General features: G+C 68.6%; 53 protein-coding genes (2 of these 53 running past the window's edge). 25 read left to right on the top strand and 28 right to left on the bottom strand.

Annotated elements, in window-relative coordinates; translation table 11 throughout:
• The 6 genes in view from RIB98_13190 to RIB98_13165 are tightly spaced (at most 37 nt apart) and all read left to right on the top strand, a layout consistent with a single transcriptional unit that may run on beyond the window.
• A protein-coding gene (locus tag RIB98_13190; GenBank protein MEQ8841929.1) for an ABC transporter substrate-binding protein crosses the window boundary here: on the top strand, positions 1-1,365 show its 3' portion. It extends 102 nt beyond the left edge of the window; the window shows 1,365 of its 1,467 coding nt (coding positions 103-1,467); its start codon lies beyond the left edge, outside the window; it ends in the stop codon at positions 1,363-1,365.
• 37 nt (positions 1,366-1,402) lie between these two features.
• Positions 1,403-3,670 carry an ABC transporter permease gene (locus tag RIB98_13185; protein MEQ8841928.1) on the top strand — a complete coding sequence of 756 codons (2,268 nt, stop codon included), beginning with the start codon at positions 1,403-1,405 and terminating at the stop codon, positions 3,668-3,670.
• Positions 3,671-3,692: 22 nt separating this feature from the next.
• Entirely contained in the window at positions 3,693-4,418 is a 726-nt protein-coding gene (locus RIB98_13180; protein MEQ8841927.1) for an ABC transporter ATP-binding protein, read from the top strand.
• Positions 4,415-5,131: an ABC transporter ATP-binding protein gene (locus RIB98_13175; protein ID MEQ8841926.1), complete on the top strand. Its 717-nt coding sequence runs from the start codon at positions 4,415-4,417 to the stop codon at positions 5,129-5,131. The genes RIB98_13180 and RIB98_13175 overlap by 4 nt, the downstream gene beginning before the upstream one ends.
• Positions 5,131-5,493: a hypothetical protein gene (locus tag RIB98_13170; GenBank protein MEQ8841925.1), complete on the top strand. Its 363-nt coding sequence runs from the start codon at positions 5,131-5,133 to the stop codon at positions 5,491-5,493. The genes RIB98_13175 and RIB98_13170 overlap by 1 nt, the downstream gene beginning before the upstream one ends.
• Entirely contained in the window at positions 5,490-6,347 is an 858-nt protein-coding gene (locus tag RIB98_13165; protein MEQ8841924.1) for an amidohydrolase family protein, read from the top strand. The genes RIB98_13170 and RIB98_13165 overlap by 4 nt, the downstream gene beginning before the upstream one ends.
• Before the next feature lie 9 nt (positions 6,348-6,356).
• On the opposite strand, the gene RIB98_13160 is transcribed toward RIB98_13165, so the two are convergent.
• Positions 6,357-7,910, bottom strand: coding sequence for an MFS transporter (locus RIB98_13160; protein MEQ8841923.1), 1,554 nt, complete (start codon positions 7,908-7,910; stop codon positions 6,357-6,359).
• A gap of 19 nt (positions 7,911-7,929) precedes the next feature.
• Entirely contained in the window at positions 7,930-9,480 is a 1,551-nt protein-coding gene (locus RIB98_13155) for an AMP-binding protein (GenBank protein MEQ8841922.1), read from the bottom strand.
• A 163-nt stretch (positions 9,481-9,643) separates the two neighbouring features.
• On the opposite strand from RIB98_13155, the gene RIB98_13150 reads away from it, so the two are divergent.
• The 4 genes from RIB98_13150 (at position 9,644) to RIB98_13135 (ending at position 13,428) form a co-directional block, all read left to right on the top strand.
• A complete protein-coding gene (locus tag RIB98_13150) occupies positions 9,644-9,895 on the top strand; it encodes a hypothetical protein (protein MEQ8841921.1) in 252 nt (83 codons plus the stop codon).
• 194 nt (positions 9,896-10,089) lie between these two features.
• Positions 10,090-12,279 (top strand): CHASE domain-containing protein, encoded by a 2,190-nt coding sequence (locus tag RIB98_13145; GenBank protein MEQ8841920.1) that lies wholly within the window; start codon positions 10,090-10,092, stop codon positions 12,277-12,279.
• Positions 12,276-12,686, top strand: coding sequence for a response regulator (locus tag RIB98_13140; GenBank protein MEQ8841919.1), 411 nt, complete (start codon positions 12,276-12,278; stop codon positions 12,684-12,686). The genes RIB98_13145 and RIB98_13140 overlap by 4 nt, the downstream gene beginning before the upstream one ends.
• A gap of 61 nt (positions 12,687-12,747) precedes the next feature.
• Positions 12,748-13,428, top strand: coding sequence for an ATP-binding protein (locus RIB98_13135; GenBank protein ID MEQ8841918.1), 681 nt, complete (start codon positions 12,748-12,750; stop codon positions 13,426-13,428).
• Positions 13,429-13,433: 5 nt separating this feature from the next.
• On the opposite strand, the gene RIB98_13130 is transcribed toward RIB98_13135, so the two are convergent.
• The gene (locus tag RIB98_13130) at positions 13,434-14,228 is read right to left on the bottom strand and encodes an SDR family oxidoreductase (GenBank protein ID MEQ8841917.1); all 795 of its coding nucleotides are present in this window, start codon (positions 14,226-14,228) and stop codon (positions 13,434-13,436) included.
• 148 nt (positions 14,229-14,376) lie between these two features.
• Here RIB98_13130 and RIB98_13125 point away from each other — a divergent pair, with 148 nt between their 5' ends.
• The 6 genes from RIB98_13125 to RIB98_13100 all read left to right on the top strand — a co-directional run bounded on the left by RIB98_13125 (position 14,377) and on the right by RIB98_13100 (position 20,365).
• Positions 14,377-14,955 carry a PAS domain-containing protein gene (locus RIB98_13125; protein MEQ8841916.1) on the top strand — a complete coding sequence of 193 codons (579 nt, stop codon included), beginning with the start codon at positions 14,377-14,379 and terminating at the stop codon, positions 14,953-14,955.
• Positions 14,956-15,009: 54 nt separating this feature from the next.
• A complete protein-coding gene (locus RIB98_13120) occupies positions 15,010-16,092 on the top strand; it encodes a response regulator (protein ID MEQ8841915.1) in 1,083 nt (360 codons plus the stop codon).
• Entirely contained in the window at positions 16,089-17,288 is a 1,200-nt protein-coding gene (locus RIB98_13115) for an EAL domain-containing protein (GenBank protein MEQ8841914.1), read from the top strand. The genes RIB98_13120 and RIB98_13115 overlap by 4 nt, the downstream gene beginning before the upstream one ends.
• On the top strand, positions 17,288-17,953 hold the full coding sequence (locus tag RIB98_13110; protein ID MEQ8841913.1) for a response regulator transcription factor: 666 nt from the start codon (positions 17,288-17,290) through the stop codon (positions 17,951-17,953). Before RIB98_13115 ends, RIB98_13110 begins: the two co-directional genes overlap by 1 nt.
• A 134-nt stretch (positions 17,954-18,087) precedes the next feature.
• On the top strand, positions 18,088-19,428 hold the full coding sequence (locus RIB98_13105) for a S8 family serine peptidase (protein ID MEQ8841912.1): 1,341 nt from the start codon (positions 18,088-18,090) through the stop codon (positions 19,426-19,428).
• Between the two features lie 31 nt (positions 19,429-19,459).
• Positions 19,460-20,365, top strand: a complete 906-nt coding sequence (locus tag RIB98_13100) for an LLM class flavin-dependent oxidoreductase (protein ID MEQ8841911.1) — start codon at positions 19,460-19,462, stop codon at positions 20,363-20,365.
• Here RIB98_13100 and RIB98_13095 read toward each other — a convergent pair.
• The 4 genes from RIB98_13095 to RIB98_13080 all read right to left on the bottom strand — a co-directional run bounded on the left by RIB98_13095 (position 20,343) and on the right by RIB98_13080 (position 25,651).
• On the bottom strand, positions 20,343-20,858 hold the full coding sequence (locus RIB98_13095; protein MEQ8841910.1) for a GNAT family N-acetyltransferase: 516 nt from the start codon (positions 20,856-20,858) through the stop codon (positions 20,343-20,345). The two genes, RIB98_13100 and RIB98_13095, sit on opposite strands and share 23 nt — an antisense overlap.
• 52 nt (positions 20,859-20,910) lie before the next feature.
• Complete coding sequence (locus tag RIB98_13090) at positions 20,911-23,163, bottom strand: molybdopterin oxidoreductase family protein (GenBank protein ID MEQ8841909.1); 2,253 nt, start codon at positions 23,161-23,163, stop codon at positions 20,911-20,913.
• A 173-nt stretch (positions 23,164-23,336) separates the two neighbouring features.
• On the bottom strand, positions 23,337-24,476 hold the full coding sequence (locus RIB98_13085) for a nitronate monooxygenase (protein ID MEQ8841908.1): 1,140 nt from the start codon (positions 24,474-24,476) through the stop codon (positions 23,337-23,339).
• A gap of 2 nt (positions 24,477-24,478) precedes the next feature.
• The gene (locus RIB98_13080) at positions 24,479-25,651 is read right to left on the bottom strand and encodes an acyl-CoA dehydrogenase family protein (GenBank protein MEQ8841907.1); all 1,173 of its coding nucleotides are present in this window, start codon (positions 25,649-25,651) and stop codon (positions 24,479-24,481) included.
• Positions 25,652-25,888: 237 nt separating this feature from the next.
• Between RIB98_13080 and RIB98_13075 the strand changes: the two genes are divergently transcribed.
• Positions 25,889-27,088, top strand: a complete 1,200-nt coding sequence (locus RIB98_13075; GenBank protein MEQ8841906.1) for an acetyl-CoA C-acyltransferase — start codon at positions 25,889-25,891, stop codon at positions 27,086-27,088.
• A gap of 32 nt (positions 27,089-27,120) precedes the next feature.
• Here the strand turns inward: RIB98_13075 and RIB98_13070 are convergent, their stop codons facing one another.
• Together RIB98_13070 and RIB98_13065 are read right to left on the bottom strand one after the other, a co-directional pair.
• Positions 27,121-28,344, bottom strand: coding sequence for a DUF3048 domain-containing protein (locus RIB98_13070; GenBank protein ID MEQ8841905.1), 1,224 nt, complete (start codon positions 28,342-28,344; stop codon positions 27,121-27,123).
• Positions 28,345-28,365: 21 nt separating this feature from the next.
• Complete coding sequence (locus RIB98_13065) at positions 28,366-28,914, bottom strand: nuclear transport factor 2 family protein (GenBank protein ID MEQ8841904.1); 549 nt, start codon at positions 28,912-28,914, stop codon at positions 28,366-28,368.
• A 46-nt stretch (positions 28,915-28,960) separates the two neighbouring features.
• On the opposite strand from RIB98_13065, the gene RIB98_13060 reads away from it, so the two are divergent.
• Positions 28,961-29,965 (top strand): Gfo/Idh/MocA family oxidoreductase, encoded by a 1,005-nt coding sequence (locus RIB98_13060; protein ID MEQ8841903.1) that lies wholly within the window; start codon positions 28,961-28,963, stop codon positions 29,963-29,965.
• Between the two features lie 32 nt (positions 29,966-29,997).
• Here RIB98_13060 and RIB98_13055 read toward each other — a convergent pair whose 3' ends face one another.
• The 8 genes from RIB98_13055 to RIB98_13020 all read right to left on the bottom strand — a co-directional run bounded on the left by RIB98_13055 (position 29,998) and on the right by RIB98_13020 (position 38,755).
• Positions 29,998-30,354, bottom strand: coding sequence for a hypothetical protein (locus RIB98_13055; protein MEQ8841902.1), 357 nt, complete (start codon positions 30,352-30,354; stop codon positions 29,998-30,000).
• A gap of 10 nt (positions 30,355-30,364) precedes the next feature.
• Positions 30,365-31,114, bottom strand: coding sequence for a 3'(2'),5'-bisphosphate nucleotidase CysQ (locus tag RIB98_13050; GenBank protein ID MEQ8841901.1), 750 nt, complete (start codon positions 31,112-31,114; stop codon positions 30,365-30,367).
• A gap of 8 nt (positions 31,115-31,122) precedes the next feature.
• Entirely contained in the window at positions 31,123-31,962 is an 840-nt protein-coding gene (locus RIB98_13045; protein MEQ8841900.1) for an SDR family NAD(P)-dependent oxidoreductase, read from the bottom strand.
• A 43-nt stretch (positions 31,963-32,005) separates the two neighbouring features.
• A complete protein-coding gene (locus tag RIB98_13040; protein MEQ8841899.1) occupies positions 32,006-32,596 on the bottom strand; it encodes a class I SAM-dependent methyltransferase in 591 nt (196 codons plus the stop codon).
• Positions 32,593-33,246, bottom strand: coding sequence for a hypothetical protein (locus RIB98_13035; protein MEQ8841898.1), 654 nt, complete (start codon positions 33,244-33,246; stop codon positions 32,593-32,595). The genes RIB98_13040 and RIB98_13035 overlap by 4 nt, the downstream gene beginning before the upstream one ends.
• A 65-nt stretch (positions 33,247-33,311) precedes the next feature.
• Positions 33,312-35,075, bottom strand: a complete 1,764-nt coding sequence (locus tag RIB98_13030) for an SLC13 family permease (protein ID MEQ8841897.1) — start codon at positions 35,073-35,075, stop codon at positions 33,312-33,314.
• 9 nt (positions 35,076-35,084) lie between these two features.
• Entirely contained in the window at positions 35,085-36,092 is a 1,008-nt protein-coding gene (locus tag RIB98_13025; GenBank protein MEQ8841896.1) for an LLM class F420-dependent oxidoreductase, read from the bottom strand.
• 44 nt (positions 36,093-36,136) lie between these two features.
• Positions 36,137-38,755, bottom strand: a complete 2,619-nt coding sequence (locus tag RIB98_13020) for a hypothetical protein (GenBank protein MEQ8841895.1) — start codon at positions 38,753-38,755, stop codon at positions 36,137-36,139.
• A gap of 43 nt (positions 38,756-38,798) precedes the next feature.
• Here RIB98_13020 and RIB98_13015 point away from each other — a divergent pair, with 43 nt between their 5' ends.
• From RIB98_13015 to RIB98_13000, 4 genes are all read left to right on the top strand, one after another.
• Positions 38,799-39,839: an aldose epimerase family protein gene (locus tag RIB98_13015; protein ID MEQ8841894.1), complete on the top strand. Its 1,041-nt coding sequence runs from the start codon at positions 38,799-38,801 to the stop codon at positions 39,837-39,839.
• Positions 39,836-40,630 carry an SDR family NAD(P)-dependent oxidoreductase gene (locus tag RIB98_13010; GenBank protein ID MEQ8841893.1) on the top strand — a complete coding sequence of 265 codons (795 nt, stop codon included), beginning with the start codon at positions 39,836-39,838 and terminating at the stop codon, positions 40,628-40,630. The genes RIB98_13015 and RIB98_13010 overlap by 4 nt, the downstream gene beginning before the upstream one ends.
• 87 nt (positions 40,631-40,717) lie before the next feature.
• On the top strand, positions 40,718-41,914 hold the full coding sequence (locus tag RIB98_13005) for a D-alanyl-D-alanine carboxypeptidase family protein (protein MEQ8841892.1): 1,197 nt from the start codon (positions 40,718-40,720) through the stop codon (positions 41,912-41,914).
• 2 nt (positions 41,915-41,916) lie between these two features.
• Positions 41,917-43,416, top strand: coding sequence for an AMP-binding protein (locus tag RIB98_13000; protein ID MEQ8841891.1), 1,500 nt, complete (start codon positions 41,917-41,919; stop codon positions 43,414-43,416).
• Here RIB98_13000 and RIB98_12995 read toward each other — a convergent pair.
• From RIB98_12995 to RIB98_12970, 6 genes are all read right to left on the bottom strand, one after another.
• Positions 43,375-44,487, bottom strand: coding sequence for a hypothetical protein (locus tag RIB98_12995; GenBank protein ID MEQ8841890.1), 1,113 nt, complete (start codon positions 44,485-44,487; stop codon positions 43,375-43,377). The genes RIB98_13000 and RIB98_12995 overlap by 42 nt on opposite strands.
• 71 nt (positions 44,488-44,558) lie before the next feature.
• Positions 44,559-45,683: a nitronate monooxygenase family protein gene (locus RIB98_12990; GenBank protein MEQ8841889.1), complete on the bottom strand. Its 1,125-nt coding sequence runs from the start codon at positions 45,681-45,683 to the stop codon at positions 44,559-44,561.
• Between the two features lie 121 nt (positions 45,684-45,804).
• Complete coding sequence (locus RIB98_12985; protein MEQ8841888.1) at positions 45,805-46,674, bottom strand: hypothetical protein; 870 nt, start codon at positions 46,672-46,674, stop codon at positions 45,805-45,807.
• A 1-nt stretch (position 46,675) separates the two neighbouring features.
• Complete coding sequence (locus RIB98_12980; GenBank protein MEQ8841887.1) at positions 46,676-47,647, bottom strand: LLM class flavin-dependent oxidoreductase; 972 nt, start codon at positions 47,645-47,647, stop codon at positions 46,676-46,678.
• Between the two features lie 29 nt (positions 47,648-47,676).
• The gene (locus RIB98_12975; GenBank protein MEQ8841886.1) at positions 47,677-48,924 is read right to left on the bottom strand and encodes a cytochrome P450; all 1,248 of its coding nucleotides are present in this window, start codon (positions 48,922-48,924) and stop codon (positions 47,677-47,679) included.
• Positions 48,921-49,766: an SDR family NAD(P)-dependent oxidoreductase gene (locus RIB98_12970; protein ID MEQ8841885.1), complete on the bottom strand. Its 846-nt coding sequence runs from the start codon at positions 49,764-49,766 to the stop codon at positions 48,921-48,923. Before RIB98_12970 ends, RIB98_12975 begins: the two co-directional genes overlap by 4 nt.
• A gap of 23 nt (positions 49,767-49,789) precedes the next feature.
• Here RIB98_12970 and RIB98_12965 point away from each other — a divergent pair, with 23 nt between their 5' ends.
• The gene (locus RIB98_12965; GenBank protein ID MEQ8841884.1) at positions 49,790-51,454 is read left to right on the top strand and encodes an alkaline phosphatase D family protein; all 1,665 of its coding nucleotides are present in this window, start codon (positions 49,790-49,792) and stop codon (positions 51,452-51,454) included.
• 44 nt (positions 51,455-51,498) lie between these two features.
• On the opposite strand, the gene RIB98_12960 is transcribed toward RIB98_12965, so the two are convergent.
• The 3 genes from RIB98_12960 to RIB98_12950 all read right to left on the bottom strand — a co-directional run bounded on the left by RIB98_12960 (position 51,499) and on the right by RIB98_12950 (position 54,765).
• Positions 51,499-52,368 (bottom strand): transposase, encoded by an 870-nt coding sequence (locus tag RIB98_12960; protein ID MEQ8841883.1) that lies wholly within the window; start codon positions 52,366-52,368, stop codon positions 51,499-51,501.
• Between the two features lie 112 nt (positions 52,369-52,480).
• Positions 52,481-53,665 (bottom strand): acyl-CoA dehydrogenase family protein, encoded by a 1,185-nt coding sequence (locus RIB98_12955; GenBank protein ID MEQ8841882.1) that lies wholly within the window; start codon positions 53,663-53,665, stop codon positions 52,481-52,483.
• A complete protein-coding gene (locus RIB98_12950) occupies positions 53,662-54,765 on the bottom strand; it encodes an acyl-CoA dehydrogenase family protein (protein ID MEQ8841881.1) in 1,104 nt (367 codons plus the stop codon). The genes RIB98_12955 and RIB98_12950 overlap by 4 nt, the downstream gene beginning before the upstream one ends.
• A 64-nt stretch (positions 54,766-54,829) precedes the next feature.
• Between RIB98_12950 and RIB98_12945 the strand changes: the two genes are divergently transcribed.
• Both RIB98_12945 and RIB98_12940 read left to right on the top strand, forming a co-directional pair.
• The gene (locus RIB98_12945) at positions 54,830-55,681 is read left to right on the top strand and encodes an SDR family oxidoreductase (GenBank protein MEQ8841880.1); all 852 of its coding nucleotides are present in this window, start codon (positions 54,830-54,832) and stop codon (positions 55,679-55,681) included.
• 36 nt (positions 55,682-55,717) lie between these two features.
• Positions 55,718-56,152: a VOC family protein gene (locus tag RIB98_12940; protein ID MEQ8841879.1), complete on the top strand. Its 435-nt coding sequence runs from the start codon at positions 55,718-55,720 to the stop codon at positions 56,150-56,152.
• A 22-nt stretch (positions 56,153-56,174) separates the two neighbouring features.
• Here the strand turns inward: RIB98_12940 and RIB98_12935 are convergent, their stop codons facing one another.
• Positions 56,175-57,524, bottom strand: a complete 1,350-nt coding sequence (locus tag RIB98_12935; GenBank protein ID MEQ8841878.1) for a cyclopropane-fatty-acyl-phospholipid synthase family protein — start codon at positions 57,522-57,524, stop codon at positions 56,175-56,177.
• Positions 57,521-57,671, bottom strand: partial view of a DUF1365 domain-containing protein gene (locus tag RIB98_12930; protein ID MEQ8841877.1) — the 3' end only. 623 nt of this gene lie beyond the right edge of the window; only the last 151 of its 774 coding nucleotides appear in the window; the start codon falls outside the window, past its right edge; its stop codon occupies positions 57,521-57,523. The genes RIB98_12935 and RIB98_12930 overlap by 4 nt, the downstream gene beginning before the upstream one ends.

Raw genomic sequence — 57,671 nt, 5'->3', positions numbered from 1 at the left:
GCCGGTGACACCACCACGACCGCTGCGGCCCCCGACGAGGGTGACGGCGGCGACGAAGGGGAAGGTGGCGACGACACGACGACCACCGAAGCCGCCCCCGAAACCGACCCCTGCGAGGGCGTGACCCTCGAGGCCACCGACACCGGTGTCACCGAGGACACCATCAAGGTGATCGTGATGGCCGACGTCGACTCTCCGCTCGCCCCCGGCCTCTTCGCCGGATCGCGCGACGGTGTGCTCGCCTGGGCCGATGCGGTCAACGCGAACGGCGGACTCGCCTGTCGCCAGGTCGAAGCCGAATTCCACGACTCGAAGCTCGACGGCACCCAGACCGTTGCCGGCTTCCTCAAGGCCTGCGACTCGGCCCTGGCCCTCGTGGGCACGACCGTGCTGTTCGGCCTCGACACCGCCGACCTCAACAGCTGCCCCAACGCCAACGGCGACCCGATCGGCGTCGCCGACATCGCCTACATCACCACCGAGGTGCCGCACCAGTGCTCGGCCAACAGCTTCCACCTGAGCCGACCCGGCGCAACCTGCCCCTACGAGGGCGGCGACCGCGAGTACACGGTCGCCACCGGCGCCCAGGAGTTCCTCGCCGAATCGCTCGGTGTCGACTTCAACGGCGTCTTCATCGTTCCTGCTGACCTCCCGTCGACGGTCGCTTCGGCCGTTCCCATCACCGAGGGCCAAGCCCAGGCCGGTGTCACCTGGGACGCCATCTTCGGTGCCTCGGGTGCGGCCACCCAGGCCGAGTACGGGCAGTACGTCGCCGCGATCCGTGAGAACGGCTCGAACTACGTCTACAACGGCTCCAACGACCAGGCGATGCTCAAGATGAAGCGCGAAGCCGCGGTGCAGGGCATCGACGTGGACTCGATCACCTGGCTGTGCTCGCTCTCGTGCTACACCCCCGCCTTCATCGAAGAGGGCGGTGCCGATGCCGAGGGCGTCTACGTCTGGATGTTCTTCCTGCCCTTCGAAGAGGCCGACACCAACGAGAACCTCAGTGCGTTCCTCGACGGCATCGGCACGGACTTCCCGCCCGCGTGGGCGGCCGGCGCCTGGATGGACGGTCTGCTCTTCGAGCAGTCGGTGAACCGCATCGTCGACCGCGACGGTCCCAACGGCGTCACTCGCCAATCGCTGCTCGACGAGCTCGCGGCCACCGAGTCCTTCGACGCCGGCGGGTGGGTTTCCCCCGCCGACTTCAGCACCACGAATGCCATCGGCAACTGCTTCGTGCTGTTGCAGGTACAGAACGGCGAATACGTTCGGGTCCAGCCGACCGAGCGGGGCGAGCTCGACTGCTCGTACCCCGGTCGTGCGGTGACGGCGAACCCCGAGACGTTCGAGCTCGACTGAGCCCGACGCCGATGACCGATCAGAACGCGGCAGCCCGGTGAGGTTGCCGCACCTCCGAACGTCGCTCTTGGTCGCGATCGCGGCCGGCCTGGCCCTGGTGCTCTACGTGGGCACCGCGGGCTGGGCCGGCCGCGAGGTCACGGCCGACGGTTTGCTCCAGGCGACCATCATCGGCTTGGCCATCGGTTCGCTCTACGCGGTCTCCGCGGCCGGCCTCGTCGTGGTCTACACGACGACCGGCACATTCAATTTCGCCCACGGCGGTATCGGCGTCTTCTGCGCGTTCGTCTATTGGGAACTCGTGGAGAACCGCGACGCCCTGGGATTGCCCAACTGGCTCGGCCTCCTCATCGTCGTGTTCGTCGTGGCCCCGCTGCTCGGGATCGCCATCGACGTCGTCCTCATGCGGCAGGTGCGCACGCTTCCTCTCGTCGTGCAGCTGATGGTCACCGTCGGCCTGATGGTGTTCCTGCTCACCCTCACCGGCCAGATCTGGCAGGCCGACAAGATCCGCCGGATCGAGTACTTCTGGGCCGGCGAGGGTTTCTCCATCGGCAGCTACAACGTCCTGTGGCACCGCTTCGCGATGATCGTGATCGCCGCGCTGATCGCCGTGCTCCTGCGCCTCCTGCTGTTCCGGACGCGCATCGGTGTCGCCATGCGAGCGGTGGTCGACAATCGCGAACTCACCGCGCTCAACGGCGCCCGACCCGGCGTTCTCTCCGGGTTTGCGTGGGCACTGGGATCGTCGTTGGCCGCGCTGGCCGGGATCCTCATCGCCCCGGAGACGGAGTTCAACGGCACGAATCTCAACAACCTGATGCTGATCGTGGCCATCTCGGCCGCCGCGTTCGGCCAGCTCCGCAGCCTGCCCCTCACGGTGGTGGGGGCACTGCTCATCGGCCTGCTCGAGAGCCACTACGGCCAGTGGGTCAGCCTCGGGGCCGAGTGGCGGTTCGCGAACCGCGGGATCGCACCCATCGTTCTCTTCCTCGTGGTTCTCGCCCTTCCCCAATCACGACTGACGGTCGGACGGGTGAGCTCCAACCTCAGACCCATCGAACGCACGACACGGGTCTGGGAAGGCGCCGTCGGTGCCGTGGCCCTCATCGTGGTCGCCTTCGTGATGGCTCGCGGCCTGTTCCACTTCGTCATCTGGGATCCGGGCGAGTGGAGCGAAGTCAGCCTCAACAACGCCATCGCGGCCATGGTGCTCGCCCTGATCGGCATCTCGCTCGTCCCGCTCACCGGCTGGGCGGGCCAGGTGAACTTCGCACCCCTCGCTTTTGCCGGCTTCGGCGCGTTCCTGTTCCGATGGTTCGCCGAGGACACCGGGAACCTGTGGTGGTTGCCGGTGATCGGCCTGCTCAGCGCACCGTTGGGCGCCCTGGTGGCCCTCTTCGCGGCACGGCTCGAGGGTCTCTACCTCGCGCTGCTCTCGCTCGCGTTCGCGCTCATCATGAGCAACCTGTTCTTCCCTCACCCCAAGGTGTTCCCGCAGGCCCACACCTACACGAACCTCAACTGGGACGTGGGCTTCTTCCGACTCGACTTCGACTCTCGCCTCAGCTTCTTCATGCTCGTGGTCACCGTGTTCGCGATCGGGATGTTCGGACTGATCGTTCTGCGCCGATCGCGCTACGGACGTCGCTGGATGGCGATGCAGGACAGCCAGGCCGCGGCCGCCACCATCGGGGTCAACGTCATGTGGACGAAGGTCATCGTCTACGCCACGTCGGCATCGATCGCCGGGATGGCCGGCGTGTTCTGGGCCGTCAGCAAGACGACCGTCGACCCGATCCGCAACTTCGACCTCCTCCAGGGCCTCACCATCGTGCTGCTCATGGCCGCGGCGGGAATGTCGTTCCCCATCGCCGGCGTGTTCCTCTCGTTCCAGTTCGTCTTCCAGGGGTTGGCCGAACGTCTGGAGGCGACGGGCAACGTGAGTTTCCTCGTCTGGATCCTCGAGGACTTCCTGGCCAAGTTCGGACCGGGTCTGCTGGCCATCGGCATGGTGGTCAACGTCCGCGGGGCGATCTTCGAGATGGGCAAGGGCTTCGCGCCCCTGCTGCCGTGGCGACACGACGCCCGCGAGGAAGCCGCGCGCGAAAAGGAAAAGAAGCGCGTGCCCGAAGTCGGCGGGCTGGGTCTGACCGAACCGTTCACGAGCGAGGCGGTGGTGGCGCTCGACCACACCCTCGGCATCATCGACGACGTGACCCCCACCGGCGGCTACGCCCACGGGGTCGAGGGACACGCCGCGGGTCCCGCAGCGGCCAAGCTGGCAGGCGGCAGCAATGTCTGAGCAAGCAACGTCTGAGCAAGCAATGTCTGAGCAGGAGGCGGTGCTCGAGGCACAGGACATCGACGTTCGTTTCGGCGGACTCCAGGCGTTGAGCCAGGCGAACGTGAGCGCCACCGCCGGCACGATCACCGGCCTCATCGGTCCGAACGGCGCGGGCAAGACGACCCTGTTCAACGTGATCACCGGTCACCAGGCGCCCACCGCCGGCGAGGTCCGGCTGGGCGGGAAGCCGGTCACCCGGATCGGGGTCCACGCCCGAGCCCGCCGTGGGCTGTCGCGGACGTTCCAGAAGCTCGAGGCCTTCAACTCCCTGAGTGCGCGCGACAACGTGCTCGTCGCGGCCGAGATGCATCGGGTGGCGAATCCCGGACAGATGGCCGACGAGATCCTCGAGCGCGTCGGACTCACCGACGTCGCCGAGATCACGGTGGGCACCCTCCCGACCGGCACGGCGAGGCTCGTCGAGCTGGCCCGGGCGCTCGCCACGCAACCCAAGGTGCTGCTGCTCGACGAGGCGTCGTCGGGGCTCACCGAGGAGGAGACCGCCGGTGTCGGCGAACTCCTGCGCCAACTCGTGAACGAGGACGACCTCGCCGTCCTGCTCGTGGAGCACGACATGGGGTTCGTGATGAACACCTGCACGTACATCCACGTGCTCGACTTCGGACAGATCATCGCCGCCGGCACCCCCCACGAGATCCAGAACGACGAGGCCGTCCGCGGCGCCTACCTGGGAACCGACGGATGACTCCTCCCCTCCTCGAACTCCGCGGCGTTCGCGCCGGCTACGGCATCATCGACGTGCTCCACGGCGTCGACCTGGTGCTGGAACCCGGCCGGGTGCTCGCCCTGCTCGGCCCGAACGGCGCCGGCAAGAGCACGACGCTCGCCGTGGCCAGCGGACAGATCCAACCCAGCGGCGGCCAGCTGCTGATCGGCGGACGCGAGGTCAACGGCGCCCGCCCCGACGCGCTGGCGCGTGCCGGCGTGTGTCTCGTGCCCGAGGGTCGGGGCATCTTCCCGAACCTCACCGTGGCCGAGAACATCCGCATGATGACGTTCAGCGGCAAGTCCTACGGTGAGATCGCCGACCGGGCCTATGCGCTGTTCCCTCGCCTCGGCGAGCGACGCAAGCAGCTCGCCGGCACGTTGTCGGGCGGCGAGCAGCAGATGCTCGCCATGGCCCGGGCGATGTCGACCGACCCGGCGCTGCTCATGCTCGACGAGCTCTCGATGGGACTCGCGCCGATCATCGTCGAGGAGCTCTACGGCCAGGTCGCCGAGCTCGCCCGCGGCGGGCTCTCGATCCTGATCGTCGAGCAGTTCGCGCAGACTGTTTTGGGTGTCGCCGACAGTGCGGCCATCATGCTCCACGGCCGCATCACGCGGACCGGACCACCCGCCGAAATCGCCGAAGAACTGACCGCTGCCTACCTGGGCATCGAATCTGGAGGACATTGATGACCGATGAGAACAGCCCCCGGCTGCAGGAGTTCCAGAGCCAGGTCGACGACCTACGGCTGAGCGGCGGCAAGGCCAACCCCGAACGCATGGCGGTTCGTGTCGCCATCGTGCTGTTCGTCGTTGCCATCGGGCTCGGCCTGATCGCCTACTTCAGTTCGACGAGCGCAAGCGACGTCCGCGATCAGAACGAGTCGATCATCCTGGCCCTCGTCGCCGTGGTGGTCGCCCTCGGCGCCGTCGCCCTGTTCGTGCGAGCCAGCCTCACCCGCTACTTCCGCTACTGGCTCGTTCGTCTCGTCTACGAGGACCGGGCCAACACCGACCGCCTCATCGAGGCCCTGAAGGAGCAGAGCTCATGATGCCCACCGGAATCGGGGCGATCGATTGCATGATCTCGTTCCCGGCCCAGGACTTCAGCCAGTACGACTTCATCCGTGGACAGCTCAAGGACACCGAGTCGACGGACTTCGAGTTCCCGGTCGAGTACATGTTCAAGGGCGTTCCGAAGGAGCTCTACGGCAGCGACGATCCCATCGCGCTGACGATCGGCGAGATGGACAAGTACGGCATCGAGATCGGCCTGATCGGCTGCGAGGGCGAGGTGTCGCAGAAGGCCCTCACCGACCACCCGGATCGGTTCATCGCCCAGACCAACGTCGATCCCAACGACGTCGTCGGTGCGGTCCGCAAGATCCGCCGCGAGCACGACGAGTTCAACACCCGATCGGTCGGCGCGTTCCCGGCCGGCTGTGTGCCCCAGGTGCCGATCGACGATCCGAAGTTCTATCCGGTCTACGCGACGTGCTGTGAGCTCGACCTGCCGATCTTCGTGTGTGCCGGCATCCCCGGGCCGCGGCTGCCGTTCTCGCCGCAACACGTCGAGCGCATCGACCAGGTGATGTACGACTTCCCCGAGCTCACCTTCGTCACCCGCCACGGCTGTGAGCCGTGGGAGGCCCTCGCCGTCAAGCTCATGCTGAAGTGGCCCGGTCTGCACTTCTCCACGTCGGCCTTCGCCCCCAAGCACTACCCCAAGGCCATCATCGACTATGCGAACACCCGCGGCGCCGACAAGGTGCTCTACGCCGGCTACTTCCCGATGGGTCTGTCGATCGAGCGGATCATGACCGAGATGAAGGACGTGCCCTTCCGCGACCACGTCTGGCCCAAGTTCCTTCGCGGGAATGCGGCCCGGATCCTCAAGATCGACTGACCGGCCGGGTCACAGGTCGAGGCCGCGAACGATCGGCGCGTCCTGCGGATTGAGGTCTTCCAGGTCGAGGTTCGCGGTTTCCGGGTAGAGCAACACCACCATCAGCACCACGATGAGCGGGCCGACGCCGAGCAGGGTGACCCCGCGGCTGAGCCCGCCGTACCGTTCGTCGAGTTGGCCCGCGATCACGAGCCCCGTCGCCGAACCGGCGACCGTGATGGTGGTGATCACCGCATTGGCCCGCCCCCGCATCGAGGTCGGAAAGAGCTCTGGCCCGTAGACGCCCAGCGCGGGCACCGCGGCAGCGGTGAAGACGATCGACACGATGGCCACCAGCCACATCACCCCGCCGGTCGTGTTGTAGGTGACCACGGTCGTGGCCCCGCCGATGAGCACGGCGAGCGCACCGACCATTCGACGGCCGTGCACCTCGGCCAGCCGACCGCCGACCACGATGCCGAGAATCCCGGGGAGCGATGTCGCCATTCGGAATCCGGAGATGCCCGAAGCCGAGAACCCTCGCTCGTCCTTCAGAAAGTCGTTGAGGAGCTGATTGGTCGGGGCCTGAAACGACGCGTGGATGAAGCCGGCCGCAGCCAGCAGGAGCAGCCGGTTGCGGAACTGGCCCCGGGGCGTCGGTGGGACCGGTGGATGATCGTCGTTCCGGCTGGCCTCGGCGGCGGTGAACCGTCTCGACTCCGGTAGGACGCGGGCGACCGAACGACAGAGAGGGAGGAACAGCAGCGGCACGACGAAGAGCAGACGCCACGTCCAGTCGTCGATCCCGGCGATGGGCAGCAACATGATCGAGAGGAACGCGCCGGCCCCTCCCATCATCACCAGCACGGACACGGCGTAGGCCCGGCTCCGAGGACCGACCTCCTCGGCGGCGACGACACCGAGAAGGATGCTCGCCGTGGTGGCGAGGCCGCGAGTGATCGTCTGGGAGCCGGCCAACAGCTCGATGTTGGGCACGATCGCGCCGGCGGCTGCGGCGACGCACGAGGCCGTGACCGTGCCGATGAGCACACCCCGGCGGCCGCGCCGGTCGGCGATCATCAGCAGGCCCAGCGACATGAGGACCCCGACGCGGATCGAGGCGAGCGCGTTGCCCTGGGCTGCGTCCGACACCCCGAACTCGTCCACCGCGAAGGTCATCGTCTGGGTGGTGACGCTGATCGAGTAGCCGATCACGAACGCCAGCGCGCACAGCAGCGCCACCATCTCGGACACGCGCGCAGTCTGACGTTCGGGAGGGCTCCACCAGGGCCACGGCCGTTTGCCCGAGAAATCGGCCATCTGCCGGCGAATCGGGCGGGCGAACATCGCACCGAATCCGGCCATCGCGGCCGTGTACTCGAGTGTCTGGGTGACCGCCGTTCCGGTGGCGGTCTCCTCCCCGAGCTCGACCGTCCTCGAGTACTCGTGGAACGGTCCCTCGATCAGTTCGAAACGGCCTGGCGCGATCTCGCGCTCGAGCACCATGTCGTCTCGCGCCGCCAACAGCCGATCACGCGTGGGCGCGTCGACGACGCGAGTCGTGACGACGACGTCGGGGCGCATCGGCGAGGCCTCCCGCCGGTCAGATCGTTCGGCCGGAGTCGGCCCAGTACTCGTCCTTGAGCAGACGCTTGTAGAGCTTCCCGGTCGGGTGGCGCGGGAGTTCCTCGCGGAAGTCGATGGAGCGCGGGCACTTCACGTCGGCGAGCTGCTCGCGGCAGTACGCGATCAGCTCACGGGACAGCGCAGCGGCGGCCGCGTCGTCGGCGGGCATCTCGACCGGTTGCACGACACCCTTCACCTCCTCGCCGAAGTCCTCGTTGGGCACCCCGATCACGGCGACGTCGGCCACTGCGGGGTGCATCGTCAGCACGTTCTCGGCTTCCTGCGGATAGATGTTCACACCACCCGAGATGATCATGTAGGCCTTGCGATCGGTCAGATAGAGGAACCCGTCCTCGTCGACCCGGCCCACGTCGCCGAGCGTCGACCATCCGCGCGGGTGGCGAGAGTCGGCCGTCTTCTCGGGGTCGCCGTGATATTCGAACTCGGCGCCGCCCTCGAAGTAGACGGTGCCCGACTCCCCCACGGGCACCTCCTCGCCGTCGTCACCGACGATGTGGATGATGCCGAGGAGCGCAGAGCCGACGGTGCCGGGATGCTCGAGCCACTGCTCGCTGTTGCAGTAGACGAACCCGTTGCCCTCGGTGCCGGCGTAGTACTCGTGGATGACCGGACCCCACCATTCGATCATCTGCCGCTTCACGTCGACCGGACAGGGCGCCGCGGCGTGGAGGCACGCCTGCAACGACGACACGTCGTAGGCCGCCCGGACCTCCTCGGGCAGCTTCAGCATCCTCACGAACATCGTGGGCACGACCTGCGACACCGTGATCTGGTACTCGCCGACAAGGCGCAGGTAGTCCTCCGGATCGAAGCGTTCCATGACCACGACCGTGCCACCCGCCATGTGCATGCCCATGCAGAACCGCAGCGGCGCGGCGTGATAGAGCGGGGCCGGCGACAGGTAGCGGGAATCCTCGTCGAAGCCGAAGAGCATGGCGCCGAGCCCACCGACCCCGGACCCGGCCTCCTCCAGCGGCACCTGCCCCACGGACGGGATGATGCCCTTCGGACGTCCGGTGGTGCCGGAGCTGTAGAGCATGTCGGTGCCGGCCACCCGGTCGGGCAGGGGTTCGGGTGACGCAGCCTCGAGCGCATCCTCGTAGCTGTCGTAGCCGTCGATCGTGCGATCGAGCATGAGTCGCAGTTCGACCCCCGGCGTCTGGTCGAGTAGCGCCGCGGCCTGATCCGCCTTGTAGGGCGACGTGATGAACACCTTCGCCCCGCAGTTGTCGATGATGTAGGCCATCTCCTCGGTGGTGAGGCGGCTGCTCATCGCGGTGTAGATCAGGCCCGCGTAGTGGGCCCCCCAGCAGAGCGAGAGGAACCGAGGGTGGTTCTCGAGGCAGAAGGCGACATGGTCGCCGGGTCGCAGGCCGAGGTCGTGGAAAACGTGGGAAAGCCGGTTGGCCTCGTCGTCGAGTTCGGCGTATGAGATGCGGTCGCCGGTCGACGCCATGATGACGGCGGGGTGGTCGGGGCGACTGGCGGCGTGGGCTCCGGGATACAACGGTTCCTCCTGGGATTCGGTCGTCGAAACCTAGCAACGGGCGGCGACCCATGGACGACGGTCGTTGATCCGCATGGGCCATAGGACTCACACGGCGGTGACACCGAGAACGGCGTCGATCCGATTCCGAAAGAACCGAGCTCCCTGGTCCGAAGAAGGCCTCATGGTCGCCTCACGCCACCGCCCCACCCAACCGACGGATCACGCAACTCTCGTTGACGAACGCTTCGTCGTCGTCGACCTCGCACCCACCGGTATCGAGGCGATCGACTCCCTCGTCGGCACCGTCGTTCGATTGGTGGAGCGGGGGGTCGACTCCGACCTGAACTCGTACATCGTCGTGAGCTCATGCGTCGACGGCACCCAAACGATGCTCTACGGCGGCGAGCTCGAACCGCTCGTCGCCAACAGGTGACCTGAGCCGGAGATTCCCACCACGGGCGACGACGTCCGGCCGACGGCGACGCCTGATGGCCAGTGGCCTGTCGTGGACGATGCTGCGGCCCGGGTTTCTTCGCTCAGAACCCGACCGAAGCGGACGTCGCCGCGGATGGCGGCATTCCGGCAACCAGCGCCTCAAGGGCGGGCCGTGCCCGCCGACGGGACGACATGAACGGTCCGTGGTATCGAAGCGCACAGCGCCACGGGCTTCCGCTCGGTGCCGCGATCTTCGTGATGGCGCTGCTCGCGGTGACCGCCGGGGCCTTCTTCGCGCTGCGAGCCGAGGAGCGCACCACCGAACGTGACCTCGCCACCCGCTTCAGCCAGGACACGGCGAACGCGATCGAACGGCGAGTCGAGGCCTATGTCGAGGTCCTCTTCGGTCTTCGCAGTCAGGTCGTCGCGTCCTCCGCCGACGACCACCAACTCTTCGCCGACTACGTGACGTCGCTCGAACTCGATGTCCGCTTCCCCGGCGCGCAGGTCGTGGGCGTGGCCCCGCTGGTGGAACGATCCGCGCTCGACGAGTACTCCCGGGGCGTCGAGGCGCGCGCGGCACGAGCCGAGGCCGACTTCCCCCCGTTCGAACTCCACCCCCTCGGCGACGCCGATGAGCTGCTCCCCATCTCGCTGATCCACCCCGTGGCCGGGAACGAAGCCGCGTTCGGCCTCGACCTCCTCGCCATCGAGAACCGCGCCGACGCCGCCATCCGAGCCCGCAACACGGGCGCACCGGCGGCGACCGCGCCGACCACTCTGGTCCAGGAGACCGACACCCAGTTCGCCTTTCTCGTGATGGTGCCCTGGTACGCCGACGCCCTGACGCCGGGCACGACCGAGGAGCGGCAGGCGCAGTTTCAGGGTGTCGTCTACGCCGCGTTTCGCATGGGCGACCTGACGGGAAGCGTGATCGCCCTCGACGACCGCACCGATGTGGAGATCCGAGATCTGGGCCCGAGTGCGGCCGCCTCCGAGTCGACGGTGGTGTTCGCCACTCCCGGACTCGCCGACGAGGCGGCGGTCGACCTCGATTCGCCCCAGGTCAGCGTCATCGACGTCGCCGGCCGTCGGTGGAGCGTCCGAGCCATCGACGGGACCCAAGGAACACCGCTCAACGGGACCCTGAAGTGGGCGACCGCGGCCGCCGGCCTGATCGTGACCGCGCTCGTACTGATCGCGCTGAGGGCGAGAGAACGAGCGACCGCGGCGAATCGGGCCAAGAGCCGGTTCCTCTCGCGTATGAGCCACGAACTGCGCACGCCGCTCAACGCCGTGATCGGTTTCTCGCAGATCCTCCAGCTGGAGAACCCCGAGACCGAGCAGGCCGAGCAGGCATCACAGATCGAGCACGCGGGGAGGCATCTCCTCGCTCTGATCGACGAGGTTCTCCAGATCTCGCGCATCGAGGCCGGCGAGATGACCATGTCGTTCGAGACGGTACCGGTCGACGCGCTGATCCGGGAGGTCGTCCAGCTCCTGTCCACGCAGGCCAGTGCGAACGGCGTCAGGCTCAGCGCCCACGTCCACTCCGCCGATGTGTCGGTCCGCTCCGATCGCCAGCGTCTGTCCCAGGTGCTGCTCAACCTCGGCAGCAACGCGATCAAGTACAACCGACCCGGCGGCTCCGTCGAGATCGCCACCGAACCGATCGGCGCACACGGCTGTCGGATCCTGGTGCGCGACACCGGCCCGGGTATCGCCCCGGAGGACCAGACGAAGCTCTTCCTCCCGTTCGAGCGCCTCGGCGCGGAGATGACGGACATCGAGGGCGTGGGCCTCGGTCTCACACTCACGAAGACGCTCGTGGCGGAGATGGGCGCCGAGATCGGACTCGAATCCACCGTCGGCGTCGGCACGACCTTCTGGGTCGACCTCGAGGTCCAGGCGTCGTTGCCACCGAGCACGCCGACGATCGAGACCGCGCGGACGGCAACCGACGACCGCGAGCCGACCGGCACGATTCTCTCCGTCGAGGACAACGAGACGAACGGCGCACTCGTTCGCGCGGCCGTGGCGCACCTTCGCCACGTCCAGCTCCTGTCGACCCGCAACGGCGCCGATGCGGCCGCGATCGCCGGCCGGGAATCGATCGATCTGCTTCTCCTCGACGTGAACCTGCCCGACACCGACGGCGAAATCCTGCTGCGTCAGCTCCGCTCGATGCAACGGCCCGACCTCCCCGCCGTGATCCTCAGCGCCGATGCCAATGTGGACACACGGCGACGACTGGAAGCGGCCGGCGCCGACGCATACCTGACCAAGCCGTTCGATGTTGCTGATCTGCTCGACGCCATCGGCCGCCATCTCCCCGCGAGGGAGGGAGCCCCGTCGGGGACTAGAGTCACGCAGGGCGGATGACGATCGGAAAGGCGGCCGCAGGAGTGGCGACGCGACGCGTGCTGTTCATCGACGACAACCCGGCCAACGTCCTGCTGTTCGAGCGGATCGTGCGCCAACGGTCCGACCTCGAAGCCGTCTCGTGTGCCACGGGTCGCAGCGGGCTGCAGACGCTTAAGTCCACGCCGATCGATCTCGTGTTCCTGGATGTCCATCTCCCGGACATGTCGGGAACCGATGTGCTCGCCGAGATACGCGACGACACGGCGGCGGCACTCACGAAGGTCGTCATGGTCACCGCCGACCTCGACGTCCGCGCGTCCGACTTCAGCGATGACCCCTTCACGTCGTTCTTCGCCAAGCCCATGGACGTCCATCGGATGCTCCACCTCCTGGAGACCGAGCTCCCGGCCGACGCCGCCGGTTGATCGCACCGCCTCAGGTCCCGACGCCGGCCGCCGACAGGAGCGGTGGTACAGGAGGTGATACATGGTCCCACGCGCAACCGACGTCGGCTCCCCCGCGGAACGAGATCTCGAGGAACTGGCACGGTTCTGCCGCCACGACCTGCTCGAGCCGATCCGCACGATCGCCATCGGACTCGACCTCCTCGACGCCCCTGACATCGACGCGGACGAGCGGGTCACGCTGGCGGCCTACATGCAATCGTCGGTGCGCGGTCTCGACGCAGTGGCCCGCCGCCTCACGGAGTATCTCCGGTTGTCGACGGCACAGCCGAGGTCGCTGGAACTCGCCGACGTGGTCCGAACCGCATCCGCCGAAACGGCGGTGCGATTCCCGATGGTGCCACTCGAGATCGAGGCGGCGCCGGTGCGCATCACGGCCGACCCGATCCTCATCTGTGACATGTTCACCGAACTCTTCGACAACGCGGCCCGCCACGGGGCCAACGGTCCCTCTCGCCGGCTCATCGTGTCGCACGACCTCGTCGATGACGATCAGCGACTACGGATCATCGAGCCCGGCGCGCAGGACTGGGCCGACGACGCGAGTCTCATCGAACTGTTCCGGGCCGGCCGAGCGGGCGGGACGGGCGGGACCGGTGTCGGACTGGCGATCTGTCGCCGCATCTGCGAACTCCACGGCGGAGGTCTCCGGCTGCTCTCCTCCCCCGAGGGCCCCGGCGTCGAGATCCGTCTTGCCCGCTGAACCGGTCAGACGGTGAATCCACCGTCGACATCGAGGTGCTGGCCCGAGATGAAGCCGGCCCGATCGGATGCGAGGAAGCACACCGCCTCGGCGATGTCTGCGGCGGCGCCGAAGCGGCGGAGCGGGATGTTGCGACGGGCGGCGTCGAGTGCTCGCTCGTCGAGATCGCCGGAATCCATCAGCCGTTCGGCCATCCCGTCGGTCAACATGCCCGGGCCCACGGTGTTGGCGCGCACACCGAACCGACCCTCCTCGGCGGCGATACCGCGGATGGCGGCCTCGATCGCCGCCTTGGGGATCGACGACAGACCGTCGCGCACGGGGAACCGTCGGGTCGCGGCGGTCGTGACGGCCACGATCGACCCCTGACGCTCTCGGAGATGCGGGAGCGCCGGCTGGGCGATGGCGAAGAAGCCGGCGGCATCGATGTCCAGCTGCGCACGCACCACCCCCGGATCGATCGTGCTCAGGTGGCTCTGAGGGACGTGCGGACCCGCGGCGTAGACGAGCGTGTGGATGCCATCGGCGGCTTCGGCGATCGCCTCGATCGTCGCGGCGATGGTCTGGTGGGACTGCAGGTCCATGGGCATCGTCCACGCCGACCGACCACATGCGCTCACCGCCGCCGCCACCTCGGTCGCCGCATCCTCATTGCCTCGGTAGGTCAGCGCCACATCACAGCCGCGCTCAGCCAGAGCGACGCTGATCGCCGCACCGATCCCGCCGCTCCCGCCGACGACGAACGCCGCGCCTCGCCGGTCGGCGAAGTCCTTCGAGAGGTCCATGCTGGTGCTGGTCACGACCAGAGCGTGCCGCGGATGCCGGGGTGGGAACCAATCGGACCAGTGCGGCTGAGTCGGCCGACCCAGCCGCACGGTGACAGCGCGCCACCGAGCGAGCGTCGACCTCCTCTTGGGGGGGACCGATCTCACGACGACAAACGATCACATGGAAAGCTCGTCATCCACCCCGGTCCTCGATCCCAACGTCGCTGCCGCGACCGGGCCGCGGCCCTCCGATGTCGTCCAGACAGCGTGGGCCAGCGCGGCCGTCGCCGCAGTATGTGATCCGCCGGCACCGCCGACGGCGCCACGGGTCGCGACCGGCGATCGGCCTCCGCAGCGGGGCCACTGGTTCGAGATGGGATCCGGCCAGGAGCTGTTCGAATCGTCGCCCTGCGGCATCCTGCTGGCAACGCCGCTCGGACGTGTCGTCGACGCGAACCCGGCCTTCCTCGCCATCACCGGACGCGCCTGGCGCGAGGTCGCAGGCACTCGTGTCAATCGTGCACTGGGCATCTCGTCGAGCGGGTCCCTTCTTCCGTCCACACCGATGCGGGCGGGAGGTGCAGTCCAGGTGGAGCGTTCGTGCCGGCACCATTCGGGCCGCACACTCGAGCTCGAACTCACCGTGATCCCTCTTCCCGACGCGCACTGCTCGACCATCGAGGTCCTCGCGATCCACGTCGTCGACATCACCGCGCGCCGGGAAGCAGAACGTCGCATCGTTTCCACCGACGACGAGTGACACTCGACGGCGATCGACCGCTCACGAATGCGGCCGCGCGGCCGATCTGAGGGAGTGAGGAGACTCCTCGCCCACCACCACTTCGGTGGCCGCCTCACCCGCGACGGACAGATGAACACACCGCAGCGCGACCTCCTGCTCGTGGAGGACAACCCGATCTTCGCGGCCCACGTCAGCCGTTCGTTGGCCGCGTCCGGCCACTGGAAGGTCACCGCCGCCGACTCCCTCGCCGCGGCCACCGCGATGCTCGACGAGCAACCCTTCGAGGCGGTGATCGTCGACCTCGGGCTTCCCGACAGCGACGGCCCCGAGACGTTCACCACAATGCGCGAACTGGTCGACGAGGTGCCGATCATCGTGATGACCAATCACGAGCAGGCGGACATCGGGCGTGCGCTCGTGCGCTCCGGTGCCGCCGACTTCCTGTCGAAACGCGACGTCACCCCGGACGCGCTCGAGTGGAGTCTCGATGCCGCCGTGGAAAGGGCCGAGTTCCGTCGAGACCTCCATCAGCATCGGATCCAGCGAGCCATCGAGATCGAACGCCGACGGATCGGACGCGACCTCCACGACCGCGTGATCCAGCGCCTGTTCGCGGCGGGCCTGGAGCTCGAACGCTCGATCGTGAGCAACGACCCGAATGTCGACGAGTCAGGCCTGCAGTCGGTCCGCGCCGCGCTCAGCACCATCGACGCGGCCGTCGGCGATCTTCGCTTCGCGATCGACCAGATGCACCCGACGGCGGAACCGAATTCGTTCAGCCACGAGTTCGAAGCCGTTTCCCGCGAGATCCAACACAACACCGGCCGGGCGATCCATCTCCGAATGCTCGGTGACGTGGAACAGATCGGCCCCGTCGGTGGGCAGGCGATGCTCTCCGTCTTCCGCGAGGGCGTCATGAACGCGGTTCGCCACGGTGTCGGCCCGATCGATGCCGAGATCACCGCAGAGGAGACGGTGCGGATCGTCGTTCGGTGCGCCGTCGGCGAGCAGACGACGACCCCGGGCGGCGGACGGGGGCTGATCGGGATGGCCGACCGAGCCGCCGAGCTCGGCGGCAGTTGCGAGTTCGCGGTCGATGACCGGGCGTCCGTGCTCACCTGGGAGGTTCCGTGTCGTACGCCCCAGCACGCGTGACGGTCGACCGTCGAGACGACGACTCCCGCGGCCTGCGCGCGGTCTACGTGCTGTCGGTCGCGGTCGATGACATCGTCGAACGACTCGGTGCCGAGGTCGCCGATCAACTCCACCGCACGATCGTGGAGAGCCTGAAGGCCATGTGTCGCGACCAGGACGACATCACCACGGTCGGTGGATCACTCCTGACCATCTCTCTCGACGACATCGCCGATGACGCCATGGCCGACCGCATCGGCTCTCGCCTCTATCGCGCCGCCGCGCTTGCCGCCGACACCGTGGCTCCCGGCGCCGGTCAGCTCATCCGGATGGGCGGCGCCCGCTGCCAGGAGGGCGAATCCGTGAGCGAGGCGAGCCGTCACGCGACATCGGCGTTACGAGCCACCACCGGGCGCGGACGGCCCCCGGTTCGCAGCTTCTCCCCCGCCGACCGGCGACATCGGCGTCGCGAGCTCACCGTCGAGGAAACCGTGCGCGATGCCGTACGTGGTGGACTGGTCACCCCGCACTTCCAGCCCATCGTCGAACTCGACGGCGGCACGGTCGCCGGGTTCGAGGCGCTCGCCCGCATCGAGGGGACGGACGCGCCCTCCCCGGCCGAGTTCATTCCCGCGGCCGAGCGCCTGGGATTGATCGGCCCGCTGAGCGCACTCGTGTCGCGCAAGGCGTTCGAGGCGGCCGCCGACTGGCCCGAACACACTCGCATCAGCATCAACGTCTCCGACGTGGAGCTGCCCGATCCCCGTTTCGTCGATCGGCTCACCGCCGCCGCACGGCGGTGCAATCTCCACACCGGGGACATCGTGCTCGAGATCACCGAGTCCGTCCTGGTCAACAGCTCCGCCGTGACCTCCCGACAGATCGAGGCGCTCCACGCCGCCGGCTTCCGTCTGGCGATCGACGACTACGGCGCCGGCCACTCGTCCCTGAAGTACCTCTCCGAATGGCCGATCTCCCTGTTGAAACTCGACCACGCGCTGACGCACACCATCGGTGAGCCGAGATCCGACATCGTGCTGCGATCGCAGATCGATCTCGCCAACGACCTCGGCATCGCGGTGATCGGCGAAGGCATCGAAACGCCGGCGCAGGCCGACGCCCTCCGGGCGTGGGGATGTCGATTCGGCCAGGGATACCTGTTGGGCCGTCCCACACCGAGCCCCCAGTTCACACGAATCGACGGAGCAGCAGCCTGATGGCCCATCGCATCGCACTCATCGACGATCACGCGCTCGTGCGCGACGGCATCGCCCGGCTCCTCGAATCCACCGAGGGCCTGGAGGTCGTCGGCGAGGCCGGTTCGGTCGCCGCCGGCGAGGCGCTGATCGCCGACACCCGTCCGCACGTCACACTGCTCGACGTCGACCTTCCCGACGGAAGCGGTCTCGATCTCTGTGGCCGGATCTCCGGCATGACGCGGGTGTTGATGCTGTCCGCCAGCGGGCAGTCGGGCCAGTTCTCCCTCGCGATGGAGAACGGTGCCCGCGGCTATGTGCTGAAGCGAGCCGACAGCGCGGCCCTGGTCAGGTCCGTGCTGCAGGTCATCGCCGGCGAGGTGGTGGTGGACCCCGTGCTGCAGACCGAGCTCTTCTCCGCCGTGCGCAACGACACCACGCTCCCGCCACCCGTCGATCGCTGCGATCGCAAACAGCTGGAGCTTCTCCTGCACCTCGCGAAGGGCGCCACGACCGCCGAGATCGCGAGCGCGATGTACGTCTCCGGCGGCACGTGCCGGAACTGGATCTCGCGACTGCTGCGCACGATCGACGCCCGGAACCGGACCGAGGCGGCGCTGATCGCATCCCAACACCAGGGCGAGATCGAGATGCACCTCGCGGCAACTGCCGTCACGGGTCGCTGACCCCACCACCGAATCACAGTCGTCACCGAGTCGGCTGGGCCGATCGTCCTACCGGACGGACACCTGTCAGCGGCTGACTCGCCGCAGTGCCCGAAGCGATCAGGGGGCCTCCTCTCGGCGCCGTAGCCGGAGGTATGACCGGATCGAGAGTTGTTCTCAGCGCATCGCTCGTGCTGACACTGGCCCTTGCCATCGTGGCCACATCCGCAGCGCCCGTCGCCGCGATCGGGACGCCCGGCGACGTCGACGAGACACAGGATGTCGTCATCCGGTTCGACGACGATGCCGACGGTCGGCCGCAGTTCGTGGCGGCGTCGCTGACCGACAGTGAGATGGAGGCGCTCGACAGCCACCCGATGGTGGAGGACATCGAGGAACTCACCGGGGGAACGATCGCGGAGGTCGACATCGAGCGGTCGCTCCAGTGGGAGTTCACGACGACGGCCATCGAGGCGGTCTGGGATCACACCCGCGGCGACGAGTCGATCGTGATCGCCGTACTGGACACCGGCGTGACACCGATGCCGGATCTCGCCGGCCGCCTGCTCCCGGGCACGAGCTTCACCAGCGGCCTCGCCCAGACCGACCTCAACGGCCACGGCACCGCCGTCGCCCTGGTCGCCGCCGCCGGCATCGACAACGGCATCGGCGGCGTCGGCGCCTGCCCGCAGTGCTCGGTTCTGCCCGTCCAGGTCGCGCAGGCCGACGGAACGGTGCGTTGGGACAGGGCCGCACGAGGCATCATCTGGGCCGTCGACCAGGGCGCCGACGTCATCAACATGAGCTTCGGCGGGTTCGTGGGTTCCGACCTCCTCGAGGATGCGATCGGCTATGCCACCGACAAGGGGGTCGTGGTGGTCGCCGCCGCCGGCAACTACGAACGAACCGACCCCTACTACCCGGCCGCCTACACCGGTGCCATCGCCGTCGGTGCCCACGACGAGAGCGGTACCCGCTACTCCTTCAGCAACTTCGGCACCTGGGTCGACCTCGCCGCCCCGGGCTGCGTCTGGGTGAGCACACCGGTCGGGCAGTCACGGTGCGGCACCAGCTTCGCCTCCCCGATCGTCGCCGGTGCGGCGGCCCTGCTCCGCAGCGTGGACACCAGCGCAGCGACGACCACCTCCACGCTCGAGACCTCGACGTTCACCACGACCTGGACCCGGTTCGGGAACCTCGACGGCACGAAGCTCGCTGAGGCGCTCGAACCCGACGTCCCGGAACCCGACGTGACCACCGAACCGGCCGTCACCCCGTCCCGTGTGATCGCGACCCCGCAGCCCTCCCCGACCGTCGCCATCCCCCGCTTCGCCGACGTCGCCCCCCACGCCTACTACGCCGACGCCGTCACCTGGCTCGCCACCAACGGCATCAGCACCGGCACCACCCCCACCACCTTCTCCCCCGACCAACCCCTCACCCGAGCCCAAGCCGCCACCCTCCTCTGGCGAGCCGAAGGCAGCCCCACCACCTGACGCAGGGGTCGCCGGTGACTACAGTCCGGCCATGCGGCTCGGCGTCTCCCTCAGCTCGACCCACGACACCGCCGACCACGCTGCGGGCGCGCAGTGGATCCTCGAGCGAGCCCGGGTCGCCCGTGACGCCGGTCTCGACTCGCTGACCCTCGGCGACCACCACTCGGTGGCCGTGCCCTACTACCAGGGTGTGCCCATGCTCGGTCGCCTGACCGCCGAGTGGGACCCGAACCGCCCGCTCGGATGCCTCTTTCTCCTCCCCCTGTGGCATCCCGTGCTCGTCGCCGAGATGGTCGGCACGCTCGCCGCCCTGCATCGGGGGCCGTTCGTGGTCCAGACCGGTATCGGCGGCGGGGCCGAACAGTTCGCAGCCATGAGCGCCGACCTCACGACCCGCGGGACCGACCTCGACGAGTCGATCAGGGTGATCAAGGCGTTGCTCGCCGGCGAGCGCGTCGACAGTGAGCGCTTCGGTGTCGTCGGCGCGGTGGCCAACCCTCGGCCACCGAGCGGCGTCGAGTGGTGGATCGGCGCCGGCGGCGACGGACCCCTCCGGCGCGCGGCCCGCGAAGGCGACTGCTGGTACGGCGGGCCCCACGTCACGCCGGCCGGCGCGCCGGCGATGATCGAGATCTACCGGGCCGAGGCCGAGCGGCTCGGCCGAGCGAGCGCCGTGCGGGTCCGCAAGGACGTGATCATCCTGCGCGATGGGGATCGGGCGCGACAGCTCGGCGACGACATGATCACCCGCGGCTACCGCGGCATGACACGCGAGATGGTGGCCTACGGCGGCGTCGACGACGTCGTCGAGCAGCTGTCACCGTTCGGTGATCTCGGGGTCGACGAGATCGTGATCCGGTGCATGACCATCGAACAAGCCGACGCGCTCGAGACGCTCGAGCTGGCCGGCGAGGTCAGGGCCGCGCTGAGCGGGTGAGCTCCCAGACCACGTCGATGCCGACCTCACCCGGCGAATCGATCTCCACGGGCCGACGAGCCACCTCGGTGTAGCCGAGCTTCTCGGGCACCCGGCTGCTCGCGACGTTGGCCGCGTCGTGATGGATCTCGACGATCTCGATGCCGTCGATGTCGAAGGCGGCATCGGTCAGGAGCGACGCCGCCGCGGTGGCCACCCCGGCGCCGACCCGGTCCGAGCGGACCCAGTACCCGATCTCGAGGCGTCCCGGTCCCTGGCGGGCCATCAGGGAACAGTTGCCGATCACGTCGTCGTTCGCCGGATCGGTCATCGCGAAGGTGAACTCGTGGCGCGCCTCCCACGCGGTGCCCTGATCGATGAGGTACTGCCTGGTCACCTCGATCGTCTGCGGCTCATCGCCCACCCAGTCCATGAACGCCCGCAGCTCGTCATGGCTGGCCGCGAGGGCAGCCTGGAGACCGTCGAGGTGCGCGAGGTTCGATCGTTGCAGCACGACGAGATCGTGGGCTAGCCGCTCGGGCGGTCGCGAGTGTGTCATCGTCGGGTCAGCCGGGTTCGACGTCGACCGGGATGCCGTTCAGCACGGCATTGCCCGACAGCGGGTCGAGCATCGTCGGGTCGGTGAGGACGTTGGTGTTGACGCCGGCGTGTTCGGCGGCGACGGCCAGCCGTGCCCCCGGCCTCCCGTGGCCCCAGCCATGGGGCAGGCTCACGACACCGGGCATGACCGCGTCGGTCACCTCGATCGGCACGGTCACCTCGCCGACCCGTGACCGCACCACGGCGGCGTCACCGTCGCGCAGCCCTTGGTCGGCCGCGTTGTCGGGGTGCATCTGGAGTGTGCAGCGCGGCTTTCCCTTCACCAGCACGGGCAGGTTGTGCATCCACGAGTTGTTGCTGCGCAGATGGCGTCGTCCGATCAGGCGGAGTCGATCGTCGGCGGCCCACTCGGGAAGCCGCGTCGCCAGGCGCGCCAGGTCGTCGGCGAACGGACCGGCGAAGAGATCGATGCGCCGACCCGGTGTGCGCAACAGGTCGGGCAGTCGCGACTCGAGCGCGCCGAAATCGATGCCGTGCGGGTTCGCCCGCAGCCGGGCCAGCGACAAGCCGTCGGCGACGGCCCCGAAACCGTCGCCCCGGGGACCGGTGCGCAGCATGCAGTCGAGCACACGGTCACTGCCGGTGTCGCCGTCGACCATCGCCAACAGCTCGTCGAGGTCCCGCCCGGCGATCGGCGACTCGGGGGTGTCGATCTCGCCTTGCAGTAGTCCCGCCACGAGCTGGTCGTGCATGTCGTCGGGATCGGCGTCGGGCCCGAACCCCAGGGCGATGAGGGTGAGTGTGGCGAGGATGTCCTCCTCGGTGGGGCCGTCGGCCGCGAAGACCGCCGGCGAGTAGTTGGCGACGTTGCGCACGCTGAGGTTCGTGAAGTTCAGGTCGTAGTGGCTCTTCTCGAGCGCGCCGGGGGGCGGCAGGATCACGTCGGCGTGGCGCGTGGTCTCGTTGAGGTAGATGTCGACGCTGATCATCGCGTCGAGCGACGCGAAGGCGGCGTCCATTCGCTCGCCGTCGGGGCAGCTCAGCACCGGGTTGCCGGCGACGGTCACCATCATCCTCAGCTGTCCGTCGCCCGGCTCGAGTATCTCGTCGGGCAGGTCGGCGGCCGGAAACTCACCCTGCACCTCCGGGCGCTGATTGACACGGCTGAGACGGCGCCCGACCCGGTAGGCACGGCCCTCCTTGGGCGCCCGCACCCGATCGTGGGCCGGCGCGGGGAACATCAGGCCGCCGGCCTCGTCGAGGTTGCCGGTGAGGATCGAGATCACGTCGAGCAGCCAGGTCGTGAGCGTCCCGAACTCGACGGTGCAGACACCGATGCGGCCGTAGACGGCGGCCCGTTCGGCGGCTGCGATCTCGTCGGCGAGCGCGTCGATCTGCTCGGCGGTGATCCCCGACGCCGACGCGGCCATGTCCGCCGTGAACGGTTCGACCGCTGCTCGCAGGTCGTCGATTCCGTCGACCAGCTCGGCGACGTGGCCGACTGCCTCATGGCCCTGCCCGAGGAGTCGGCGCACGACCGCGGCGAGGACCACGGCATCGGTGCCCGGCCGCACCGGCAGATGCAGGTCGGCCTGCTCGGCCGTGCGGGTGCGACGCGGGTCGATCACGATCACGCGACCACCGCGGGCCTGCACGGCTTCGATCCGTCCGGGGAAATCAGGGGCGGTGGCGATGCTGCCGTTGGAGGCATACGGGTTGGCCCCGATGCAGACGAACAGGTCGGTGCGATCGATGTCGGGCACCGGCATGAAGCCGCCGCTGCCGTAGAGGTAGCCCGAGGCCACGTGGCGGGGCATCTGGTCGACGGTGCTGGCCGAGAACACCGCGCCGGGACCGAGCGCCTTCAGGAGATGGCGGGTGTGGGTGGCGGCGGCGAGCACGTGGGCGCCGGGGTTGCCGAGATACGCACCCACGGCCTCGTTGCCGTGCGCCGCTCGGACTTCCCGCAGAAGGCGATCGGCCTCGGCGAAAGCCTCGGACCAGCTGACCTCCTCGAACACCGGATCGCCATCTGCGTCGAACGCCCGACGAACCAGCGGTCGTCGCAGCCGGTCGGGGTCGTCGTGCAACTGCTTGAGGGTGGATCCCTTCGGACAGATGAATCCGTGCGAGAACACGTCGTCACGATCGCCTCGGATCCGCTTCACCGCGCCGTCGCGGATCTCGATCTCCAACCCGCAGGTGGCCTCGCAGAGCGGGCAGGTACGGAAGGCGATGCGATCGGCGACGTCGTTCATGACGTCATCGTGACACAACCGCTCGACCGGGGACCGGGCGAAACTCGCTCCGCGAGCGACACCACACCTCATCGTCCGTCAACCCCTCTCCCCCCTCCCCTCAGCAACTTGAGGCGAGTTCACCACCGCAGCGGTGGTGAACTCGCCTCAAGTTGGACATGGGTTGGGCGGGCTCAGTAGTCGAGGTAGCCCTTCAGGCCCTCGACGGTGTCGATGAACTCCTCGACCATGCCCATGACGACCGCGGTGGCCGACGTCCGCTGGTTCATGTTGCCGACGATCTGGCCCACGAAGTAGTTGGCGAGCTTCTCCGCACCGGACCCGGCGTTGTGCGAGGCCCGGTCGATGCGACGCTGGGCCTGGGCGGTGAGAATCGGTTGCAGCGGCATCCCGAGCGGATCGGGCGTGTCGGTTCGCTCCCACTCCTCGGTCCACGCCGACTTGAGCATGCGGGCGTGCTTGCCCGTGAGCGATCGTGACCGGATCGTGTCGGCCGACGTCGCGTCCAGGAACTTCTGCTTCACGACGGGATGGGTCTCGGCCTCGTCGGTGGTGAGCCAGACCGATCCGCACCACACACCCTGGGCACCGAGGGCCATGGCCGCCGCCATCTGACGACCGCGGCCGATGCCACCGGCGCCGAGCACGGGACACGTGGTGGCGTCCACGATCTCCGGGATGAGCACCATCGTGCCGATCTCGCCCGTGTGACCGCCGGCCTCGGAGCCCTGGGCGATGATGACGTCGACGCCGGCCCGCTCATGGGCCTCGGCGTGCGACGGACGGCCGGCCAGCGCGCCGACGATGCGCCCGGCACCCTTCACGGCGTCGATCATGTGCTGCGGCGGAGGGCCGAGCGCGTTGGCGACGAATGCGGTGCGGTGGGCCAAGGCCACGTCGAGCTGGGGACCTGCTGCGTTGGCCGAGAACGGCGCGGCGCCACCACGATCCATACCCCGCCGGCGCATCTGTTCGTCCTCCGGCAGCGGCGGTACCTCGTAGCGGGCGAGGATGTCGTCGATGAACTCACGGTGCTCGGCGGGGATCATCTTCACCAGGTCATCGGTCGTGTAGCCGCCACCCTCATCGCCCGCGTACTTGGCGGGAATGATCAGGTCGACGCCGTACGGCTTGTCGCCGATCTCGTCCTCGATCCACTGGAGGTCGATGTCGAGGCCCTCGGCCGAGTGCGCCACGGCGCCGAGGACGCCGAGGCCCCCTGCCTTCGAGACCGCGGCGACGACATCGCGACAATGGCTGAAGGCGAAGATCGGAAACTCGATCTCCAGCATTCGGGTGACGGCGTTCTGCACGATCAGACTCGCTTTCTCCGGGCCTCCGCCCAGGTGAGACCTTCTTCGGCGTCGGGTTCGCGGGGCAACCCGAGGACCGACTCGCCGATGATGTTCCGTTGTACGGCGAATGTGCCACCGCCGAGGGTGAGGGCCGGAGCGAACTCGTAGCCGTAGTGCCAGACCCCGTCGACCTGCCCGGTCGGCCCGGTGGGGCCGGAGCCCCGGAGCATCCCCGCCGTGGCGGCGAGGGCTTTCGCGACCGCCATCACGTCCTGCCCGTGTTCGTCGGCCATGACCTTCTGGATCGAGGCCTCGGGACCGGGGGTTCGTCCTTGGAGTTTGCTGCTCAGCGTGCGCAGTCGGTTGAGTCGAAGCACCTCGGCGTCGGCGTGCAGCGCGGCCAGTCGCTGGCGCATCACCGGGTCGACGGTCCCGCCGGTATCGACCACGAGCTGGATGAGATCCGCTGCGCTCGGTCCGTTGCCCCAGAGCGATCCCGCCGATGACAACGACACTCGTTCGTTCGCCAGCGTCACCTTCGCGAGCCGCCAGCCGTCGTTCTCCCGGCCGACCAGGTTCTCGGCGGGGAGACGCATGTCATCGAAGAACACCTGGTTGAACGCATGCATGCCGGTCATGTCGATGATCGGCTGCATCGTCAGACCCGGCTGGTCCATGGGGCAGATGAAGTACGAGATGCCCTGCTGCTTGGGCTGGTCGGGATCAGTGCGGGCGATGAGGATGCCGAACGCCGACCGGTGACCGAAGCTCGACCAGATCTTGGCGCCGTTCACCACGTACTCGTCGCCGTCGCGCTCGGCCCGGGTGGAAAGGCTCGCGAGGTCCGACCCCGCCTCCGGTTCGCTGAACAGCTGACACCAGAACTCCTTGCCGGTGAGCAGCGGCGGCAGATAGCGCGACTTCTGCTCCTCAGTGCCCTCCAGCAGGATCGTCGGCGCAGCCCACCCGATACCGATCGGATTCACCGGTCGACGCACACCGGCTCGGCGCAGTTCCTCGTCGATGATCAGCTGATGGAGCGGGTCGGCATCGAGACCGTAGGGCTCGGGCCAGTGCGGCACGATCAGTCCGGCTTCGAGGAGTTGGTCGGCCGTCGGCGTCGGATTCGACGTGAGCCAGGACCGCAGCGTCTGCCGACGGGGATCACCCTCGGGCGGCAGGTCGAAGTCCATGAACCGACGCTAACCGACAAGTTAGCGAACGTTCACATTTCTTCGCGGCAGACGGCGCCGCCGATCGCTCCTGGGTCCCGGCACCGCCGTGAAGTTGGGACACTGGGGTCAGACCCCACCGTCCCAACTGTCGCGAACCGACCCCAAGAAACCGCAACGGGGGTCTGACCCCCGTTGCAACGCTGTCGTCGAAACGGGAAATGTGAACGATCGCTAACTTGTGGGTACGATGGAACCATGAACGAAACCGCCCCCTCCTCGCGAGATGTTGTCATCGTCGATGCCGTGCGATCCCCGATCGGCAAGCGCAACGGCGAGCTGTCCACCATGCACAGCATCAACCTGCTGGGCGATGTCCAGAAGGCGATCTTCGAGCGCACCGGCATGGACCCGGCCCAGGTCGGTCAGGTCGTCGGCGGCTGTGTCGGCCAGGTCGGCATGCAGACCATGAACGTCGCCCGCAACGCATGGCTCGCCGCCGGACTTCCCCTCGAGGTCGCGGCCACCACGGTCGACGCCCAGTGCGGCTCCAGCCAGCAGGCCACCAATCTCGCCTACGCCATGGTCAAGGCCGGCGTGGTCGATTCTGCGCTCTCCTGCGGCATCGAGTTGATGAGCCAGATCAAGATGGGCGCCACGATCCCCGATCCCGACACCACCGGGGTCCCCGTCAACGCCCGCTACTGGGAGAACTACGAGTGGACCTCGCAGTTCGAAGGGGCCGAGCGCATCGCCGACCAGTGGGGCATCAGCCGCGAGGACGCAGACGCATTCGGTCTGCGTAGTCAGGAACTCGCCGCCAAGGCCCGCGCCGAAGATGCGTTCAGCACCCAGATCGTGCCGATCCAGGTACCCGTGCTCGACGACGACGGCAAGCCCACCGGCGAGTCGGTCACCGTCAGCGCCGACGGCGGTATCCGCGAGACCTCCCTCGAGGTGCTCGCCGGTCTCAAGCCGGTGGCCCGCGAAGACGGCGTCCACACCGCCGGCTCGGCCAGCCAGATCAGTGATGGTGCCGGGGCCGTGCTGATGATGACCAGCGAGAAGGCCGAAGAACTCGGTCTGAAGCCCCTGGCCCGGATCGTCGACACCTGTCTCGTCGGCAGCGACCCGGTCCTCATGCTGACCGGGCCGATCGGCGCCACGCAGAAGTTGCTGGCCGACAACGGCCTCACCATGGACGACATCGGTGTGGTCGAGATCAACGAGGCGTTCGCCTCGGTCGTGCTCGCCTGGGAGAAGGAATTCTCGCCCAACATGGACACGGTCAACCCCAACGGCGGCGCGATCGGTCTCGGTCACCCGCTCGGCGGCACCGGCGCGATCCTGATGACCAAGGCGGTGCACGAGATGCAGCGCAGCGACATCGAGTACGGCATCGTCACCATGTGCTGCGGTGGCGGGCTCGGCACCGGCACCCTGCTCCAGAAGCTGTGACCCGAGGAACCCCTGACCGGCGAGTGCCCTGATCAGCCGACGGTGACGCCGTCCTCCGGGGCGAGTTCGATCCAGGTGATGCCGGGGACGAGGGCCACCGGCACGCCGTCGGGGGTGGTCCAGGTCGTGACCGAGCGCAGGCTCGGCTTGGTCCACGTGACCTCGACGACGTGGCCATCGGTGAACACCCAGCCGCGTCCGGAGCCCAGGAACTGCTGCTCGTAGACGGTCGATCCCGCGGTGTCGACGGATCCGGTCGGAACCTCTCGCACCTCGGCCACGACGACGTTGGCGGCGACGACCCGCTCACCCTGGGCATCGACGTGCTCGGTGCCGTCCTGGGTGCGGGCCCAGCCCCCGAGGGCGGCGTCCCAATCCCATGTGGCGGTGACCGACGGGAAGTCGACGGTGACGGTGGACGCCGGCTCGGCCGACTCGGGCAGGCCGATGGTCTCGTCTCGATACTCGAAGTGTGGGGGCGGGGCGCCGCCCTCTTCACGTTCGGCCGCGATGTCGAGCAGCGCCTGGGCATCGCTCATCAGGTTGTAGGTGCCGGGCCGATCACTGGCCCGCGTGTACTCGTTGCGACTCTGCGCACCGAGGTCGACCATCTCCTGACGGCGGAGCAGCGCGGCGTGAACGAGATTGGCACCGGACCACGAGAACACCGGCGTGTTGAGCGAGTTGATCAAGGCGATGTCCGTGGTGCGGCCCGAGCGGATCGGGCCGATCGCCGGGGCGTTGGTGTGGAACACCGCGGCGAGCCGGGTGAAGCCGCCCTCGATCATCTCCTCGTAGACAATGTCGGCCTGGCCGAGCGCTTCCTGGGGACGGCCCTTGTCGGTGTTGTCGATCTTCACGAGCACCGCCGGCCGGTCGGCGATCCCCTGGTCGGCGACCGGGAGACCCGTCAGCGGCGCGATGCCATCGGCCGCGGGAGCCTCGGGCGGGAGAGCGACCGGCGCCACGATGTTGCGGTCGATGTCGACCTGACCGAGCACGCCGCGATAGGCGGGTTCGCCCGACAGCACGGCGATGCCGCCGAGCTCGCCGATGGGCTCCACGGTGACGGTGGGGGCGGGACCTCGTGTGGTCGGTGGACCGACGAGGTCCGTCGTGGTCGTCGAACCGGTGTCGGTCGAGCTGGCGGTCGTGGTTGATTCGTCGGCGCTCGTGTCGGCCGCATCGCCGTCGTCACCACAGGACGAGGCGAGAACGGCGGCGAGAACGAGCGCCGCGAGAAGTCGCGTACGCATGGCGCGACACGCTACGGCGATTCACTCCGAAGCTGTCATCGGGCCGCCCCGATCCGACCAGAACTCCTGCCAGGCCGGGTCGTCGTAGGGCATCGAGCCCAGGCCGACCTGCCGGGCGGGCCACTCGGCCGCCGGCTGGGCCAGCGGCGCCGCCTCATCGTGCTTCCAGCCGAGCCAGAGAGAATGCCGACGCCGGGTGAAACACCACCTGCCGTCGACGCGGACGTAGCGGTCGTCGTACTTGATGAGCTGCTGGATGAAGCCTTCGCGGTGATCATCGATGAAGCCGTGGGCCCACACCGTGCCGGTGGCGTTGTCGGCGTCCTCGAAGTCGATCAGGTGGTTGGCCACGAGCAGCACCGCCATGCCGATCGTGGAGAGCGACTCACGGAAGAAGGCCTTCGCGGCGGCGGGACCTTCGCCGTGCGGGCCGAAGCGGGCGTCGGGTCGGTAGAGCGCGACCAGCTGGTCGAGATCGCGACGGTCGACCGCATCGGCGTACCGGAAGGCCAGCTGCCGGATGTCCTCGGTCGCGATCAACCGCTCGACGGCATCAATCGGTTTCGGCACGACTCCCTCTCCCATCCACAGTTCAACGGACGCTACCGTTCGAACCGTGCAGGACACCGACCACGCGACGTCCGTCGACTTCGTCGTGATCGGCGTGGCCCATCCCCATGCGATCCAGCTCACGGCCGATCTGCTGATGGCCGGGGCCGAGTGCATCGGCTGGGTCGACACACCCGGCCGGCACGATGGCCTGTTCGCCGCGCTGTTCCCCGACGTCGCGATGCTCGACCTCGATGCCGCGCTCGCCGCGGCCCCCGACGTCGCGATCGTTGCGTCGGTTCCCAGTTCACGGCCCGGGCACGCCGTTGCCGCGATGGAGGCCGGCGCCGACGTGCTGGTCGCCAAGCCGGCCGCCATCGAGCACGACCAGCTCCGCGTCATCGAGGCCGCAGCCGCCCGGACCGGTCGACGATGGTGGGTTGCCTTCACCGAACACTTCACCAGTCGCGCCGTCGTCCGCGCCGACCGTCTCGTCGACGAAGGTCGGATCGGCACCGTCCGTCACGTGCTCGGCCTCGGGCCGCACCGTCTCGGCCCGGCCCGACCCGACTGGTTCCACGACCCGATGCAGTCGGGGTCGATGCTGGCCGATCTGGCCAGCCATCAGATCCATCATGCGGCCCGTCTGCTCGGCACGGCGGACCTCACCGTGGTGGCCGCCCGAGCCACGCCGGCCATCGATGGCCGGCATCCCGAGATGCTCGGGGAACTGATGCTCGAGGGCGGCACCGGCTCGGCCTATGTGAAGGTCGACTGGCTCACACCCGACGGACTCGACACCTGGGGTGACGTCCGCCTGATGATCACCGGCGACACCGGCACGATCGAGGTGCGGTCCAACATCGATCCCGGGGGCGCCGCCGGCGGCGACCACCTCATCGTCGTCGATCGGGTCGGCGTCGAGCGCATCGACTGTACGGGCGACGACCTCACCTGGGCGTCGACGGTGCTCGACGACGTGCGCAACGGCACCGAGACCCTCGTCACCACCGCCCATTCGCTCGCCGTCACGGGCTTGTCGTTGCGAGCGGCCGAACTCGCCCGCGGCTGAATCAAACTCTGCTGCCTCGACCAGCTGCTCCATCAATCAGCCGCGGCCGCCACCACTCGATCCATGAGCGCGCCCGTCGCGGTCATCGCCGCCTCGAGATGGGCCCAGCCGGCGTCGGTGGGTTCGGGATCGACCACCACCCCCCACGACAGGTGGCACTCGTCGCCGTCGTCTCGCAGCACGAAGGTGCCCTCGTAGAACTCGAGCGGCATCGGCCCGACGACACGGGCGCACCGCCGCCACGGCGGCTCGAGGGACAGTACCGATTCGACCAGGGCGTCGTCGCCGCCCGTCCGCCGTTCGAGCTCGGCCAGCAGGGCGAACCAGGTCTGCTCCCGCGTCGCCGCAACGTGGCGTTCGAGCGAGCGGGACGTGTAGCGAACCTTCATCGTCTCGCCTTCATCGTCTCGTCATCACGTCGGTGATGCCCTCGGCCAACTCGGGCCGGCAGATCACCAGGCCCGGCGACCACGGGTCGTCCTTGTTGAACCAGAGCTCGCTGCCGTCGAGTCGGCATGCGACCAACCCCGCCGCCTCGGCCACGGCGACCGGCGCACACGAGTCCCACTCGTAGAGCCCACCGCCGTGGACATAGGCATCGACCTCGCCGCGCACCACGGCCATCGCCTTGACCCCGGCGCTGCCGACGGCGAACACCTCGGCGCCGAGCCCTTCGGCCAGCCGGCGACCGTCGATGTGGCGGCGCGAGCGCGACACGAGAATACGGGGCCGCTCGCCGACGCGGGACATGATCGGCTCCGGGGTCGGTTCGGTCGCCCAGGTGGTCTCCCAACCGGGCACCGCGACCGCGCCGGCCGTGGGTTTGCCGTTCTCCACGAGCGCGATGTGGACAGCCCAATGGTCGCTCCAACCGAAATCGCTGGACCCGTCGAGCGGATCGACGATCCACACCCGGTCGGCGCTGAGCCGCGCCGGGTTGTCGCGCCCCTCCTCGGACAGCACGATGTCGTCGGGCCGTTCCCGCGACAGCTCCTTCATGATGAAGTTGTGGGCGGAGCGATCCCCCGTGTACTCGATCGAACTCCAGCCTCCCCGATTCGCCTCGGGGTCGTCGAGCAGCCGGACCAGGAGGTCGCCGGTGTCGGTCGCAACACGCGCGGCCAGCGCGTGATCGGAGGAGTCAGCCATCGAGTGGTTCAGAGAGCCCAGCTCACGGGGTGCTCGCCCGCGACGATGCGGGCCGAGCGCGCCGCCACCTGCGGCCCGAACCGGGGATGGGGCAGGATGTAGAAGGTGCCCGCTCGGACGGCGTCGAACACACGGTCGGCCACCTCCGATGCCTCGATGCCACCGTTGACGAGGTCGCGCACCACTGCCCTCATCAACTCTTGTTCCTCGCTCGGCTCCTCCCGCTGCGAGGCCATGTGCTCGGGGAGGTTGCGATCGCTGTCGGCGATGCCGGTGCGGACGAAGCCGGGGCACAGCACCGACACACCGAGATCGGTCTGCGCGTTCTCGAGCGCCAGGGTCTCACTGATCGCGACCACGGCGGACTTCGAGGCGTTGTAGGCGCCCAGGCCGGGCGTCGGCAGGAGGCCGGCCATCGACGCCGTGTTGACGATGTGGCAGGGGTGACCATGCGCCAGCATGGCGGGCCCGAACGCCTTGATGCCGTGGACGACCCCGAAGAGGTTGACCCCCAGCACCCACTCCCACGCGTCCATGTCGTCGGGGTCGAGCATCGGCCCTCCGCCTCCCACGCCGGCGTTGTTGAACAGGAGGTGGACGTCACCGAACTCCGCCGCGGCCGCGGCAGCCAGCGCCTTCACCGACGCGTAGTCGGCCGTGTCGGTGACGACGCCGATCGCCCGGAAGCCATCGGCGCACAGACGGGCCACTTCGGCGACGAGAACCCGTTCCTCGATGTCGCCGATGACCAGGTTCATGCCCTCGCGACCGAGTCGCTCAGCGGTCGCCAACCCGATGCCACCGGCTCCTCCGGTGATCACCGCAGTGCGGTTCTCGAAGTGTTCCATTGAGCGATCCTCCCACGTTCGGCCGGCGGCCAACGAACGTGGGTCAGGACTTTCGATGCACCGAGACGGCGTAGTCGCCGCCGGCGTAGGGCTCGCCGTCCCAGGTCGACCACCGATCGACAGTCACCAGGCCTTGCGCGATGCACAGTTCGTCGTAGCGGGCCACGCCGAGTCGCCCGTGGCCGGTCTGGAAACCGGCCACGAGCAGGCCACCGGGTCGCAGGTGATCGGCGAGGTTGGCGACGACGGCGCCCTCGGTGCCGGGCGCCACGAAGATCATCACGTTGCCGGCCATGACCACGAGATCGAAGGGGTCGCCGGCGTCGACCGTCGACAGGTCGTCGAGCAGCCATGTTGCCGACGGCGCCTTGCGCCGCGCCTCGGCGAGCATCGGCTCGTCGAGATCGACCCCGACGGTGTCGACGCCCCGAGCGGCCAGTTCGATCGCCACCCGACCGGTGCCACAGCCGGCATCGAGTACCCGGGCGCCGGGCCCGTCGACTGCGTCGCCCAGCAGCCGCATCACCAGGTCGGCCTCGCCGTGAACGGACTGGCCGGCCGCCGCCATGGCCTTCCACCGCGCGTCGTAGTCGGCGCCGCGCACGACGTCGTCGCGGTCGGTCCAGCGACTCATCGGCGACGGGTGCGGATGCGATAGACACAGCGTTGATCGCCACCCAGCAGGTGCTCGCTGCGTTCGACGCTGGCGCGGTCGCCCATCGCGGCGCGGAAGAGTTCGAGCTCGTTTCGGCAGAGCGACTGACACTCGGTCGCCGCTGCGCACACGGGGCAGTGGTGCTCGGTGAGCACGAGGTCGTCGCCGTCGCGGGCGACTTCGGCCATGTAGCCCTGACGGGTGCGCTGTTCGGCCAGGACCTGGACTCGCCCGCCGATGTCGTCTGCGTCGAGCGGCGCCATCCGGCCTTCGAGCTCGGCGAGATGATCGCGATCTCGGGCCGCGAGCACCTTGTCGATCGCGTCCTCCCCGAGCTCGGCCCGCATGGTCCGGAGCAGCTCGACGGTGAGGTCGCCGTGACGATCGGGAAAGAGTTCGATGGCCAGCGTCGACAGCGCCCATCCGACCGGCGGGCGTCCGCGGGTGCCGGTGGAGAGCGTCTCGGAGACGACGAGGCCGCGTTCCTCGAGCTCGACGAGCTGCGGCCGCACTGCCTGGGTGGTGACGCCCAGCGCATCGGCGATCGCGAGCGTCGTGCTGGCGCCGGCGCGCTTCAGATGATCAACGATGCGTCGCTGCGCGTCACCGATCCCGGAAGGCTCGTTCATGCCGATGAGGGTAGCGGATATTTCGCAACAGAAACCTTGCCAATTGCGGGCCGCCGCGGGTCCTTTCAGGCGAGCACCGTGACCGTCGTCGCGATGGTCAACTGCACGGCCAGGCTCAGGGGCAGACCGGAACGGACATAGTCGGCCACCCGATAGCCACCCGGCCCATAGACCATCGTGTTGGTCTGGTAGCCGATCGGCGAGAGGAACGACGTGGACGCCGCGACGGCGACCGCGATCGCCATGATGCGGATGTCGATGCCGGCCGGCCCCGCGATGGCCAGGGCGATCGGCAGGACGACGACGGCGGCGGCGTTGTTGGTGATGATCTCGGTGAGCACCGACGTGGTCAGCACGATCCCGAGCACGAGCCCGAACGTGCCGAATCCCTCGAGTCCGCTGATGAAGGAGTCGGCGATCCTCATCGCCAGGCCGCTCTGCTCGACGGCGGCGCCGAGGCCGAACGCCGCGCCGATCAACAGCACCACGTCGATGTCGACCGCGCGTTTCGCCTCGTCGAAGGTCAACACCCGGGTGAGGATCATCGCCGCGGCCGCGAGCAGGGCCCCCTCCATCGTCGAGACGACCCCGATGGCCGACAGGGCGACGAAGCCGAACACCGTCGCCGCGACGACCGGTGCCTTCGATCCGGCCGCCGGCGGCGGGGCGTCGAGCGCCGCCACGACCAGGAAGTCGGGCCCCTGTGACCAGCGACTCCGGAAGTCGACCCCGGCGACGACCACCAGCGTGTCGCCGTGCCGGAGCCGGACATCGCCCAGCTTCGCGTCGAGCCGGTGCCCGGCCCGATGCACGGCGAGCACGGCGGCGTCGTAGCGAGCCCGGAAGTCCGCCTCTCGCAGGGTGTGACCGGCGATCGGCGACATGCGTCCGACCACCACCTCGTAGAGGCGACGGCCTGCGACCTCGAGGGTGGCCACGGTCTCGTGATCCATTCCTTCGAGGCCGCGCATCCGTTGGAGGTCGAGCACGTTGCTGACCTCCCCGGCGAACACGAGCACGTCGCCGTCCTCCACCAGCTCGTCGGGCGGCACCGGCGCGATCGACCGACTCCCCCGCCGGATCTGCACGAGATAGACGCCGGTGAGGCCGCGGAGTCCGGCGTCCTCGACCGTACGACCGGCGATCGACGGGTCGGAGGTGACCCGCATCTCCATCAGGAACTCGCGAGCGGTGGCATCGAACTGATCGGAGGCCGTCACCCGCGTGCGGAGCAGCGGTATCGACACGCCGAACAGCACGACGATCCCGACGAGGGCCACCGGGGCGCCGACCTTCGCGAACTCGAAGACCCCGAGGGCATCCTCGCCGGTGTCCTCGAGCAGGCCGGACACGACGAGGTTGGTCGACGTGCCGAGGACCGTGAGCGTCCCGCCGAGGATCGCGGCATACGAGAGCGGCAGCAGATAGCGCGACGCATCACGCCCGTTGCGCTTCGACCACGAGACCACGTCGGGGATCAGCATGGCCACCAGCGGGGTGTTGTTGAAGAACGCACTCGCGCCGGCGGTGGGCAGCAACAGCCGGGCGTGGGCGACACCGCGCCGGCGCGGCCGACCGAGCAGGCGGGAGACCGCCGCGGAGAGCAGACCCGTCCGTTGGGTGCCCGCGGCGAGCACGAACAGTGCAGCAACGGTGATCGGCGCCGGATTGGAGAACCCGGCGAAGGCCTGGCGAGCATCGATCACATCGGCGAGCAGCAGCACGACCGTCGCGGCCAGCACCGTGCCCGAGGGCGCAAAACGGTCGAGGACCAGCAACCCGAAGGTCGCGGTGAGCACCGCGATGGTGATCCACTCGTCCGCGCTCACCGCGTGACGCTACCCCTTGATGGCATCGGCCAGCAGACGCATGTGCTCGGGATCACGGGCCGAGACGTTGAGCATCGTCACGGGGCTCTCCTCCCAGGCCTGGAGGCGATCGCGGATGCGCTCGATCGGGCCGACCAGAGAGATCTCGTCGGCGAACTCGGTGGGCACCGTGGCAATGGCTTCGTCACGCTTGCCCTCGAAGAAGAGGTCCTGGATCTTGTAGGCCTCCTCCTCGTAGCCCATCCGGGCCATCAGCTTCGTGTGGTAGTTCTGACCCTTGGCGCCCATTCCACCGATGTAGAAGCCCAGCGAGGCCTTGGTGCCGTAGAGCGCGGCCTCGATGTCGTCGGTCACGTTGACCGACACGTTGACGGCGATCTGGAAGCCGTCCTTGGCGTCCTTCAGCTGGTCGGCGTAGACCTCGGGCCGGAACGGCGAGTAGTACAGCGGAATCCAGCCGTCGGCGATCTCGGCCGTCTGGGTGACGTTCTTCGGACCTTCGGCGCCGATCCAGATGGGGATCTCCCGCAGCGGATGGGTCATCACCTTCAGCGGTTTGCCCAATCCCTCTGACCCCTCGCCGCGATAGGGCATCTGGATGTGTTCGCCCTGGAAGTCGACGGGGCCTTCGCGCCGGAACACCTGCCGCAGCACCTCGACGTATTCGCGGGTGCGGGCCAGGGGTTTGCGGGACGGCATGCCGTACCACCCCTCGACCACCTGGGGGCCGGAGACACCGAGCCCGAGGATGACGCGTCCGTTCGACAGGTGGTCGAGCGTGATCGCGTGCATGGCCGTGGCCGCTGCCGTGCGAGCCGAGAGCTGCACGACGCCGGTGCCCAGCTTGATCCGGTCGGTGTGGCCGGCGATGTAGGCGAGGGGCGAGAACGCGTCGGACCCCCAGGACTCGGCCGACCAGATGCAGTCGAACCCGGCCTCCTCGGCGGCGATGCTCAGCTCGAGAAAGTTCTCGGGCATCGCCCGTGTCCAGTAGCCCCATGTGTACCCAAGTTCCATGTCGGCGACGCTAACCGTTGAACCGCACCGAACCGAAACCTGGATCAGCGGGCCGCGACCACGCCGTCGACGAGCGCGAACGTCGCTTCCGCGATGGGTCCCCAGGCGAGCGCGGCCTGCCGCTCGGGAATGGCTGCCCGCGCGGTCGCCAGTCGCTCGACATCGAGGTCGTCGATGCAGGCGGTGAGCGCCTCACGGCTGTCGTCGTAGTAGATCCCGGCATCGCCCATCGCCTCGCGCAGGTAGCCCCACGACGAACAGATCGCGGGCACTCCCGCGCCGACGGCGTCGCCGATGGTGCCGGTGGTGAGCATTCCCTCGCTGAAGGGCAGGACGAGCGCGTCGAGCGTGAAGAGCCGCTGCGCGTAGACGTGGTGCTCGGTCATCGTGTAGGGCACCGCGTGGATCCGGGGATCATCGGGGACGTCCTCGTCGGAGAGCGACCAGCACCAGAGTTCGAGGTCGTCGCGGTCACTGGCGTGGACGGCGTCGAGCACCAGCTGCGTGTCCTTCTGGACCCGGGGTGCGCCGACCATGCCGAGTCGCAGTCCGGTGGGCGACATGCCGCACAACTCCTCGGCTTCCTCGCGCCCACCGGCGGGGCGCGCCGGTTCGAGCATGTGACCCCAGTGGCCGTGGGGAATCACCGCGTGCACCGTGTGGTCGCCGTAGCGGTACTGCGCCTCCATGATCGCGCGGCCGTGGTCACTGTGATGGACGACGACGTCGGCGGCCGCCGCCCAGATCTCGTAGAGCTCGGTGGCATCCTGGGCGAAGTGGGGCACCCGATTGTGCTGTGTCCAGAAGATCGTGACCCCGGATTCGCGCAGTGTCGCGATCGTTCGACGGGCGTCGTCGGGACGCAGACCGCTCGTCCACTCGGGCCAGTGCACGTGCACGACGTCGAACGCGGCGAGCGCCATCGGGTCGCGCAGTGGCGCAGCCGCCTCGACCACCCGATCACCCAGCGGACCCCAGAGGCTGCGGTCGTACCAGTGACCGAGAGCCGTGCTCGCAACGCGCAACGGCGGTGTGATCCGGCATCGATAGTCGATGCGGGAGGCGGGCTCGATCACGAGCTCATGAGTGCGAGCGTGTTCGTTCCAGAACGAGCGATGGACCTGCATGCCGCTCGTGTCGACGACCGTCGAGGTGTGCGGATGCGCTGTCGTGAACTCGACCTGCAGGGGCTGACCTGCGACCTCGGGGATGTCGACGACCACCGCGTCGATCGTGGCGGGGTCGCGTGCGAGCGTGATCGAGTCCTCGATCACCAGTGAACGTCCCTCGATCCGGTAGGTCGCCGTTCGCGTACCGGCGACCGGCACCTTGGCCGCGTCCCCCGCGCCGAAATCGAGCGTCGAGAAGTCCGTGTGCACGACGGTGACGGTGCCGTCGTCGTGGACCACGCTGTCGGGCGCCCCGTGGACGGTGCGCACGGCATCGTCGGCGTGGACCACCGGCAGCCAGGAGATGTGACGGCCCGAGTCCACGGCCACCTCGAAGCGTCCCGGCCACCGCGGCGAACAGGTGTAGTCCCCCCAAATTCCCCCGACGAACGGGAGTACGAATTCGAGGCCGCCGCCGCGATGGGTCCACACCCCCGCCGCTCGCTCGTCCTCGAAGCGCACGAACCGGTCGACCGGTCGATAGCTGTCGGCCGGGGTCGAGGCGGTGAGGTCGGCCGCACCGCGCAGCTCGTGGGCCGCCTGCACGAGCTTCCCCAACAGGTCGAGCGTCATCTGGAGACGCCGTTCCGGCCCGCGGTAGCCCATCGTCATCCGGTGTTGATGGGCCGTCACGACGCCACCCTCGAACCACTCGGCGAGCGCATTCGTCGCCAGGTCCGCCTTGCCCAGCCAGCCGGCCACGTCGCCGCCGATCCGACGGCCCGCCGACGTCGCGCCCAGTTCGACGTTCATCACGAGCCCGAGGGCGCCGGTCGATCGCCCCCACGCGACCGCGGCGCCCGGGGTGGCCACATCGGCCAGGTCGTCGATCACCGCAGTCAGGCCGCGTCGGTACCCGTCGCCGAGCTCGTCGGCGAAGGGCTCCGCGAACAGATAGACGTCGGGTGTGTACATGTCGTAGTTGGCACCCCCGAAGTCGTCCCACCAGCCGTGGGATTGGTCGTCGAACAGGTCGCGCAGCATGTCGAGCAACTCGTCGAGGCGATGGTCGGCGGGAAGCCGGCCGAGTGCCCGGCGGGCGATCTCGCAACGGGTGAGCACGACCGCGTAGTTCCTCGGCAACTTGCCGTCGTCGAGCATCGCCAACATCGACGACGAGTCGATGGCCGCCTCGACGTTGGCAATGTCGGCGTCGCTCCACCCGGCGAGGCGAGGGTTGTCGTCGAGGCCGCCCAGCCGCAGCAGCGTCTCGGCCGCCCGGTACGAGTAGAAGCTGTGGGTGGCCGGGCCGTCGAGGCGCCGGACGATCTCGACGGCGACCGACGCACAATCGATGCCCGCCACCGATTCGACGCCTTCGCCGTGGAGCAGGCCGAGCGTGAACGCGAGGTCGGCGCGAGCATCGGGACCGACCACGTAGCCGCCGAAGACCGCCGGCAGCTCGAGACCAGGAGCGTGATTCGCCTCGAGGTCGGTCAGCACCTCCGACGCCAGCGCGACGAGACGGTCGGCGAGTTCCTCGGGCGTCGTCATCGCAGGGCCTCTCGGGATAGCGGGACCTCGTACGGTAGTGGTCGTGTCCGTCTCGTATGGAATGACCGCCGGCAACAGTCGCCAGCCGCCGACCGAGGTCCATCGGCACCGGTTGGTCGCACCGTCGGGACTCGCGATCGAGCTCCTCGACCTCGGTGCCACCCTCGCTCGGGTCGAGCTGCCCGGCTCCAACGGCGAGCCGGTGCCAGTGGTGCTCGACCTCGACTCGCTCGTCGATCGAGAGGACCCCGTTCGCAACCCCTACCTCGGGGTGAGTGTGGGGCGCTACGCGAACCGGCTGCGAGGCGCGCAGTTCCCGCTCGACGGCATCACCCGTGCGCTCCAGGCCAACGAGGGCGACCATCAGCTCCACGGCGGCTCCCCCGGCTTCTCCCACGTCGTGTGGGAGACGGTCGATGTCGACGACGACCGGGTGTGCTTCGGCCACCAGAGCCCGGACGGCGACAACGGCTTTCCCGGGGCCCTCGACGTCAGCGCGGCCTACCGACTCACGGATCACGCCATCCTCGTCACCTACGAAGCCACGACCGATGCGCCGACGGTCGTCTCGATGACGAACCACGCCTACTGGAACCTGGGCGGGCCGACCGAGGAGGACATCGGCGCTCATGTCGTCGACATCGCCGGCGACCACGTCGTCCCGATCGACGCCGACACTCTTCCCGCCGGGCCACCGGTCGCCGTCGACACGACGCCCTTCGACCTCCGGGCACCGACGCGGCTCGCGGACCGACTGGGGTTCTCCCTTCCCAACGGGTTCGACCACTGCTTCATGGTCGAGGGCGACGGCCTCCGACGACACTCAACCGTCACCCACCCGACCGGACGGCGACTCGAGGTCTGGAGCGACCACCCCGCCGTGCAGTTCTACACGGGTGCCTTCCTCTCCGGCGGCGCCGGGGCCGACGGACGGCACCACGATCCGTTCTCGGCGCTCTGCCTCGAACCTCAGCGCGTGCCGGACGCACCCAACCTCGACTGGGCGCCCTCCGCGGTGCTGCGGCCCGGCGAGCGCTACGTTCACGAGATCGAGTTCCGACTCCAGTGGGAAGCAACGTCATGACCCGCCTCAGCACCCGCAGTCGATCGGTGGCCGGCAAGGTCGTCCTCATCACCGGGGCCGCCTCGGGCATGGGCCGAGCCGTTGCCCACCTCTTCGCCGACGAGGGGGCCCACGTCGCGGTGACCGACCGCGATCGTGCCGGCGTCGATGCCGTCGTCGACGAGATCCACGGCGTGGGCGGCACCGCTCGCGGCTACGTGCTCGACGTGACCGACGCCGAGGCCATCCGCACGATCGCGGCGCAGGTGCACGACGACCTCGGCCCCGTCGACATCCTCGTGAACAACGCCGGGGTCGCGGTCGGCGGGCCGGTCGACGTCGACCCTGTCGATGGAAGAACAGTCGACGAGCAGTTCCAGTTCGCCCTCGACGTGCTCCTCGTCCCCCACCAGCGCCTCATCCGGGCCTGCCTCGACGATCTCCGGGCCAGCGGCGAAGGTCGCATCATCAACATCTCGTCGACCGAGGGGCTCGGGGCATCTCGCGGATCGATGCCCTACACGACGGCCAAGCACGGCGTGATCGGCCTCACGAGGGCGATGGCCCTCGCCCTGGCGGGCGACGGCATCACTGTCAACGCCGTGTGCCCCGGTCCGATCCTGACGGGCATGACCGATCCGATCCCGCCCGACGCCCGCGCCGAGTTCGCCCGGCGCCGCACTGTGCTGCGCCGCTACGGCGACCCCGAAGAGGTCGCCCACATGGTGTTGAACCTGGCCCTGCCGGCCTCCAGCTATGTCACCGGCGCGGTGATTCCCGTCGACGGCGGCCAGACCATGAAGAACGACTGAGAATCGGCCGGGTCGACGGGACGACGCCCGTCACTCGCTGGTACCGTCCAGCATTGCGATTGTGTGACGACGCAATCGCACCGACTCATGCGCCGACTCCTCCACCACCTCTTCCCGCCGCTCGTCCTCTGCGTCGCCATGGCCGTCGGGGCCACGTTCGCGTCGGCCCAGGAGTCTCCCGACGAGCTGCGCGAGCAGCGACGCGAAGTCCAGGAGGACGCCGCCGAGGCCGCCGGTGAGGTCGATGCGCTCACCGACGACGTCACCGAACTCACCGTTGCCCTCGACGCGTTGCGAGCCGCCGTCGATGCGCAGCAATCCGCGCTCGACGCCGCCCAACGCCGGGTCGCGGCGGCCGAGACCGCCGAAGCGGCCGCCGACGCCGCCATCACCGAACTCGAGACCGAGATCATCACGACCCGCGACGTGCTCGAACGGTCCGCCGTCGACGCGTTCATCGGCTACCAGGGTCCGAACGGCGACGTCGCCGTACTCGGCGCCAATCCGTGGCAGCACGCCCGCACCGAATCGCTCATCGAGTTCGGCACCGGCGACACCACCGAGATCATCGACGAACTCCGCCGGCTGGGCGCCGAACTCGACCAACGACGAGACGATGCCGCGGCCTACACCGCCGAACTCGAGGGCCAGCGGGCCGAGGTGGCCGCCCGCATCAGCGAACTCGACGCCGCGCTCGCACGCGAACAGACGATTCTGGACGAGGTCGAGGACCGCCTCGACAGCCGCCTCGCCGAGGTGCAGGCGCTCGAGTCCCTCGACGCCGAACTCGCAGCGGAGATCACGGCCGAGGAACAGCGCATCGCCGCCGAGATCGCGGCCCGGAGCCGTCCGCCGAGCCGCGAAGGCACCGTCGACGTTCCCGACAACGCGCCGGTCGACCTCACGACGGTCCGCGGCATCGTGGTCAACTCCGCCATTGCGAGCAACGTCGAGGGGTTCCTGGCCGCGATGGAGGCCCGGGGCTATTCCCTGGGCGGCGGCGGCTATCGAAGCTCCGACTCCCAGGTGAGCCTGCGGCGCGCCCACTGCGGCTCGTCCGACTACGCGATCTGGGAGATGCCGAGCTCCCAGTGCAGCCCGCCGACGGCGCGCCCCGGACGCTCGGCCCACGAGCGGGGCCTGGCCATCGACTTCACCTACGGCGGATCGATCATCCGCAGTCGATCGTCCGATGTGTTCCAGGTCATGTCCGAGGTCGCCCCCGGCTTCGGCCTGATCAACCTGCCCAGCGAGCCCTGGCACTGGTCCACGACGGGCGGCTGAGCGTGCTCGACCTGGCGACCGCCGATCCGGACGCGCCGGCCCTCACCGACGACCTCGGTGGGAGCCGGACCCGCGCCGAGCTGGTCGACCGGGCCACCCGACTCGGCCATGTCCTCCGCGACCATTTCGGCGTCGTCCCCGGCGAGCACGTCGCCCTGCTCACCGACAATCGTGTCGAGGTGTTCGAGGTGTACCTGGCCGCGGTGCTGAGCGGTGTCTGGTTCGTGCCCGTCAACGGGCTCCTCGCGCCCCACGAGGTGGACTATGTCGTGCGCGACGCCGACGCGCGGGTCGTGCTCACGGAATCCGAGCTCCGTCACCTCGTGCCCGACGGACACCGAGTGGTCGAGCTCGGCACCGAGCTCGATGCCCTCGTCGCCGCGGCCGCCGCCGATCCGTTCCCGCTCGACGGCGTCCCGGGGTCGCGCTTCAGCTACACCTCGGGCACCACCGGCCACCCGAAGGGCGTGAAGCGAGCCGTGCCCGGCACGGTGGCCGAGATGCTGGCGCTGCAACAACGCCTCGGCAGACAGGTGGGGTTCGACGGTGATGGCACGCAACTCGTCACCGGGCCCGCCTACCACGCCGCCGTGGGCGGCTACGGCTTCTTCGACCTGTGCAACGGCGCCCACCTCCACCTCATGCGCCGCTTCGATGCCGCTCGGACACTCGACCTGATCGAGCAACTCGACGTGCGCCGCACCCATCTCGTCCCCACGATGATGGTCCGCATGCTCCGGCTGCCCGAGGAACGCCGTCGGGCCTTCGACCCGAGCGGATTGGTGACGGTCCTCCACGGGGCCGCGCCGATCTCGCGTGCGGTCAAGGAGTCGATGATCGAGTGGTTCGGGCCGATCATCGACGAGTACTGGGGCACCTCGGAAGCCGGTGTGTTCACCCGCGTCGACAGCCACGAGTGGCGCCGGCATCCGGGCACCGTCGGCCGTTCGGTCACGGGGTTCGAGGTGTTCGCGGTCGACGACGACGGCCGACGACTGCCCGCCGGTGAGATCGGCACCCTCTATTGCCACACGCCCGGCCAGGACCGGCCCTTCGAGTACTGGAACGCACCCGAGAAGACCGAGGCCGCCTACCTCGCCCCCGGGGTGTTCTCGTTGGGCGACATGGGCCGGGTCGACGACGACGGCTGGGTGTACCTCGCCGACCGAGCCACCAACATGATCATCAGCGGTGGCGTCAACATCTACCCCACCGAGGTCGAACAGACCCTGAACGACCATCCCGCCGTGGTCGATGTCGCGGTGTTCGGCATCCCCGACGAGGAATGGGGCGAGCAGGTCAAGGCGGCCGTCGAACTCGTCGCCGGGAGTGACGAGTCGACCATCGAGGAGATCCTGGTGTTCGCCCGCGAACGGTTGGGCCGCCACAAGGTGCCCCGCTCGGTCGACGTCCACGAGACACTCCCCCGCCAACCCAACGGGAAGCTCTACGTGCGCGAACTACGCGACCCCTACTGGGTCGGACACGACCGGGCGATCTGACGGACGCGGCGCGAACGCCACCACGATCGCCGCAGTGAGGATCGGGGCCGCGGCACGCGAGATGTCGTAGTAGTTCTGCCAGACCGGCCGAGCGAGCAATACGACGAGCACCGCCGACGCGGCCGCACCCCACGCGAGCGGGTCGAGTTCGCGCGCCGCCACCCTGACGACGACGGCGATGGCGATGGCGATCAGCACGGGCAGCACGACATCGAGGGTGCCGAGCCCGCCGAACGCCCAGCGATCAGCGGCGTCGAGGAAGCCCCGGAACGGTGGCCCCAATTCGATCACTTCGTCGCTGCCCGAGCCGCCGGGCAGGCGAAGGCGGAGATAACCCGCCCAGGCGATCACCGCGCCCGGGACGAAGAGGAAGCGGAGCGGCATCCGGCCCTCACGTCGCCACTCGGCGAGCGCGACACCGAACGCGAAGAAGACCATCGCTTCGCGAGCAAGAGCTGCGGCCGCGAACCATGCCACGGCGGGCCAGACCCTGCGTCGCTCGATCTGGTCGATCCCGAGCATGGCGGTGGCGAAAGCGATCACCCCTCCGGCACCGATGCCCATGGCGATGACCACGCCGATGTTCGCGGCGAAGGCCAACCCGATCCACGGCGTCGCGCCCCGGCGGGCGGCGACTCGCGCCGTCGCCGCCGTCCCCACCCCTATGGAGACGAGATTGGTCAGCAGCATCGTCCACGGCAACCAGGTGTCGGGCACGAGTCCGCCACCGCTCGACACCATGGGCAGCAGCATGCGTTGCGACCGGTAGAGCGGTCGACCGAGGAGTGTCGCCGGGCCGTCGTCGGGCTCGAGGACCCAGGGGTCGAGGGCCTGGAGGAAGAAGAACCGGCCGTCGTGGCCGTAGCCCGACAACAGCGGGATGTCGCGCCCGAGCACGTCCTCCGCGTGGTCCACGAGCCGTGGCGCCTCGACCCCGAACGCCAGCATCATCGCCGGGTCGTTGTCGTTGCGGACCAGGATCCATCCGCTGACGAGCACCGCCAGCGCGAACGCCACGAGCGCCACCTGCAGCGTGGCCACGCGAGCGCGTGGATCGAGGTCCGATGCCATCGGTCCCCATCGGCATCCCGGCCCCCACATTGACCAGACTCGACTGTCGGGCGGCGGGGGCCGGGACCCGGTCAGTCCACGTGCAACATCTGGCGCGTCCGCTCGAGGGAGTCGACGCACTCCTCGACCATCTCGAAGATGACGTCGGCGCTGCGCTTCACCTTGTTCATGGTGCCCACGATCTGACCGACGGGATTGAAGGCCACCGCCTGGGCCTTGTCCGGATAGCGACCGCTTCGGGTCATCGCCTCGTGCACCGCCATCATCTGGAGGGGCATCCCGAGGGTGTCGGGGGTGTCGGTCCGCTCCCACGCCTCGGTCCAGTCGTTTCGCAACATCCGGCAGGGCTTGCCGGTGTAGGAGCGGCTGCGCACCGTGTCCTTGCTGGTGGCGTCCATGTACGACTGGATCTGGGCCGGCGACGCGGCGGCCTCTTCGACGGCCAGCCACAGCGAACCCGTCCACACACCGGCAGCGCCCATCGACAATGCCGCGGCCATCTGGCGGCCACCGCCGATGCCGCCGGCGGCGAGCACGGGTAGCGGCGAAACCGCATCGATCACCTGCGGCCACAGCACCACCGAACCGATGTCGCCGGTGTGTCCGCCACCCTCGTAGCCCTGGGCGATCACGAAGTCGAGACCGGCCGCCGCATGGCGGCTCGCCTGGGCCGGCGTGCCGCACAGCGCGCCGACCGCTCGGCCGGACGCCTGGATCTGCTGGACCAGGTCGGGCGGCGGCGTGCCGAGGGCGTTGGCCACCATGACGACATTGTCGTGGCGCAGGATCTCCTCGACCTGGGGCACGGCGGTCGCCGCGTTCCAACCCATCAGCCCGGTCCCGCGGGCTTCGTCGGCCGGCAGGTCGGGCACGTCGTGCTCCTCGAGGATCTGGTGCACGAAGTCACGATGACCCTGCGGGATCATGTCCTGGAGTTGACCGGTCAGCTTGTCGAGATCCATCTCACCGGCACCGTCGTATTTCGCGGGCAGCACGATGTCGACGCCGTACGGCTTGTCGCCGATGTGTTCGTCGATCCAGTCGAGCTCGATCTGCAGTTGCTCCACCGAGAAACCGACGGCACCGAGCACGCCCAGACCACCGGCCTTGCTGACGGCCACGACGACATCGCGACAGTGGGTGAATGCGTAGATCGGAAACTCAATCCCGAAACGCTCGGTCAGTTCGTTCTGCATCCCCCGACCGTACGCCCACCCCCACGCCCCCCGCCACCCGTCCCAACGGTGTCAGACACCTGTCCCGTCGGGGTCAGACACCTGTCCCGGCTGGTCCACGGCGGCCGACCGTTCCCGACCCTCAGGTGTGGCGGGCGGCCGGCATCCAGTTGGGGCCGGCGGTGGCATCGATGCGGGCGATGGCTGCGTCGTGATGCGGCTCCATCAGCTCGCAGAACTCGATCGTCCGGGCTTCGCCGAACGCCTGCCACATCTGACCGCAGATCTCGTCGGTGCGCTGCTCGATGTCGGCCCGGAACTCGCGTCCGCGTGCGGTGATCGTGTGGCCGTCGACCAGCCCCTTCTCGGCTAGGCGGGTCCACCCCTTTTCGATGGCTGCGTCGTCGGAACCGCGGCTACGGGCGATCCACTCGGCGTCGTCGTACTCGACCATCGCGTTGTGCAACAGGCCGACCTCGGCCGCATCGAGGTCTGCGGCGGCGCACAACGCCCAGTGGCTGTCACCTCGCCACTCCCGGAGACAGTTGATCGCGAGCCACGCCGACAGAGCGGGCGTGGTGGGGTGACGTTCGGGTCGATCGCGATGTGCTGCGAAGAGCACACGCGCACCGTTGTGGAGACTGTCCACCACCTCCCACGCCGGCTCCGCGAACGGGCCGAGGCCCCCGGCGATCGCCGGCGAGATCTCGTCGAGGCCGGCGATCACCCGGGCGTCGCGCACCAACATGGCGGACTCGGCATCGGTGTGCGCCCGCATGAGGTCCATCGCCATCGCCAGAAACACGCCGTTGATCGAATAGGCCGTCGCCGCGACGGCGTCGTTGCCGCCGCCGGCCAGCGGACCGAATCGAGTGGCCGCGTAGTAGCCGGCGCCATCGGGCACGCCGAGCTCGGCATAGGCCGCGACCGCGGTCGGGTCGAAGAAGATCCACCCGACGAGGTCATGCGATGCCCGCGATGCCCGCTGGGCGAGATTGGCCCAATCGGTCATCTCAGCCCCCTGCGACGGCGGGGAGGACCTTGTCGACGGTGAGTTCGAGCGACTGCCAGGCCGAGTCGATGGGCATGCCGCCGACGAGGGGGTGCAGCGCGAGGGCGCCGGTCTCTCGGATGCGGTCGATGGCCTGCTCCGGCGACAGGAACTGATAGATCCCCTCGGCCCGCAGCTCCTCCACCGTCGTGGCGTGACTGTGCACCGCGGAGGTCTGGTCGGGGGTCTGCCACGAGTCGTAGGTCGACGCCTCGAGCCAGAAGTGCTGCCCCAGTTCGGCCCACGCCTTGTCCGGGTCCTCGACCACGTGGACCATCGCGACCGCCTCGGGCGCGATGCAGAAGCCGCTCGTGCCGTTCTTCTCGCACTCCTCGTAGTAGAGCGCCTCGACCTCCGGGATCGGCGCCGGGAGTTGCAACGGCAACCCGAGTCGAGCCGCACGCTTGGCCGCCGCCGGGCCCGAGCCGCCGATCATCACCATCGGGTGAGGACGGGTGTAGGGCATCGGACCGACCTTGATGGTCTCGCCGTTGATCTCGAACGGCTCGCCCGACCACACCTTGAGCATGATGTCGAGGCTCTCGTCGAGGATCTTTCCCCGTCGCTTCCATTCCTTGCCGAGCGCCGCGTACTCGGCCGGGCGGTAACCGAGCCCGGTGGTGATGGAGAGACGCCCCTTGCTCACCAGGTCGATCACCGCCATCTGCTGGGCGAGCCGCACCGGGTCGTGCAGCGGCACCAGCAACGCGGTGATCGCGACCGAGACATTCTGCGTGCGGTTGAGGATCATCGCCGCGGTCAGCAGCGGGGTGGGACTCCAACCGATCTCGGTGGCCGTGTGCTCCTCCGTGCTCACCATTGCGAAGCCGTTCTTGTCGGCGTACTCCGCGAGGTCGATGCCGGCGCGATAACGATCGCTCATCTGCTCGGGATCAGTGGGATCCGGATGGACGAAGTTGAGTCGCATCATCATGAACGCCACGGCTGGTCTCCTGGTCTTGGCTAGCGAAACGGGTCGGCCACACCGGACCGGGATCCGTGCGAGAACCTAACCGGCATCGTCACGACGCCCGTCATCAACAGATTGCCGGGATAGGCCCGAAACCGTTCCTCGTCGATCTCGTAGTCGGGCATCCGTGCCAGCACATCGGCGATCATCAGCTCGGACTCGATACGGGCGATGCTCGACCCGATGCATCGATGGCCGCCGAGACCGAAGGCCAGATGTTTGTTCTCGGTCCGGTCGAGCTTGACCTCATCGGCATCCTCGAACACCGCGGGATCGTGGTTGGCACTCACCCAGGAGATGAACACGACGTCACCGCGATTGATACGTCGGCCGCCGAGCTCGACGTCACGCGTCGCCGTGCGGGTGAGCGACTCACTCGGGCTGTAATAGCGCAGGAACTCCTCGACCGCCGTTGGGATACTCGACGGATCGTCGATCAGACGGCGACGGTCGTCGGGATGTGTCCCCAGGTGGTGGAGGCCCCAGCCGACCAGCGATGTGGTCGTGTCGAGTCCGCCGGCGACCAGGTTCCACAGGATGCCGGCGACCTCGTCGTCGGTGAGCAACCGCCCGTCGATCTCGGTCACGACGATCGCCGACGTGAGGTCGTCGCCGGGATTCGCCCGCCGGTGACGGGCGACGTCGGCCAGCTCGCCCCACATGTCGCCGACGCGACCGACGGCGGCGCGGAACTCGGGTGCCGACGGTGCGAACGACGACGTGGCATGGAAGAAGTCGGCATAGTGGCGCCAGTTAGTCGACGGCATGCCCATCATCTCGAGCGTCATCACGCCGGGCACGGGGGTGGCGTAGTCGTGGATCAGGTCCGCCTCGCCCGACTCGATGACCTCGTCGAGGAACCAGCTCGACACGTGCGCCATGCGGGCGCGCTGCGCCTCGACTGCCTTGGTGACCATGTGGGGATTCAGTACCCGACGCAGGTCGGCGTGTTCGGGACCGTCGATCTCCGACACGCCCATGCGCGGCGTGCGCGGCGGACGGGGGATGCCACAGATGCCGTGGTAGTCGATCCCGTCGGGGGCATCGGGTTGGTAGCGATGGGCAAACGTCTCGTTGTCGCGGGCAACCGTGGCGACCGACTCGTAGTCGGTGACCATCCAGAAACCGCCATGGTGCTCGTTGAAGACGACCGGGCATTCCGCCCGCAGGGCCGCGTAGTTGGCGTGGCGTTCGGCCACCCATTCGCGGTCCTGATGATCGACGTCGATGGAGTCGGTCACGCGAGCTCTCCGACGGCGGTGAAGAAGTCGAAATCGTCGGCGTGCGACGCCGCGCGCCGATCGACGAAGTGTCGGGCCTGCGGGTGGGTGAGAATCAGGGCACGGTCGTGTTCGATTCCGGCCACCACGACGCGGCCGACCTCCTCCTGCGCCATCGCGTACGGGATCTTGCCCAGCGTCGCGTCGACCTCGACCGCGCCGCCGAACCGCTCGGGTCGGTGGCGCAGCGAGGTCTGCATCAGGTTCGAATCGACGGTGCCCGGGCAGAGACACGACACGCCGATGCCGTCGCTCGCCAGCTCGCCTCGCAGGGCCTCGGTGAAGCCGACGACCGCGAACTTCGACGTGGTGTAGAGCCCGAGGTGGGTCCCCGCCACCTCCTCCGGCTTCGACGCCCACAGGCCTGCCATCGACGCAGTGTTGACGACATGCCCGCCACGGCCGTGCGCACGAATTCGGGGAACGAACACCGCGCAGGCCCGCACGACGGTCATCACGTTGAACTCGAGGACCCACGCCCAGTCGGAGTCGGGAGCATCGAGGATTTCACCGCTGTGGACCACGCCGACGGTGTTCACGAGGATGTCGATCGACCCGTAGCGGGCCTCGGCCATGTCTGCGAGCGCCGCCAACGAGACGAGCTCGGTTGCGTCGACGACGCACGCGACGGCATCGTGGCCCGACGCCGTCAACTCGTCAGCAACCGCCGCTGCCGTATCGAGATCGATGTCGGCGATCACCACCCGCGCGCCCTGGCCGGCGAGCCCCAGCGCGATACCGCGCCCCACGCCGCCACCGCCGCCGATGATGACCGCCGTGGTCTTCTGGTGGATCGTCGTCACGATTGCTTTCTAACATCCGTGTCATGCCTCCTTCCAACGACCCCCTGTCGCGACGTGGCTTCCTGGCCGCGTCGGCAGGTCTCGTCGCCGCAGCGTGTTCCGGCAACGACGAACCGGCAACCGGGACTGGCTCCACGGCCCCGGCTCCCCCCGAGTCGACGACAGTGACGCAGCCGAGCACCACGACGTCCACGACCAGCACGACGTTGCCGGTGCCCGAGTTCGCGAACGATCCGTTCCCATTCGGCGTGGCCTCGGGAGATCCTCTGCCCGACGCCGTGGTGATCTGGACCCGACTCGCCGTCGATCCGATGGCGCCCGGCGCCGGCATCGACCTCGAACAGGTGCCCGTCCGCTGGGAGATCGGCCCGGACGGTGACGTGTCCGTGGCCGATGGCGAGTTCGTGACGAACACGGCTCATGGCCATTCCGTGCACGTCGATGTCACCGGGCTCGAACCGTCGACCGACTACTGGTACCGCTTCCACGTCGGTGACCACACGGTCGCTGGAATGACGCGAACGGCGCCCGCACCGGGCGCGTCGGTGGACTCGGTCCGGCTGGCCGTCGCCTCGTGCATGGCCTGGAAGTCGGGTCGCTTCACGCCGCTCACGCACCTCACGCAGGAAGGAGCCGACGCGGTGATCTTCGTCGGCGACTACATCTACGAACTCGAGAGCGGCACCTTCCGCGACCACGGGCTGCCCGTGCCCTACTCGCTCGACGAGTACCGGTCCTACTACGCAGTCGCGCGGCTCGAGCCCGAACTCGCCGAATGCCACGGGAACGTGCCGTGGATCGTCATGTGGGACGACCACGAGGTCGAGGACAACTACGCGGGCTGGGAGCCCGGGGGCATCGGCAGCCTGCTGGACCCGACCGCGGCGGCGAGTTTCCGCGACCGCCGGATCGCCGCCTATCAAGCCTGGTGGGAGTTCATGCCCGTGCGCACCGGGCCTCCCGTCGACGGCGAACTCACCGTCTACCGCGACTTCGCGTTCGGCGATCTCGTGCACCTCGCACTGGTCGACGATCGGCAGTACCGCTCGCCGATCGTCCAGGGCGAGGGCAACGGCAACCTGCCCCGACCATTCGGCGGTGGACCCCAGCTCGACGGAGCGTTCGACGAGTCGCGCACGATGCTCGGCGTGGAACAGGAGGAGTGGCTCGCAGGGCAGTTCGACAACGACGCGAGGTGGACCATCGTCGCCCAGCAGACGATCATGGCCGAGGTGAACCGGGCGCCCGACGACCCGACAAAGGGATTCTCGATGGATGCCTGGGACGGCTACGTCGCTCCTCGGGAACGGCTGCTCGGTGCAGCTCGAGATGCCGGCGTCGAGAACCTCGTCGTCCTCGGCGGCGACATCCACACGTCGGCGGTGGCCGATCTCCACGTGTCGTATCACGACCCCGACTCGCCGATGGTCGGCACAGAGTTCGTCGCACCGTCGATCACCAGCCTCGAACTGTTGCTGCCCGAGTTCGTCGAGGGGTCACGGCGCAACGAGCACATTCATCTCTACGAGACCGAGCACCGCGGCTATCTCGTCGTCGACATCACCGCCGACGATCTGACGACCCACTTCCGTTGGGTGGACACCACCCAGGCGCCGACCTCGCCGATACGAACTGCGTCGTCATGGCGCGTCACCGCCGGCACGACCGGTGTCGAACGACTCCCCTGACCCGTCCCTGCGGTGTCAGACACCCGTCCCGCCTCGGCCACCGTTCACGCCACGTCGGCAACGACACCGGCCAGCCGTCGGCGCGCATCAGCGACGAGTGCGGCGAAGGTCGGATCTGCACCGACCCGGGCACGAGCCCGCGCTGCGGCACTGCGGAGCCCGCTTCCCGAGCGATACCCGTAGCGCGACGCGAGCGCGGTCGAGGGCCGGTTGGTCGCCTCGTGCGACAGAAGGACGGCGGCAAGTCGTCGATCCGCTCGCAAAGGGCTCGTGCGGACGAGTTGGAGCTCCGCAGCCGAATCGATGCCGAGCGCCCAATCGACGGCATCCGGGGTCACGACCCGCACCGCTGTGCCTGCCTCGATGAAGTCCTCGAGCACGCGGTCGTCATCAACCATCGCGATGAACCGACCGTAGGCGGCTCTCGTGGCGAACGTGCCGAGCAGCTCGTCGACAATGAGCCATTGCGGTCGCGGAGCGGACGCGGCCACGTAGGCCGCGTGGCTGGACCAAGGGTGGCTGAGTCCGAGCCCGACCTCAGCCGGGTTGCGATGGATGTAGCGGAGAACGACGGTCCGCTGCCGTTCATCGAGAATCGGCTTCGACCGGTAGCGGCCACGGAAGAGTGGCCCGTCCAGTCCGTATTTCGCGTTGAAGCGACGCGTGTAGTTCTCCCCGACGTACTTCATCGTCGTTGCGAGGTCGTCCGCCGCCGCCTCGACGAGCAGATGATAGTGATTGTCCATGAGCACGTAGGCGTGCACTCGGGCCATGGAACGGCCCACGCCCCCGCCGACACAGTCAAGGAAGAAGGTGCGGTCATCGTCGTCGCCGAAAATCGGCAGCCGTCGTGCGCCACGGTTCATTACGTGGTGCCAGCCGGTGTCGGATGTCTTTCGCGACGGTCGTCCCATGCCTGGCGAAGCTAGAGACGGGCTGTGACACCAACCTCGCGCCGTCCAGAAAGGGGCAGGGGGACGGGTGTCTGACACCGTCGGGACAGGTGTCTGACACCTTTGGGACGGGTTAGGCGCGGGGGAGGCCGAGGACGCGCTCGGCGATGATGTTGCGTTGGATCTCCGACGACCCGGCGCTGATGGTGGATCCGAAGGTGGTGAGATACGCCTCGAGCGACCCGACCGATCCGTGACGGCCGGTCCCCGAACGCAGCGAGTCCGGGCCGAAGAGCTCTGCCGCCACCTGCGTGAGGTCCTGTCGGATCTCGGTGGAGTACGCCTTCATCAGCGCCTGCTCCGGCGCCGAGCCCGTCTTCACGAATCGGGCGAAACCCCGATAGCCGAGGCAGCGCGCCGCGATCGTGTCGACGTAGAGCCCGGCGATCTCGTCGGCGGCAACCGCTCGCTCCGGGGCCGACAACGCGGCGAGTCGAGCGGGCGCGAGCTCGAGGAGCTCGTGCATCGACGACTCCATCCCCATGACACCCATCAGCCACACCATCGAGCGCTCGTGGGCCAGCGACCCGTTGGCCATGGCCCAACCGTTGTTCATCTCACCGACCAGGTTCGACGCCGGCAGGACCACGTCGTCGAGGAACACCTCGTTGAGGTCGGGGAACTCGGGCGAGACGATCTCGGTCAGGGGACGCACCGTCACCCCCGGCGTGTCCATGGGCATGAGGATGATCGAGATGCCCTTGTGCTTGGGCACGTCGGGGTCGGTGCGACAGAAGAGGAAACAGAAATCGGCGTAGTTCGCGCCGGAGGTCCACACCTTCTGGCCGTTGATCACGAAGTCGTCACCGTCGAGCACGGCACGGGTCTTCAGGTTGGCGAGATCACTCCCGGCGTCGGGTTCACTCATCCCCAGACACGCCGCCGTCTCGCCCCGCAGCAACGGCATCGCGTAGTTCTCGATCTGCTCGGGCGTGCCGAAGTCGAGCAACGACGGCGCAATGATCCCGAGCCCCTGCGGGTTGGTGGTGCGGGGGATCTCGGCCTTGTTGAGTTCCTCGAGGTAGACCAGCGTCTCGATCGGGCCCGCGTTGCGGCCACCGCGCTCCGGCGGCCACCCCGGCACGAGCCATCCGTCGTCGAACATGCGCCGGGTGAACCGGGCCGCCCAGTCGGGCACGTAGGCGCTCGAGACGGCGGGGTCGGCCGCCATCTCCTCGTCGGTCGGACGGTTGACCGCGAGCCAGTCGAGGAACTCCCGTCGGAACTCCTCCACCGAATCGTCGAAGCGGAGCTTCATGCCGCCACCCCCAGTCCGAGCGACGCCGCGAGTTGCGCCCGGTGGAAGCCTCGCGAACCGCACAACGCCTCACCTGACTTCGCCCGTTTCAGCAGGAAGTGGAGATCGTGCTCCCAGGTGAAGCCGATGCCGCCGTGCAGCTGGAGCCCTTCGTGGGCCAACAGCCGTTGGCAGTCCCCGGCCGCAGCCTTGGCGATGTGGGCCGCCTCGATGCGTGCGTCGTCGTCCTCGGCGATGGCCAGCGCTGCGTAGTAGCCCACCGCGTTGGCCCGCTCGACCGCCAGATACATGTCGGCGAAGCGATGCTTCAGCGCCTGGAACGACCCGATGGGCTTGTCGTACTGCACCCGCTCCTTCGCGTACTCGAGCGTGACCTCGAAGATACGACGACACGCCCCGACGGTGTGCAGCGCCATCGCCACGCTTGCGCACTGCGCCACCACGGCCAGGGCCGCGTCCGCGTCGGGACCCGGCGCGATGAGCAGCGTCGCGGTGGCGTCGGCCAGGACGACGTCGGCGAGCTCGAGCCCGGGATCGATCCGGGGACCGACCTCCACGGCGGCCGCGTCGCGCTCGACGAGAAACACCCCCACCCCGTCGGGGGCCCGAGCGGCGACCGCGAAGACCTCGGCCGTCGCCCCCGCCAGCACGGCGTCCTTCGTGCCCGACACGACCCAACCGTCGCCGGCCTGAACGGCAGTGGTGGCCACGGCGTCGACTTCCCACCGGCCGCCCTCGGCGTAGGCGAGTGCGCCCACCCGCTCACCGGCGGCCGCCGCCGCGAGCACGGTCGCGTCGCCCGCCTGTTGGAGCATCGGGATGAACTGGCTGACCATCGCCAGCAGCGGACCGGGAGCCGCTGCCCGCCCGAGCTCCTCGGCCAGCAGTCCGACCTCGACGAAGGAGAGGCCGAGCCCGCCGGCGTCCTCCTCCACGCCCAGCCCCGGCCAGTAGAGCTCGACCATCTGCGACCAGAGCGCGGCGGAGGTCGCCTCGCCCTCGTAGATCGCCCGCACCACCGACAGCGGGCACGATCCTTCGAGGACGGATCGGATGTTGTCCCTCAGTGCGAACTGGTCATCGGAGAGTTCGAGATCCATAATTCCCCTTGCGCGTCTAACAGTGGCGTCACCGTAACCACCGACCACGACCTGAGGGAAACCAATGACCATCGACTTGTTCCGCTACGAAGGCAAGCGAGCCGTCGTCATCGGCGGCGCCACCGGGATGGGCGCGGAGACGGCCCGCATGGCGGGCGAACTCGGTGCCGAGGTGATCGTGCTCGATGTCGCGCCGGTGGACTACGACTGCGCGCAGAAGATCGAGGTCGACCTGCGCAACCAGGCGAGCGTCGACGCGGCGGTCGATGCGATCGACGGACCGGTCCACACCGTGTTTGCGTGTGCCGGTGTCGCCGACGGCACGGCCGGCATCATGCTCATCAACTTCACCGCCCAACGTCACTTCATCGACCGACTCATCTCCCAGGGCAAGCTCGAGCGCGGTGGCTCGATCGCCTTCATCTCGTCGACCGCGGGAATGGGCTGGAAGAAGAACATCGAGCGCGTCCGCGACTTCCTCGGCAACGACACGTGGGCGACCGCCGCGGCCTGGACCGAGGAGAATCCCGACACCGACTCCTACGGGTTCAGCAAGGAAGCGATCAATCTCTACGTCGCCCAGCAGGCCTTCCCCATGCTGAAGGCCGGCTACCGGATCAACTGCATCCTTCCCGGTCCGACCGTGACCCCCCTGTCGGAGGCCAACGCCGATCTCTGGCTGACCTACGCGGCCGACTACCGAGACGATGCCGGCGTGGACACGCTGACCCCCGATCAGATGGCCAGCACCATGGTGTTCCTCGGCAGCGAAGCTGCTCGCGGCATCAACGGCGAGACCCTCCAGGTCGATCAGGGCCACACCAACGCAGCGCTGGTCGACGCCTACGACGCCCCCATCGTCAAGATGATCGCCGGTGAGATCGAGTGGGACTTCGCCGCCCTCGGCTTCGAGTAGCCACCCCGCTCCCGGCGTCGCACTACGGTCGCCCGCATGAGTGACGACTTCGACCTTCCGACAATTCCGTCCGCCGATCCTGCGCTTCCCGGGACCCTCGAACTCGGGGCCTTCTCGGTGTCGCTGGCCGTCGCCGATCTCGAACGCTCGCGCCGCTTCTACGAGGGCCTCGGCTTCGTGGTCACGGGCGGCGACGCCGAGGCCGATTACCTGATCCTGAAGAACGGCGAGACCACGATCGGGCTCTTCCACGGCATGTTCGAGGGCAACATCTTGACGTTCAACCCGGGTCTGACCAATCGCATGGAACGGCTCGAGGGCTTCACCGACATCCGGTCGATCCAGGACCGACTCGACGAAAACGCCGTCGAACTGACGCAACGCATCGATGCCGATTCGGCGCAGGGGCCCGCCTCCGTCGCCTTCATCGATCCGGACGGCAACGCGATTCTCATCGATCAGTTCTTCTGAGCGACCTCGCCGGCACCCACGGTCAGGTCGGACGCAGGCCCAGACCAACCGGGCGCCACTGACGTCCGGCGAACACGATCTGGTTGACGGTGCAGTGCCGCTCGGCGAAGCCGGCCTCGCAATAGGCGAGGTAGAAGCGCCACAGGCGGCAGAAGCGCTCGTCGAGTCCGAGGGCCGTCACGTCGTCGATCCGCTCGTCGAACGTCCGGCGCCATCGACGCAGCGTCTCGGCATAGTGGGCCGAGAGATCCTCGACGTCGACGATCTGCAACGAGGTCGACCGGGCCACCGATCGTGAGATCGCGCTGATCGACGGAAGGAATCCGCCGGGAAAGACGAACCGACGGATGAAGTCCTCGGTGTTCTTCGTGCGCTCGTAGCGGCGGTCGGGCACACAGATCGCCTGAATGGCCGCCAGACCGTCGGCCTTCATGCACTGTTCGATCGTGCCGAAGTAGCGGTCGTAGTCCCGCCAGTCCACCGCCTCGATCATCTCGATCGATGCCACACGATCGAACTGCCCGGTGAGGTCACGCCAGTCCGAACCCCGGAGATCGACGGAGTCGGCGAGACCGGCCGCGTCGAGACGGTGCGCCGCCTCGCGCCGCTGCTCGTCGGAGATCGTCGTCGTCGTGACCCGACATCCGGTGGTGTCGACGGCCCGCAGGGCGAAGCCGCCCCAGCCCGTTCCGATCTCGAGAACCGAGTGTTCCGCGGTCACCCCGAGCTTCGCGAGCAGGCGGTCGTACTTGTGCTGGCTCGCATTTGCGAGCGCCGCCTCCGCCGACGGGAAGATGGCCGCCGAGTACGTCATGGTGTCGTCCAGGAAGATCTGGAAGAAGTCGTTACCGAGGTCGTAGTGGCTGGCGATGTCCTCCTTGTTGCGGGTCCGATCGGGCCGGGGCAGCACGGCGCGAACGCGGTCGGTAAACCAACTCGTCCGCCGCGAGAGTCGGTTGCGCAACTCGTCGAACCATTCGATGTTGCGAATGATGATCCGCACGACGGCCACCGGGTCGTCACTCGTCCACCAGCCCTCGATGTAGCCGCGGCCGAGCCCGATGGAGCCCTCGCTGACGAGCGCGGTCCAGGCCCGGCCGTCGTGCACTTCGAGCGTGGCCCGCAGCGAGCCGTCCTCGTGCTCGGCGTCGCCGTGGCCGTAGGTGGTGTGTTCGACCGAACCCCCGGTGGCGTCGACGACCGTGAGCTGCTCACGCGTCATCCGCTCGAGGAGCTTGCGGATGGCGACGCGCGCCGCGCGTGCCCTCACCCCATCGGCCCGGGTCATTCGGTGGTCGGCGCGGGCCAGCAACGCCTCGGGCCGGACGACGGGGCGCGTCGGCGGTGAAATGTCGTGGTCGAACGTGGTCATGGTGTCTCTTTCGAGGGGTGGGGGACGAAGGGCACGCCCTTGGCCCAGAGCCGAGCGGCCTGGACGTGGATGGCGGCACTGACCCGGTGGGTCGGGAGGGGTCGGGTGCGCAACGATCGGCCGAGCCGTTGCCGGGTCGCCGTTCGG

This window comes from Acidimicrobiales bacterium (assembly GCA_040219515.1).
Lineage (GTDB): Bacteria > Actinomycetota > Acidimicrobiia > Acidimicrobiales > Aldehydirespiratoraceae > JAJRXC01.
This window is presented reverse-complemented; position numbering and strand designations above follow the sequence as displayed.

Bases quoted from the DNA above. Each gene is read 5' to 3' on its own strand.
- RIB98_13180 (MEQ8841927.1), top strand. From the start codon at position 3,693: ATGTCTGAGCAGGAGGCGGTGCTCGAGGCACAGGACATCGACGTTCGT.
- RIB98_13175 (MEQ8841926.1), top strand. From the start codon at position 4,415: ATGACTCCTCCCCTCCTCGAACTCCGCGGCGTTCGCGCCGGCTACGGC.
- RIB98_13170 (MEQ8841925.1), top strand. From the start codon at position 5,131: ATGACCGATGAGAACAGCCCCCGGCTGCAGGAGTTCCAGAGCCAGGTC.
- RIB98_13165 (MEQ8841924.1), top strand. From the start codon at position 5,490: ATGATGCCCACCGGAATCGGGGCGATCGATTGCATGATCTCGTTCCCG.
- RIB98_13160 (MEQ8841923.1), bottom strand. From the start codon at position 7,910: ATGCGCCCCGACGTCGTCGTCACGACTCGCGTCGTCGACGCGCCCACG.
- RIB98_13150 (MEQ8841921.1), top strand. From the start codon at position 9,644: ATGGTCGCCTCACGCCACCGCCCCACCCAACCGACGGATCACGCAACT.
- RIB98_13145 (MEQ8841920.1), top strand. From the start codon at position 10,090: ATGAACGGTCCGTGGTATCGAAGCGCACAGCGCCACGGGCTTCCGCTC.
- RIB98_13140 (MEQ8841919.1), top strand. From the start codon at position 12,276: ATGACGATCGGAAAGGCGGCCGCAGGAGTGGCGACGCGACGCGTGCTG.
- RIB98_13135 (MEQ8841918.1), top strand. From the start codon at position 12,748: ATGGTCCCACGCGCAACCGACGTCGGCTCCCCCGCGGAACGAGATCTC.
- RIB98_13125 (MEQ8841916.1), top strand. From the start codon at position 14,377: ATGGAAAGCTCGTCATCCACCCCGGTCCTCGATCCCAACGTCGCTGCC.
- RIB98_13110 (MEQ8841913.1), top strand. From the start codon at position 17,288: ATGGCCCATCGCATCGCACTCATCGACGATCACGCGCTCGTGCGCGAC.
- RIB98_13105 (MEQ8841912.1), top strand. From the start codon at position 18,088: ATGACCGGATCGAGAGTTGTTCTCAGCGCATCGCTCGTGCTGACACTG.
- RIB98_13100 (MEQ8841911.1), top strand. From the start codon at position 19,460: ATGCGGCTCGGCGTCTCCCTCAGCTCGACCCACGACACCGCCGACCAC.
- RIB98_13090 (MEQ8841909.1), bottom strand. From the start codon at position 23,163: ATGAACGACGTCGCCGATCGCATCGCCTTCCGTACCTGCCCGCTCTGC.
- RIB98_13080 (MEQ8841907.1), bottom strand. From the start codon at position 25,651: ATGGACTTCGACCTGCCGCCCGAGGGTGATCCCCGTCGGCAGACGCTG.
- RIB98_13075 (MEQ8841906.1), top strand. From the start codon at position 25,889: ATGAACGAAACCGCCCCCTCCTCGCGAGATGTTGTCATCGTCGATGCC.
- RIB98_13070 (MEQ8841905.1), bottom strand. From the start codon at position 28,344: ATGCGTACGCGACTTCTCGCGGCGCTCGTTCTCGCCGCCGTTCTCGCC.
- RIB98_13055 (MEQ8841902.1), bottom strand. From the start codon at position 30,354: ATGAAGGTTCGCTACACGTCCCGCTCGCTCGAACGCCACGTTGCGGCG.
- RIB98_13050 (MEQ8841901.1), bottom strand. From the start codon at position 31,114: ATGGCTGACTCCTCCGATCACGCGCTGGCCGCGCGTGTTGCGACCGAC.
- RIB98_13045 (MEQ8841900.1), bottom strand. From the start codon at position 31,962: ATGGAACACTTCGAGAACCGCACTGCGGTGATCACCGGAGGAGCCGGT.
- RIB98_13040 (MEQ8841899.1), bottom strand. From the start codon at position 32,596: ATGAGTCGCTGGACCGACCGCGACGACGTCGTGCGCGGCGCCGACTAC.
- RIB98_13035 (MEQ8841898.1), bottom strand. From the start codon at position 33,246: ATGAACGAGCCTTCCGGGATCGGTGACGCGCAGCGACGCATCGTTGAT.
- RIB98_13025 (MEQ8841896.1), bottom strand. From the start codon at position 36,092: ATGGAACTTGGGTACACATGGGGCTACTGGACACGGGCGATGCCCGAG.
- RIB98_13020 (MEQ8841895.1), bottom strand. From the start codon at position 38,755: ATGACGACGCCCGAGGAACTCGCCGACCGTCTCGTCGCGCTGGCGTCG.
- RIB98_13010 (MEQ8841893.1), top strand. From the start codon at position 39,836: ATGACCCGCCTCAGCACCCGCAGTCGATCGGTGGCCGGCAAGGTCGTC.
- RIB98_13005 (MEQ8841892.1), top strand. From the start codon at position 40,718: ATGCGCCGACTCCTCCACCACCTCTTCCCGCCGCTCGTCCTCTGCGTC.
- RIB98_12995 (MEQ8841890.1), bottom strand. From the start codon at position 44,487: ATGGCATCGGACCTCGATCCACGCGCTCGCGTGGCCACGCTGCAGGTG.
- RIB98_12990 (MEQ8841889.1), bottom strand. From the start codon at position 45,683: ATGCAGAACGAACTGACCGAGCGTTTCGGGATTGAGTTTCCGATCTAC.
- RIB98_12985 (MEQ8841888.1), bottom strand. From the start codon at position 46,674: ATGACCGATTGGGCCAATCTCGCCCAGCGGGCATCGCGGGCATCGCAT.
- RIB98_12980 (MEQ8841887.1), bottom strand. From the start codon at position 47,647: ATGATGATGCGACTCAACTTCGTCCATCCGGATCCCACTGATCCCGAG.
- RIB98_12965 (MEQ8841884.1), top strand. From the start codon at position 49,790: ATGCCTCCTTCCAACGACCCCCTGTCGCGACGTGGCTTCCTGGCCGCG.
- RIB98_12960 (MEQ8841883.1), bottom strand. From the start codon at position 52,368: ATGGGACGACCGTCGCGAAAGACATCCGACACCGGCTGGCACCACGTA.
- RIB98_12955 (MEQ8841882.1), bottom strand. From the start codon at position 53,665: ATGAAGCTCCGCTTCGACGATTCGGTGGAGGAGTTCCGACGGGAGTTC.
- RIB98_12950 (MEQ8841881.1), bottom strand. From the start codon at position 54,765: ATGGATCTCGAACTCTCCGATGACCAGTTCGCACTGAGGGACAACATC.
- RIB98_12945 (MEQ8841880.1), top strand. From the start codon at position 54,830: ATGACCATCGACTTGTTCCGCTACGAAGGCAAGCGAGCCGTCGTCATC.
- RIB98_12940 (MEQ8841879.1), top strand. From the start codon at position 55,718: ATGAGTGACGACTTCGACCTTCCGACAATTCCGTCCGCCGATCCTGCG.
- RIB98_12935 (MEQ8841878.1), bottom strand. From the start codon at position 57,524: ATGACCACGTTCGACCACGACATTTCACCGCCGACGCGCCCCGTCGTC.